Raw genomic sequence first — 57,671 nt, 5'->3', positions numbered from 1 at the left:
CAGCCGGTAAATGCCCAGTGAAGGAAGCACGGAGGCCAGAAAGCCGATCAGCAAGGCTGCAAAAAACAGGTAAATTTCTTCGGGCAGAATGGTGAATTTCCTTAACGAATAATGAAAATCCTGCTCTGCCGCTCTTGAAAATAACCATAGCCCCACGCGGCTCAGGATAATCCCTGAAAAATAACCGATCACTGCCAGCATTAAGCCTTCCAGCAATAGCATCAGGAAAAGCCTCGTCCGGGTTGCGCCCATGGAAAGCATGAGCGCCATCTCGTATTTTCGTTCTTTGAGTGAATTATAGAGGGAAATAAAAACGCTGATCCCGGCAATGCTGATAATGATAAGTGCCAATGCGCGTAGCGTTTCAATGCCCACGCCGAGCAATGAGAAGAGCCGGTTAATTTCAATGCTGGGCAATGCGGCCTGCATGGATGTATTTTCGTTGATCTGCCGCGGAATGGTCATTAAGCCCATTGGATTCCTGAATTGAATCAGCGCGCTGGTCACCTGCCTGCCTTCTTCGGCTTGCTCATGATCGTCGTGTTCCTCATGTTTGCCTTCGCCTTCCTCATGCGCGTGAACGTCCCAGACACTGGATAATCGGGTCAGTATCAGCTGGTCTACAACGGAGCCATTGGCCTCAAAAATGCCGGTAACCTTGTATTTCTTCTCGTTATGCGCTTCACCTTCTGAATCCAGCCCATGCGCACTTGCAAATGTATCGCCAATTTTTAGTTGTGACATTGCGGCCACTTTGCTGCCAATCGCGACTTCCATCGATGCATTATAAATTTTCCCCTCCGCCAGTTTTGCCTGAAAATGCTCGATATATTTAGGCGTCGTGCCCACGATACGGAATCCCTGGTAACTGTCGCCCATCGAGAGCGGGATCACAGTTTTGACAAACGGATTTTTACGCAATGCATCCACTTCGGCCAGCGGCACGTTACCAGTAGGCGCGTCGATCTGGTAAATGCTGGAAAGGATCAGTTGCAATGGGCTTCCTTTGGCACCCACAACCATATCAATGCCGCGTATATTCCTGCGGAATTGCTCGTCGAGTTGCTTATTAAGCAGTAAAAGCAGCGATATCATGCCAATTCCCAGCGTGAGCAAAAGCGCGCTTAAAAAACTGTTGAGCTTTTTCTCTTTAAGATTGGCCAGACTTATTTTGACAATATTCATCTGTTCAGGATTAGGATAATGGCATTATGAAAGGTGGACCTGGTTTGGAAATTCATCTTTCAACCGCTGGTCGTGCGTGACCACAACCAGGCTCGCGCCGATCGAGGCCGATTGTTCCTTTAATAATGTGATTACTTTTTGGGTATTGTTGTCGTCCAGGCTGGACGTTGGTTCGTCGGCGAGGATAACATTCGGCTCGTTCATGAGCGCGCGCGCAATGCTTACCCGCTGCTGCTCACCCTGGCTTAGCTGATTGGTTTTCTTCGTCAAATGTTCTGCAAAACCCAGCTTTTCGGCCAGCATCCGGGCTTTCTGCGTATTTTCCTTTTGATCTGCCAGATAGTTGGAAAGCAATATGTTATCCAAAACTGAAAGTGCGCTTACAAAATGAGGTTTCTGATAAATGATCCCGATATTTTTCGCTCTGACCTTCGCCACTTCTTCCGGCGAAAGCGCCGTAACGGGCTTTTCTGCGATCAAAATTTGCCCTGACTCCGGTTTTAGTAGCAGCGCCAGCAAATGCAGCAATGTCGTTTTTCCCTTGCCCGACTGCCCTAATATGAGTAGTGTTTCCTTGTCCTTGCAGCGAATGTCCGGGAAGCTGAATTTCTTTTGGGCGGAGTAAGAAAAATGAAGATTAGTGCTTGAAATCATTGCAATGGCTGTTTTTCCATTTACAATGATAAGGAAGTTTTATTTTCGGCAACATTAAAAAATTTTAGTCTTACAAATAAATCATTCGGAAATACGTTGAAATGGTGATATACCCTGAATAAAACCAACAACTGTTCTATTTTTGCAAAAAATTGATCTCACAAATGCGTAGAAAATCTGAATTAAAGAAAGTGTCCGGGGCATTGGTGTTCATCTTGACTTGTGGGCTTTTGTTTATGAATCAGGATGTCCAGGCGCAGAGCAGGGGCATTTTTGTTCCGTATTCAACAGCAGGATTTGGGCTCGGGACTTCTAGCTATTTTGGAGATTTCGCACCTTACAGAAGGCCGCTGGCTTCTACATTTAAAATGATGCGTTGGAGCATTGGAGGCAATTACACACGCCATTTCACGCCTCGTTTGGGCGCCAGGGCAAGCTTTATTTATGCGCGGATTGCCGGCGACGATTACATTATGAACCGCAGCGAGAAGCATGAAACCAATATTTTTTACGCAAGAAACCTGCATTTCAGAAACGATCTGAAAGAATTCTCTGTCCAAGGGATCTTTAAATTAACGCCTGACAACAGAAGTTACGACAGAAGGCCGCAGTTGGGGGCTTATTTGTTTGCCGGGATTGCGCTTACCGCCCACAACCCCAAAGCACTTGATTCTCTGGATGGTGACTGGATTAAATTACAGCCGCTGGGCACTGAGGGTCAGGGCAATGAAGGATACGAAAAGCCTTATTCGCTGGTTCAGTTTGCGATTCCTATGGGGATTGGCGTTCGTTACAAAATCAATTCAAAACTGGATATTTCCGCTGAATTGGGTTTCCGGAAAACATTTACAGATTACCTGGACGATGCACATGGAAAATATGCTGATCCTGCATTGTTTGCCGATAACCCAACTGCATTGGCACTCAGCAACCGGACAACGGAGCGTTATGCGGCAAGAAAAGGAGCGGATAGAACGGAGGCTTTGAAAAAATTTCTTGTAGTAAACTACATGCTCGATACCAACGATCCGTTGGCAGCATTGCCGACCACGGGTTTTGGAGCTCCGGGAACTGACCGCGGAAACAGCCCGACTTACACGGACAACTATCTTTTTGGTATGATCCATATCAATTATATGTTGCCATCGCAGATTAAATGTCCTCCATTAAAATAACTAAGGCATCCATTGAAGTCTTCTTTAAAATGTATAAATGCAAAATACTTGCTGCTTAATCTGGCGGCAGGTATTTATTTTTTTGTGGCGGCCGGGAACGCGGTAAATGCTCAAAAAATTGAGATAGGGGCGGGGTTAGGCGCATTAAATTATAAGGGAGACATTTCACCTTCTGTCAGACTTCGTTTTTTCAAACCAGCCGGAAGCGTATTTTTTCGCTATAATCCATCCCAGGCATTGTCGCTGAGAGCGGAGTTGATGGGTGGCGTTATCGGTGCGGACGATAAGCATAGCAAGGACCCTTTTCAGCAAGCGCGCAAATTTTCATTCACATCCCGCATTTTCGAAGGAAGCGCTGTGGCCGAGTATAATTTTCTCAATTTTCAGGAACGCCGTTTCGCAGTGAACTGGAGCCCTTATGTGTTTGGGGGGATCGGGTATACCAAATTCAATCCCAATCCGCAGGGTGTGGGTTACAAAACCAGCTCGTTTGTGCTTCCTTATGGGGTTGGGATCAAATATCAGGTAAGACGTCCATGGAACATTGGCATTGAATACGGCGCCAGAAAAACATATTCCGATTATCTTGATAACTTGGGAGGAGATCCGGTAGGGACAGATAAACTCCAACAGGGCGATCCGTCTTTGAAAGATACTTACTACTATTTGCGACTTTCTGTTACGTACACTTTTTATAAAATCGTTTGCCCCTGATCCTATGAAAAAAATTCTCCTCATTGCTGCTGTTTTGCTCGTTGTTGTTCTAGCCGGATTTTTCGGTATGAGAATGTATACCAAATCATTCAGCCCGGAAGCGGTTGCGGAAACGACGAATAATGGTGTAAGCGTAAAAGTCACTTACAGTAAGCCAGGCAAGAAGGGAAGGCTGCTTTTCGGCAGGGAACAGGATAAGGCGCTTCTGCCTTATGGAAAAGTCTGGCGCACCGGCGCGAATGAAGCAACATTAATTGAGCTCGGCGAAGGATTGTCCATTGGTGGTAAGCCGGTTAAGGCAGGCACTTATTCCCTATATTCAGTGCCTGGACAGAGCACCTGGAAAATCATTCTCAATTCAGAAACGGGGCAGTGGGGCACGGAATATAATGATGGCAAAGATATTTTGCGTGTAGAAGTGCCCATCAGGATCAGGCCGGCAGTTCAGGAATTGTTTAACATTTACTTCGAAGATATACCGGGCGGCGTAAACATGATTTTAAGCTGGGACCAGACGGAAGCATTGGTTCCTATCACCAAGTAACCCGCTCGCCTGCACGCCCTTATGTTTGTTGAAGCTATTGAAAAAGTAGATCAGTTCACCCGTCCAATTCATTTTATACTGCGTTATTACACCGGCAGCGACATCGTGCCGGGCACTGCTACACTGTTTTTTGTGAATGAAAATGGCTTTGCGATCACCTGTCGCCACGTGGCACAGCAGATTTTATATGCCAGCTCAATTTATGAGAATTACCTCAAATTCAAAGGAGAGCTCAGAAAGTTTGAGAAAGATCCCGGACTGGAAACACAGCGTGCCTTTCTGGAAACAAAATACAGGATCAACAACGATAACCCGATCCGGATACTTTTTAACTTCATTAATTGTGTTACGGCTTACAAAGGCCTGGCCATTCATCTGCACCCCACTCAGGACCTTGCGATCATTGAGTTTCGGGATTATGAAAGCAAGCAATATCAGGGTTATGCGCGCTTTTTGAAGGATTCCAGATTTGTAAAACAGGGGAGATATCTTTGCCGCTTGGGCTATCCGTTTCCGGAATTTACCAATTATCAATACAACAAAAACACCGGCGACATTGAGTGGCTGAAAGCGGGCCGCATTAACACGCCCAGTTTCCCGATCGACGGCATCGTTACGCGGCACATTGGCGAGAGTAATGGTGTTGTGGGCATTGAAATGAGCACGCCAGGTCTGAGAGGACAAAGCGGCGGGCCACTTTTTGACCCGAACGGGATTATTTACGGCATGCAAAGCTCTACACGTCACCTGCATCTGGGATTTGACCAGGTTAACCGGGAAGTGACGACGGAAGGCCAGAGGAAACGGGTTTCCAATTATCCCTTTCTGAATGTGGGCCAATGTGTGCACGTGGACGTGATCAAGCAATTTCTACGCGAGAAGAACGTCACTTTTTACGAAGAAGAAGTTTAAAGGATCAACATTAATTCTTCCAGGCGACGGATATCGTAAGTCGGGCGCTCGTCAAATCTGAGTCCTGCGGGATTGTAATAGACCGTGTCCATTCCAAATTGCTTCGCGCCCATAATGTCGGCCACCCAGTTGTCCCCGATCATAATACTCTCGGACGGCACCGCCCGCGCAGTTTCCAGGGCATAAGCAAAGATTTTGGGATCCGGCTTTTTGGCGTTCGCTGTATCAAATGTGATGATATTCTCAAAAAAGTGTCCGATTTCAGAGCTTGCGATCTTTCTGGCCTGGATTTCGTTAAAACCGTTTGTGATAATGTGCATGGAGTAGCCAGCGGAGTTTGCGTAGTTTAGCAAATCCAGCGCACCTTCCAGCAGATGTTTTTTATCCGGCAATGTCCGGAGATAGGCTTCACCGATTTCTGTGTGATTGGGAGGCAGGTTGGCGCCGAGTTCCTCGAAAACCATCTTGAACCTGTTTTCACGTATATAGGTATGGTGCACAGTTCCGCGATCGAACGCATCCCACAATGCAGTATTTATTTTCAAAAAAGACTGGATAAAAGAGTCCAGAGACGATACGCCGTACTGAATCAAGGTCAGTGTATGAAAAATTTCTTCCAGTGATTCGGAAGAATTTCGGTCAAAATCCCAAAGTGTATGGTCCAGATCGAAGAAAAGATGCCGGTATTTCATATCTGGTAAAAATTCAAATTTTATTAGAAAAGTGAAATTTAATTTTTATTCGGGAAATTTCATAAATAAAAAAATAGAAGTGATCCAAACGGTGTAATGTTAACGTAAGTCATTTGATAAGTTCTATTATTTATTGCAATAGGAACACAGCGTACGATCAGTACACGTATATTCTTAAAAAGAGGGGTTTGTTGTTAACAGTTGTTAATGAAATTTATTTTACAAAAAAAAGAAACCTAAACATTTGCAAATTATTTTTCAAATCCATTTCTTTGATATGTATAATTCAAAATACAGAAAAGACAGTTCAATATTTCACTAAACAGAAAGGAGAAACAATATCGACGAACCGCTCTACGTTAACTAAATCGAATAGTAAAAATGGAGAAAGTCCAAGTTAGCGACAGTGAGTTGGTAACATTGTATATCCGCGGTAATGAGAAAGCATTCGAAAAGCTTGTTCAGCGCCACAAATCAAGAATATACACCACTATTTATCTGATTGTCAAGGACCAGTATGTAGCCGAGGATTTATTACAGGATACATTTATCAAGGCCGTTGACACAATAAAAGGTGGTAGATATAATGATGAAGGCAAGTTCCTGCCATGGATTATACGTATCGCACACAACCTCGCCATTGATTATTTCAGACGCGATAAACGCTACCCCAATGTAGTATTTGAAGATGGAAGCAGTGTTTTCAATACGCTGGATTTTTCGGAGGATTCCGTTGAGTCAATCCAGATTCGTCAGGAAACACATGAGCAACTGCGGGAGATGATCCAGCGGTTACCTGATGTTCAGAAGCAAGTCTTGATCATGCGCCACTATGAGGACATGAGCTTTCAGGAAATTGCCGATGCAACAGGAGTGAGTATTAATACGGCATTGGGCAGGATGCGTTACGCGTTGATAAACTTGCGTAAGCAATTCAACCAACGTGCCCCACAGTATGACAAAAACTTTTACCTACGATGATGTTGTAAGGTATTTATATGCCGAAACAACAGAGACTGAAAACGACCTGATTGTTGAGGCCCTGGCGCTTGACAATGATTTGATGAGCTTTTATCTGGACTCACTCGACATTCAGAGCCAGATGAACAAGATCGTTCGGACCCCTTCGGACCTGACGGTGGCGAAAGTCTTCAAATATTCTCAACAATTTTCACCTAAAAGACCCACCGCTCTTTCTTTTTAAGAGGTGGGTCTTTTTTTATTCCATTTGTAACCGGCTGTATTAATTTACAGGCAGGATTTTCGTATGCTTAGAAAAGACCGATTCAAGTTCTTCCTCAATTATTTTACCAATAACTTCCCAGAACCTGAGACCGAGCTGCATTATGGAAGTCCTTACGAGTTAATCGTTGCCGTGGCCCTGTCTGCGCAATGTACGGATAAGCGCGTGAACATGGTTACCCCCGCGCTCTTTGAGCGGTTTCCCGATCCACAGGCTTTGGCGGCATCGAATGTGGAGGAAGTTTTTACTTACATCCGCTCCATTTCGTATCCGAATAATAAGGCCAAACATTTGGTGGGAATGGGAAGAATGCTCGTTGAGCAGTTCAATTCAGAAGTCCCGGCTTCAATAGAAGACTTGCAGAAGTTGCCCGGTGTGGGTAGGAAGACAGCAAATGTGATTGCATCTGTTATTTTCAACCAACCTGCTATGGCTGTTGACACGCATGTTTTTCGTGTTTCACGGCGCATTGGGCTGGTTCCTCTTACGGCCACCACGCCGCTGGCTGTGGAAAAAGAACTCTTGAAATATATTCCAAAAGATCTCGTTCATAAAGCGCATCACTGGCTCATTCTGCACGGCCGCTACATTTGCCTTGCCAGAAACCCGAAATGCATGGAGTGCCCCTTGTCGCCAAGTTGTAAATATTTTGAAAAGAATGTAAAAGTTTCCCTTTTTCAATCCTGATTACAACCATTTCAAGGTTACAAGCATCTGTGTTTATAGTATCAGTTCCCATTAATTTTAAAGAAAGAAGGAAAAAGAAATGAAGCGAATTAATTTATCATTGGTCATCGTATTTGCCCTGCTTATCGGTTTGTCGGGTTGTATGGATAAGGACAATACGGATGACACTGCGAAAGTGAAAGAAAACGAGGTTGCGATCGAGAATTATCTGAAAACAGACAGTCTTGGGTCAAAAGCCATCAGAGACAGCTCGGGGCTATATTACATTACCCGCGTTGCCAATCCGAACGGTCAGCTCGCGAAAAGAGGCGATGCTGCAACCATTAAGTACACAGGTTATCTGCTTGACGGAACCAAAGTGATTTCTTCAACTGTGGATAGCAAAACAACATTCACTTTCCCAGTGGAAGGTTACCTATTCTGGGGTGGCATTGAGCGCGGCATATTTTTGATGAAAACAGGCGAGAAAACAACATTCTTTTTGCCATTCTATCTGGCATCAGGAAATGTAGACAAAGTGAACATCCCCGCATATTCACCGATCCGTCTCGAAGTTGAATTTATCAAGACCCGCACAGAACCACAGCAAATTGATGATTTCATCGCTGCAAAAGGTTACAAAAATGTGGAAAGAACTAGTGATAATCTGGTTGTAATCCGGACTAACACTGTAACCGGTGACACTTTGGGATCTGGTAAAAGTGTGAGCGTGAAATATGTCGGAAGGACATTGGATGATACGAAGTTTGATGAAAGGACAAGTTCATTTACAACCGGAACTGCCGGGACGATCCCCGGATTTGACCGTGCACTTCGTAAGCTACGCAGAACAGAAAAGGCGATCATCATTTTCCCTTCTGCGCTTGGTTACGGAAAGAATGGAAACAACGCAATTCTGCCTTATGCACCACTTCAATTCGAAGTTGAGGTTCTGAATAATTAACATTAGCATATCAGTAAATAAATGTCCGCGAAATCGCTTCGCGGACATTTTTTATGTAAAAACCTTCGTAATGATATTAGCAACGCGCAGCAAATCTTCCGCTGTGAGGCTTGAACCGGATGGCAGGCAAATGCCTGATAGAAATAATTCAGCGGCAATGTTACCACCAAAATAGGGCGCGTCTTTGAACACTGGTTGTAAATGCATGGGTTTCCACAAATGCCGGGATTCAATGTTGTTTCTTTCCAATTCTGTGATAAGTGTTCTTGGGGCGATTCCGGATTGTTGGAAATCCAATGTCAGTGCAGTCAACCAGCGATTGGAAAAGCATTCAGCAAGTTCGTCCTGGAAATTGATTCCGGGTAATCTTTTCAGGGCTTTTTGATAAAACGCATTATTCGCCCTTCTTTGATTTATTCGGTGTTTCAAAATCTCCATTTGCCCTCTTCCAATTCCCGCGCAAACATTACTTAGACTGTAATTGTAACCGGTTACTAAATGCTCATAATGCGGTTTCGGATCTCTTGCCTGACTAGCCAAGAACCTCGCTTTTTCAATAAGTTTCGAATCTGCTGACCAGAGCGCTCCGCCTCCTGATGTTGTAATGATCTTGTTACCATTAAAGGAGAAAATGCTCATTAAGCCAAACGAACCCACTTTCCTGCCATTATACTCGGAACCAAGCGCTTCGGCAGCATCTTCAACCATCGGAATGTCATAATGAACGCATAATGTTGAAATTTCAGCCATACGTGCAGGCATTCCGTATAAATGCACAATAATGATCGCTTTTGGCTTTTTGCCTTTATCGATATAATGCTTAATTGCACTTTCCAATGCATCCGGACACACATTCCAGGTAACCGGTTCACTATCAACAAACACCGGTGTGCCACCTTGATAAACAATCGGATTAGCACTGGCTGCAAATGTTAAAGACTGACAAATGACAATATCGCCTTTTTCAATTCCTAGTAAAACCAATGCAAGATGCAACGCCGCGGTCCCCGATGACAATGCTGCCACACGTCCGCAGCCGATGAACTCTTCGATCTGTTTCTCAAAAGCATTCACATTTGTTCCCACCGGTGCGATCCAGTTTGCATCAAATGCCTGTTGAATGTAAGTCATTTCCGTCCCGCCCATATGTGGGGGCGAAAGCCAGATTCTCTTTTCCATAGTGTGTTTGTTTAATGATCCGGGCAGGATTTCCACGGACGATGGCTCCGTCCGGAATGTGCTTCGTCACAACGCTTCCAGCACCGATGACGCAATTTTTACCAATAATAACATTGGGAACGACCACACTTCCGGCGCCAATCAATGTGCATTCCCCGATGCTAACATTGCCGCAAAGCACGGAACCGGGCCCAATGTGGACGAAATCCGAAATCCTGCATTCATGTTCGACTATCGAGCCTGTGTTAATAATGCAATGGTTTCCAATAACCGTTTCTGTTTGAATAACAGCCCAATGCAGAACAACATTACCCACGCCGAATTGAACATTAGACTCGATGAGGCAAGAAGAATGGAATACATTTACGAAGCTATGATCAACTTTTAAAGCCAATTCTTTACGAATAAAATTGTTTCCAATCGCAAGGATCAAAGGCTCGTGAACAAACAAATCCGGATTGTAAATGTTTATGACAGAACTGCCCGCAAAAGTTTTTCGGGCAGGATTATCATCAAAAATCGCATGAACTTCGATTCTGAGATCGAGAAGCAAACTAACCATTACTTTGGCGTGACCGCCAGCGCCGTATAGGAGCATAATGTTTAAGATAAAGTGTGTTAAATGAGTCAATATCAACCTTCAAATCTTTCAAATGACGACTCTTGCGGCTCGCTTGTTTTTTCGAAAATCAATAAGAAGGTCAAATACAAGATCTTTATATCCAGCTTGAAAGAACGGTTTTCTACATACCAGATGTCGAACTCAAATTTCTTGTCCCAGGTGATTTGCGTGCGTCCGTTAACCTGCGCCCAGCCTGTTAAGCCGGGCAGGACTTTGTGACGTTTGCGCTGTTCAGCATTATACAAGTCAAGATATTCCGGAAGTAATGGTCTTGGTCCTACCAGGCTCATATCACCTTTCAGCACATTCCATAGTTGTGGGATTTCGTCTAATGACGATCTCCGGAGAAATTCGCCGAATGGCAAGATAGATGGCGGCGCATCAGGTTCGCAGGATGTCCTCTGAGCATCGGTTAATGTCCGGAATTTAATCAAAACAAAAATCGCCTCTCCAAGCCCGGGCCGCCTTTGAAAAAAGAACACATTGCCTTTGGTTTCAAACCAAAGGACAGAGGATATTATAAAAAAAAGCGGCGACAGGATGATGAGTCCGGTCGCCGCTAAAAATATATCTAAAACTCTTTTGCCTATTTTGAAATAAACAACGTCAGAAAAGCTCCGGGTAATGTTCCGGGTTTGCTTCTCGCATGGTTCGGTAGGCTGCTTCGAAAATGTCATCTGCGTTTGGTTTAGAGAAATAATCTCCATCCGATCCGTACGGAGGACGGTGATCTTTCGCCGAAACGGTTATGGGCGCAGAATCCAGCCAGCGATAAACATTTTGCTTCTCCACAACTTGCTGCATCATATAAGCAGAAGCGCTTCCCGGCAAATCTTCGTCAGCGAAAATAACCCTGTTGGTTTTTTTGACCGATTCCGCAATGCGGCTGTGAATGTCAAACGGCAACAAAGTCTGCACATCAATAACCTCTGCTTCAATGCCTGATTTTTGCAACTGAGCAGCGGCTTCCATTACTATACGGCACATTGAGCCGTAGGTCACAATGGTAATGTCATTTCCTTCACGAATTATTTCCGGTTCGCCCAATGGGACGCAGATTTCGCCGATATTATCAGGTAAAATTTCTTTTTGGCGGTAAGAATTAAGCGGCTCAACGATTAAAGCCGGGTCATCACCTTTGATTAATGTATTATAAAATCCTGCGGCCTGCACAAAATTCCTCGGCACAATCACATGAATGCCACGAAGGCTGCTCAGCATCGTCCCCATTGGAGAACCCGAGTGCCAGATACCTTCGAGCCTGTGCCCGCGCGTACGAATGATCAATGGTGCTTTTTGGCCGCCAGCTGTTCGGTAACGTAATGTTGCCAGGTCGTCGGTAAGCGTTGCCAATGCGTAATAGATGTAGTCAAAATATTGGATCTCGACGATTGGCCTTAACCCGCGCATTGCCATTCCAATTCCCTGTCCTACAATGGTTGTTTCCCGGATCCCCGTGTCTGTAATCCTTAATTCACCAAACTTTTCCTGCAAGCCCGCCAATCCCTGATTTACATCGCCTATGAAGCCCACATCCTCGCCCAGAGTCACCACGCGTGGGTCTCTTTCAAAAAGTGCATTAAAATAGGAACGAATGATCTCCCTGCCGTCAACCGTAGGACTATCTTCTGAAAATTCGGGTTTTACTGCGGCGACATTTAGCGGGGAATCGGCAGAATCGCTGTAAAGATGGGTGCTGAAACGCTGTGCGTTGTCTTTCAGGCTATTTTGAAGGCATGCTTTGAGCGCATCTTTTGCTGGATTTTCTTCTCTTCCAAGCAGCCGAAGTGCTTTTCGAATGCTGGAAACCATATCCCGTCTTACCGGTAAATACGTTTTGGAGAGTTCCAGGACAATGTTGCTCAGTTCGTTGGAATGCGCGCTCGAACGCATGGCATCTTGTAGGAGCTGGATCGTTTCGAGATATTCTTTATCCAGTTCCTTGCGGTAAGCCTGCCAGGCCTGGTTGCGCGCATTATGGGCAGTTTCTTTGGCTTCAACTTCTATTTGTTCCAGTTCCTCGTCCGTTGCATAGCCGTTTTGCAGGATCCAGTTTCGAAATATCACATTACAATCCCGCTCATTTTCCCATTTCAGCCGCTGCTTGGATTTGTATCTTTCATGCGAGCCGGAAGTGGAATGTCCCTGCGGCTGCGTAAGCTCGGTAACATGGACTAAAACAGGGATCCGCTCTTCCCGACAAAGCGCAGCAGCCCGTTGGTAGGTCTCAATTATGGCCGGATAATCCCAGCCTTTTACAGTAAATATTTCGAGTCCGAGCTCTTCCTCATTGCGTTGTAAACCGGCCAGCGCCTTGGAAATACTTGATTTTGTAGTCTGATATTCAACAGGAACCGAGATGCCATACCCGTCGTCCCAAACCGAAGTCAGCAGTGGAATTTGCAAAACGCCGGCCGCATTCATCGCTTCCAGGAACATGCCCTGGGAAGTGGAAGCATCGCCGATCGTTGCGAATACAATCTCATTTCCCTGACGCGTAAAGTTGGTCAGATCATGCAGATCTTTATTGTTCCTGAATAATTTTGAAGCATATGCAAGCCCCACAGCACGTGGAATCTGGCCTGCTGTTGAAGAAATATCACAAACGGAATTATAGAGTTTTGTCTGGTCCAGCCACTGGCCGTTCTCATCCAGCCACCGGGTAGAAAAATGGCCGTTCATGGATCTCCCGCCCGTACTAGGCTCATGTTCGAGATCTGCGTGGGCGTACATTTGTGCAAAAAATTGCTGCCAGCTGACATTTCCCAGCGCCGCTTCAATGGTCTGGTCGCGGTAATATCCTGAGCGAAAATCACCCAGTTGAAATGCTCTCGACAAAGCGATCTGGGCTACTTCCTTACCATCTCCAAAAATACCAAATTTAGAACGGCCACCCATGGTATCCTTCCTTCCCAGCAAACTCACCTGACGACTTTCGCAAGCGAGGCGATAGTCTTTGGTGATACTCTCCTTACTCAATACACTGGAACCGGTCAAACTATCATTTTGAAGCATAAGCAAAATTTACTTGGAATGAATCCGTAGTTAAATTACGTTTTTTTGAATGCAAGCCAAAATTATGCAGGAAAATAATAAACACCGCAGCGACACGTATAACTTTCGGCAGCATTGTTAATATTGGTTAATGATTATTAAATTTAAATTTTATAACTTAATCTTGTTTGCTAGTTACTTTTTTCACCACTAAATGTATAGTTAGTATCATGAAAGTATTTTTTTCCGCGCTGGTTTTATTGGTAGGCTTGTCCACCGTTAGTTTTGCGCAAAAAGGTGTGTTGAAATTCAAAGAAGAAACACACAAATTCGGTAAAGTACCACAAGGAACGCCGGTAACGCATGAATTCGTTTTCACAAACACGGGTTCTGATCCTGTTGTGCTCTCTAACGTAACTGTATCTTGCGGATGTACAACGCCAGTTTGGTCAAAAGAGCCGGTACTTCCAGGTAAAACGGGTTCTGTAAAAGCGACATTTAATGCAGCAGCAGCAGGTCCTTTCAACAAGCCTGTAACTGTTTTCAGCAACACGGAGGGAGGTTCAATCACTTTGTACCTGAATGGTGAAGTTGTTCCGAAAGCAGCAGCAAAATCTTCCAAATAATCCCAAAAGGTTATTTGATTAAAATGGCAGTCCGGAAAACGGGCTGCCATTTTTTTTGCGTTAAACTAAAACGTTATGCACGAATGCGTTTAGACTGAATGTTGATTTCAGCTCAATGTTAATAAGCAGACCTGTCGTAGAACGAGCGGCGGCGTGTCACTTTCAAATCTTGCAGGATGCTGGATTTTACTTTTAAAGTGAAGTTGTAGTTGCTTACGCGTGAAGCACTTCCAGCAAATGGTGTCCAGCTGAAACTCATATCCCAGCAATGCAGGTCACGGTAAAGGGTTAATGATGTAATGGTAGGCTCAAATGCAGTAAAGTCAAAACCGGTGTTAACACTCACTTTGAAGTTTTTGGACAAACTAAGATCGCCTGTAACCTGAACGGCCTGAATGAGTTGCGCTTTGGAAAGCCCGGGCTTGGTTAAGCCGAAGTTATAGTTCAGGGACACATTCCAGGGAATATTGAAATCAACATAGAGTTCCGGATTTTGCGCGATAAATTCGCGCTGCTCCTCCGTGACGGTTGGGTTTCCATTCGCTGGCGGCACCACAGGTTTGGTTTTATCTGAGCTTTTCGGCGCAAAGCTGGTTCCTAATGTGAAGCCCAGGTTTTGCAAATTTGCCAACCCTTGTCCTTGCGTGATCGCATATTTATTCACCTTCGTTCCAACCTGATTGCTCAAAACCCTCGGATTCGCTTCATATGCGTAAGGATCCAGGTTCATATTGAAGTTCAGGTTCAGGTTTTTACCAATTCGCGCGTTCGCATTAACCGTAATGTTGGACAGGTTCAGCGAATCGGCCAGCAGGTTATAATTTCCTCCCAAACTCAGGTTATCCAGCAGTGACACTTTCTCAAATTGTTGGGCAGCCGTGTCGCTTTTGGTTTTCAGTTTCATTTCAAATGAGTTGTTCAAACTGAAAGAAACGACGCTCGAAGCGCGCCCGTTGCTTACGCCCGTCCCTACACCTCTGAACCTTGACAATGAATATTCACGGTCTATCCCGCGCGTTTTAATGTTTACTTTTTGATAAAAACCAAAAGCGTCACCTGTAAAATCCGGCGTATAAGTAAATGATAACGAAGGAATAACAGTATGGCGGATCGCTTCCAGTCGCTTCCCCTTGACGAAGAATGTTCCGTAAAAACGGGTGTTAACCCCTGCTCCGAAATTGTAGGAATATTCCGTTCCGGCCTGCTTTAATGTATCAATGCGCACCAGGTTTCTCTCAACCGAATAAGCGTATTGTTTGGTAAAAACTTCACCCTGTAATGAAAGGCTCGGCGTAACATTGACAAATCGTAAAACCTTGAAGTTAGGAAGTGAAATAGGAAGGCTGTAACGACCGGTAAACTGCGCATCCTTCAACATTTCCGGAAGGTTGTTAAGGTTAAATGCGACAATTTTTGTGGTCCGGCGGGTAGGATCGATATCGTTGATGATTGAGAAACCCAGACTTGCAGAGTTTGTATCTATTGGTGTCAGCGAGTTGGTCAATTCATAATTCCCACTGAAATCAAGTCCCAAACGGAAGCTTTCATACCACCGGCCGCGCCCGCCTTTCAACGCAAAGGGAGCAATCTGGTTTACACCAAAGCTGAAATCCGTTGATATGTTCGTTTTTCCGTCCTTTTTTCTTCCGTTAGCAGCAGGATCAGGGTCAACTTGGCCGAAGTTCTGATTCACCCGCAAACTCCCCGCAGCCCGCATAAACTGCCCGAAAGTGCGGTTGTACTGCACGGACGAACTGGCCACATTCGAAATATATTTGTTGGTTTCAAATTCCTGTAACTGGTTGTAGCTGTTACTACTCACATTCACATTGGCCGAAAATTGCGAATTGCCACGCGGCCTCGGCGCATGCGACCAGATAATGCTGAAATCATTGGTTTGCCCACGGCCCAGGTCCCTGTCGACCTCATCGCTTGACTTATTTTTGTTGAAGCGCAATGCGAAATTACCATTGTACTGATAACGTCTCGAATATGTTGACGCAACGCCCAATCCCCAGCTGCCCGTTGAATAGATCTGTCCTGTAACCGATGCATTGATGTACTCACTGATCGCAAAGTAATAACCACCTTCTCTGAGGTAAAACCCACGTCCATTGGGTTCTTCACCATAAGTAGGGAAAAGGATCCCGGAAGTGCCGTTCTCTTTCTTTTTTGGAAAAGGAAAAAATCCGAAAGGAAGCGCAATCGGCAGCGGGACGTCGCTGATCACCAGGTTGAAAGGCCCGGAAATAACCTGCTTTTTATTCACCATCTTAATCTTCGGCGCATTGATATAATAATGCGGATGCGTCAGATTACAGGTCGTATACATGGAGTGGCGGATGTAGAAATTGCCTTCCGCATCTTTTTTTACCTTTTCCCCCCGAATGTTCCCATCGCCTTCCTGGGTGACAATGCCTTGAATCAGGGCCTTTTTTGTCTTGAAATTGTATCGGATCTCCTTCGTGTTGTAAGTCTCCGGCCCATCCTGAAATACCGGATCGCCGATCGTTTTTTTGGAAGTAGAATCGGCAGGATCCGTGGTCCCGACGGCGTAAACCTCATTGGTGATCCAGTTAAGCCGTATATAATTGGCTTTCAGGTTAATGGTCCCGTAAGTAACCTCCGCATTTCCGTATAAATGCACCTGCTTCAAAACAGCATCCGTGATCGTGGAATCTTCTGACGTATATTTCACAGTGTTTTGAAGGTCATCCGGATTGGATAAAGAGTCAACTGCCGTCGAATCCGTTAATCCTTTGTTCGTGAGGGAAGTATCTCCTGGTGTGGCTGCACCATTGATGGACGTAGCATTCTTCCCGGCACCGGTTGTGTCGATGCCAGCTTGTTTTTTTACAGCAAGGAGAGAATCCGCTGTCTGTTTGGCAGAAGTTGTAACGTTCGGCTTACCCTGATTTTTCCCGGTCCTCTTAGTGCGTTGCTGTACACAGGCTACTGTGCTGAATATAAGAAACGCCGCAACTACTGACGATATAATAATCGCCTTTCTTTTCAGTTCTAACAAATAGCGTATTTTTGCATAACGAATTTCAAAATTAGCAGAGAAACCTCTAACGAGTAACGCCCTAATTAAAAAATAATGTTAAAAGTTCTTAAATTAGTAATTGCCGCAAGCACCCTTTTTACAAGTCTCGCTTTTGTTTTCCAAGATGATCCCGCTCCGGCAAAATCCAGCAGAGTAAAAACAGTCGTTATTGACGCCGGCCATGGAGGTAAAGATCCCGGGACCCGCGGACGTGTTACTAAGGAGAAAGACGTGGCGCTAGCAGTTGCTCTTGAACTTGGGCGAAGGATCAAAGAAGAAACTCCGGAAGTAAAAGTACTATATACCAGATCAACTGACGTTTTTATTGAGTTAGGAGAGCGCTCAGCTTTTGCAAACCGCAACAATGCAGACCTCTTTATCTCGGTTCACTGCAACGCTACACCCAGCTCCCGGTCGGTAAGAGGAACCGAAACATTCGTGATGGGTTTGCACAAAACGCAAGGAAACCTGGACGTTGCGAAGCGGGAAAACTCGGTTATTTTGCAGGAAACGAACTATAAGCAAAAATATAAAGGCTTTGATCCCAATTCTCCGCTGGCGCATATTATGCTTGCCAATTACCAGAGCGCATTTATTTCCAGCAGCCTTCGCTTTGCTGATCTGATCGAAAAGAAATTTCAATCTGTGTCGGATCGCGACAGCCGTGGGGTGAAACAAGCCGGATTTTTGGTGTTATGGAGATGTGCTATGCCAAGTGTTTTGATCGAAACAGGCTTTTTATCCACGCCGGATGAAGAGGAATATCTGGGTTCCGACGAAGGCCAGAGAGAAGTTGCGGAATCCATTCATCAGGCGTTTATGGCATACAAGAAAGATATGGACCGATAAAATACGGTAATATCTTATATTTCGGTTTCAATACATTAGCCCATGAAAATATCAAGAGAAGCAAAAGTTGGGATAATGGCCGTATTTGCCATTGTCATGTTATATTTCGGCTTTCACATCCTAAAAGGCTCCGACGTTTTTTCCAGAACCCATAAATACTACGTGCTTTACGACAACATTGACGGCCTTACCGCATCTAACCCGGTGTTGCTGAATGGATTAAATGTAGGACGCGTGCAGGAGATCAGATTATTGCAGAATCGCAAAAACCAGTTATTGGTAAGCATTGATGTGCAAAAAGGCGTTATTATCCCAGGCGGAACGGCTGCAATCCTTGCCGATGGCGGCTTGCTGGGTGGGAAAGTAATTAATCTCGCAATAGGAACCGGCCCGGCATTGCAAGAAGGCGATACATTGGTTTCGCGCAAAGAAGCAGGAATTTCAGCGGTATTACAGCAGCAGGCATTACCATTGGTCAATCACGCCGATTCGCTCATTAAAAACCTGGATGTAGTGGTGATGGGTTTTAAAGAAACCGGTTTGATATTGAACCAGGTGCTTAAAAACTATAACCAGACCGGAACGAATTTGCAGGGGTTACTGGATGAAAATCGCGCTAACCTGGTCGCCTTAACGTCGAATCTGAATAAACTTTCCACATCACTGGTCGAAACGGAAAAGGAGCTGAAACCGCTTCTGGCTAAAACAGGCACATTAGCAGACTCGCTGAATGCATTGCGGCTGGGAGAAACAGTCCAGAATGCAAACAGGACCATTAGCGAACTGCATACATTGCTGGCAAGCGTTGAATCCGGCAAGGGAACCGCCGGAAAGCTCATTAAGGACGAGACGCTCTATAACAACATTGACCGCACCATGGTAAGCCTTAACAAGCTTCTGACAAACCTGCGCGAGCATCCGAAACGTTACATAAACATTTCTGTTTTTGGTAAAAAAGACAAAGGGCCATCCGAATCGCCGCTTGATACCACCACGGTCATCAAGTAGGAATTCTGTTTTTCAGCATTAGTAAATAAAATTGAAGTCGTTTGCTTACGGGTAAACGACTTTTTATTTTTGGAAATAAACCTGACCTTCCGGCCAGTGGCGAATTACATTACTTCATCAATATGACCAGTCAAGAAAGTCTTCCCCAATTGATCCAGGTTCTTCAAGAAAAATACGAGCAGGTAAAACTCGGCGGCGGTCAGAAGAAAATCGAAGCGCAACATAAAAAAGGCAAGCTTACCGCCCGGGAAAGAATTGATTATCTGATTGATACGGATTCTTATTTCCTGGAAATCGGTGCTTTTACGGCGGATGGCATGTACGCAGCGGAAGGCGGCTGTCCTTCTGGCGGCGTGGTTGCGGGAATTGGCTATGTGTCCGGAAAACAATGTATGATCGTAGCCAATGATGCCACGGTGAAAGCAGGAGCCTGGTTTCCGATTGCTGCCAAGAAAAATTTGCGTGCACAGGAAATTGCGATGGAAAACCGCTTGCCGGTGATTTATCTGGTGGATAGTGCAGGCGTTTATCTGCCCATGCAAGCGGAGGTCTTTGCGGATAAGGAGCATTTTGGCAGGATTTTCAGGAACAATGCGCAAATGTCTGCAATGGGCATTGTGCAGATTTCCGCCATTATGGGCAGCTGTGTGGCGGGAGGTGCCTATCTGCCTATAATGTCGGACGAAGCATTTATAGTAGAAGGGACGGGCTCCGTTTATCTTGCCGGACCTTTTCTGGTTAAATCATCCATTGGCGAAGATGTGGATTCCGAATCATTAGGTGGCGCTTCCATGCATTGCGAGATCTCAGGCGTGACCGACAACAAATTTCCTGATGATAAATCCTGTTTGGATGCCATTAAGCGGCACATTGATAAAATAGGACGGCCCGCTTCCGCAGGTTTTGACAAAAAAACACCCATTCAACCCAAGCGTATTCCCGAAGAAATTTACACCCTTTTACCCACCGACCGGCTCAAACCCTACGATATGCGCCACATTCTGGAATGCATTGTGGACGATTCGGAGCTGGATGAATACAAACCTGACTACGGCAAGACATTGATTTGCGCCTATGCGCGTGTGGATGGATGGGCTGTCGGCATTGTGGCCAATCAGCGCAAAATGGTCAAATCGGGCAAAGGCGAGATGCAGATGGGCGGGGTGATTTACGGTGAATCGGCGGATAAGGCTGCGCGGTTTATTATGAATTGTAACCAGAAAAAAATTCCGCTGGTTTTCTTCCACGATGTGACTGGCTTTATGGTAGGAAGCCGCGCCGAGCAGGGCGGCATCATTAAGGACGGCGCCAAAATGGTGAATGCTGTTGCCAATTCTGTTGTCCCGAAATTCACATTTATCGTCGGAAACTCTTATGGAGCAGGCAATTACGCCATGTGTGGAAAAGCTTATGATCCACGGCTGATCTTCGCCTGGCCCACAGCCCAAATGGCTGTAATGAGCGGCGCAACCGCAGCAAAAACGTTGTTACAAGTGCAGACAGCCACATTAAAAGCAAAGGGCGAGACTATTACGCCGGAAGCTGAAAAAGCATTGCTCGACGAAATCACAGATCGTTATAACCAGGAATTATCTCCTTACTACGCCGCGGCACGGTTATGGGTCGACGGTATCATTGATCCGGTGGAAACCCGGAAAATTATCTCCATAGGCATTGCAGCAGCAGATCAGGCTCCGATCGAGAAGCCTTTCAATGTTGGGGTTATGCAGGTTTGATTTTACTTAAATGTTAAATATTATGTCTGAAAAAATAGCATTCCTTGGTTTAGGAAATCTCGGAACACCCATTGCAGAAAGTTTGATTAAAGCAGGTTACGAGCTAACCGTTTGGAACAGAACAGCTTCCAAAGCAGAGCCTTTGGTAAAATTAGGCGCAAAAGTCGTTGATAATGCCATTGACGCGATTGAGACTGGCGGAATCGTCATTTCCGTGCTGGCGGATGATTCGGTCGTTGAAGAAGTTTGCAATATGGAACTGGTAGAAAAACTTGGCAAAGGCGGTATTCACATTTCCATGAGCACCATTTCACCAGAAACTTCACGTCAGCTGAGCCAGATACACGATTGGTATGAAGCCACCTACATTGCCGCACCCATTTTTGCAAGGCCGGAAGCAGTGGTTGCGGGAGTTGGCAACATTGCGATTTCGGGTAAAGCGGCAGCAAAGGAAATTGCAAAACCAATCTTGCAGGGTTTTGTCAAAGGGATTTATGATTTTGGGGAAGATCCGGGAGCCGCTAATGTGGTGAAACTAGCCGGAAACTTCATGATCGCGGCGAGTTTGGAAATGATGGGAGAGGCATTCACCATGGCTGAGAAAAACGGCATTTCCCGGCAAAGCATTTACGAAATGCTCACCCAGACATTATTTGCAGCGCCTATCTTCCAGAATTATGGAAAATTTGTTGCTAATAATGTGTACGAGCCAGTCGCATTTAAGCTTGCGTTAGGTCTGAAAGACATTAACCTGACGTTACAAGCGGCTTCGGACGTGCATGTCCCCATGCCTATGGCAGACCTGATCCGGAACCGGTTTATTTCCGCACTTGCCAAAAAGCGGGGTAATCTGGATTGGAGTGCGCTGGCGCAAGGCGCTTCCGATGACGCCGGGGCATAAAAAAAGGCTGCCTAAGCAGCCTTTTTTACTATTTAATGAGGCAATTAATTGTTCTCACTAAATTCAAGTAACATCTCATCAGTTATATTATTCTTCTCTTTAAAGTCAGTGACTGTTTCTGTGAAAGAGGTATGGAGACCTTCTACGAGTTCCAGGTTTTTGTAAATGCCGTCGTAGATTTCATTTAGTGTTTTATCCAAACCTTCAACATTCAAATTCATGTTCTCCGTTTCGATCTGACCTATTTTTTTAATAACTGCGGTCTCACTGTTTTTCAAGTCCTCTATTTCACGAAGAACCTTCTCCATGGTCTTAAATTTTTCGATCTTATCCATAAGTCTTCTTTAATATAGTTTGAAGCTAACACCTCAAATATCATACCAAGTGTGAAAGTTCACCGGTAAATCCGGCTAAGATTTTTCTTTATCCGGCATGACGAAGCGAAATTTAATTGGGATATGGTTTGCGGTTCTGTTGATCTCAGGGCAATTTATTGCCGCTCAGCCTGCTGAGCAAACATCAGTTTGGAAGGGATTTGAAAAGGTGGAATTCACTTTTGAAAACCGGAGTGCATGGTATGTAAAACCGCAGAAGGCCATTGCCGGCAACCCCTGGGTGTGGCGCGCACATTTCCCAACCTGGCACACAGAAATGGACAGTATCTTGCTTTCACGCGGGTTCCACATTGCCTATATCAACACCAACGACCTGTTTGCCCATCCCGAAGCCATGCAGGCTTGGGATGCTTTTTATGATTATCTGGTAAATCAAAAGCAGTTTGCACCCAAAGTGGCGCTTGAAGGTGTAAGTCGTGGCGGATTATATGTGTATGGCTGGGCAAAGCGCAATCCGCATAAAGTGAGCTGCATTTACGCCGAAGCACCCGTTTGCGATCCCAAAAGCTGGCCGGGGGGAAAGGGAAAAGGGTTAGGGTCTGAAAAAGACTGGGCAGCATGGCTGAAACTTTTCAACCTTTCGGAGGAAGAAGCTGCGAAGTTTACGGACATTCCGTTGAATGATCTGGCCGGGCTCGCATCATTTAAAGTGCCCATTGTTCATCTTATCAGTCTCAACGACAAGCACGTTCCGGCCGAGGAGAACAGTGATTTGTTGGTAAAAAACTACATGCAGCACGGCGGGCCCGTCAGTGTTTATCCCATGACGCGCGGCGATCAGGAAATGGATGGACATCATTTCCCGATCGAGCATCCCGAATATTTTGCAAATTTCATTGAACAGCATAGTGTCCCTGTGCAGAAAATCCTGTCGCACAAACCTTATATTCAGGTTAATAAGGGATTGGGTAATGCTTTTGAAAAATTCAAAAAAGAGAAAAAAGGCACTGTTGCATTCCTGGGTGGGTCGATCACGCATAATCCAGGCTGGCGGGACAAAACGGCACAATATCTGAAAGAACATTTCCCTGAAACCGACTTTACCTTCATTGCAGCAGGCATTCCGTCGCTGGGGAGCACGCCGCATGCCTTTCGGTTTGAGCGCGATGTGCTGGCAAAAGGCACGCCGGATCTGCTTTTTCTCGAAGCCGCGGTGAATGACAGGGGAAATGGTTTCAGCGAAAAAGCGCAGGTTCGCGGCCTGGAAGGGATTTTACGGCATTTATATGCAGTAAACCCCAAAGCGAATGTGGTTTTAATGGCCTTCGCCGAGCCATTGAAAAATACAGATTATGAAAAAGGTAAGGAACCGCTGGAAGTGGCTGTCCATGAACGTGTGGCAAAACATTACGGAACGGCATACATTAACCTTGCAAAAGAAGTCTACGACCGCATTACAGCCAGGGAATTTTCGTGGAAATATGACTTCAAAGACCTGCATCCATCTCCTTATGGTCAGGAAGTGTATTTTCAAACCATTAAAGAACTGATCAGAACGGATAGCAGCGCGGCTACAAATGCGATCAAACTGCCGGCACCGCTGGACAAATTTTCCTACGAAAAAGGAAGCTATCACGAAGTTGCCGAAGCTAAAAACCTAAAAGGATTCGCACTAAACCCTGACTGGAAACCCGGTGACAAAACACCTACCCGCCCGGGCTTCGTCAATGTCCCAATGCTGGTCGGCGAAGTCCAAAACGCCTCTCTGGACTTCGAATTCAAAGGCCGCGGAGTAGGCATAGCCATCATTTCCGGCCCCGACGCAGGAAAAATCACATACACCATCGACGGCAAAAAGCCCAAAACCCTGGACCTCTTCACTCCATGGAGCAACCAGCTCCATTTACCCTGGTATCTCATGCTGGGCGACGAACTCTCCTCAGGCAAGCACAAATTACAACTAACCATTTCAGGAGAAAAGAATGAAAAGAGCGCCGGCAACGCTTGCCGGATTGTTTATTTTTTAGTGAATGAATGATTCCATAAATTTGACTAAGCGATAAGCCGCTTGTTTAATCAATTTCACACACTTAAATGCGAACCGATGCCTGAGATTTCTCGTTTTTTTGGAATAGTGATTTACATGTATTTCAAAGATCATTTGCCACCACATTTTCATGCGGAGTATGGCGACCAGGAAGCACAATTTTCTATTGAAACGGGAAACATCATCGTTGGTGATTTGCCACGAAAGCAAATCCGCCTTATACAAGCCTGGGTCGAGCTATATAGAGATGAGCTGACGATTAATTACCACGAGTCTCAAAAGGACAACGGGCAGTTTAGGAAAATAAAACCTTTGCAGTAATGAATCCCAGGGTGAATGAAATATTATCAATTGAGCCGTTCACTATCAAAGCTTTATGGAGCGATGATAAGGTACGGACCATTGATTTTGGCTCTTTTCTTTCAGACTATTTTCAAAAGGAGCAAAGCATTTATTTTAAAATTCTCAATGAAGAACAATTCCGCAAAGCAAAAACTGACGGAAAGACTATTTATTGGGAAAATGTAGCTGAAATGGTTGATTATGATGGTAAGTTAGTCCCAGCACCGCTCGATTTTTGCCCGGATGTGTTATTCGCACAATCGGAGCTGATCTCCTGACTTAATCTTAAATTGCTTAGAGAACATAGTTGGTTTTGAATCGATAAATTTAAGCGTAACTTGGAATGGACAAATTGAAAGTGGTATGAGCAAGAATGATCTTAAAACTAGCCTTCATGCGCTTATTGATAGCATTGAGGATTCTACAGTTTTGCAGGCATATTTGATTTTGCTTTCCAGGGAGGCCAAATCTCAGGAAGACTTTTGGCATAATGTCGATGACGAAACAAAAACCGCTATCAATGAAGGACTAGCTGACTTTGCTGCTGGCCGTGATTCCGATTTCTTTGGCTACATGAAGTCTTCGCATGGCATTGAACGTTAGGTTGTCTGATAGGGCAAGAGGCGATATCGAAGAGATTTCGACCTATCTGGCTGAGAATTTTTCAGAAAAATCCAAAATCGATTTCTTAATCAGGCTGACTGACCAACTAAAACTGATCAGTGAAATGCCTTTTATTTTCAGAGCCTCTGCCACAAAAGCTGGCGTGAGGGAATGTGTTTTGAATAAGCATACGATCATATACTATCCGGTAACCGATCAGCTTATACAAGTGCTTACCATCCGAAATACAAAAAGAGACAATGCTTAACTCACTTCCCAGTCTGAGTGGTGTAAGTGCTCTCGAAAATCTTATCTGCATTTGCGGCTTCGAATCCGTCCCGGCGGTGTTTCCTGGTGATTTCGGCTGGGGGGATGTTTTGGAAGTGGGGTAGGACTTTTCGTTCTGCGAATTCTACATAGGAACCGGCAATTTCCAGATGCTCGTTGTTTGCGAATTCTGCGTCGATCATTTTGGCAACGGTGGCGCTTTGGAGCAGGCCGCCGTCCGGGCTGATTTTTATTTTTCCTCCCGATGTATTTAAGCGAATGCCATTCTTTTCCAGAAATTCATTGAATGCGGCAACTGTGTTATAGCCATCGGGCAAGTTATGCACGCTGATTGTGAAGTGGTTGAGATAATATCTGTTGTAAATCACCCAGGCCGCATATTCGCTTTCCTGCAAAAGTGTCTTGTAGTCCGCCACCGTCGGCGTGCGCCATAATGGTTGGTGGAGGAAGGCGTCAACTTCCTCGCCATTGTCAAGATTTAATGCGTCTACGGGATCACTGGTTACTTCGTCGGTGTAACTTTTAATGATGCGCTGGCTTTCTCCGGAGAGGTCACCAACCCGCAGTTCACTCACGAAAATGCGCGGGTCGGATTCCCTGGGCGGGCTATACCACCAGGCATCGAGCTTTTTGCCTTCGAAAAAATAATGATCCCGCTTTTTGTAACCATAATGCAGGAATATCTTCTCAAATGACTGCACTCCCAGGTGCGGAACTCCCATTGTCCGGAATGCAATGTGGTCATTTTCAATGTTGTCCGCGCTGCTTACAATGCCGTCGTTCACCATTGCATTCAAAATGATGCTTACATCCGGGACGCGCTCTTTATACCGGCGCATCAGTCCGTTTAATACAATAACAAGCGTATCTAATTTGTTCATAGTGGTTGTGTAAAAAGTGTTTTTTGGGTGATGCTAGCCTTTCGATAGTTCTGCGGAGCGCTTCTGAGCGGCGATGATGCCAGTCTTTAATGTCTCATCGAGCCCCCCGGCTTCAAATTGCTTTAATGCAGCTTCGGTCGTTCCACCTTTGGAAGCCACTGCCTTAATCAGTTCATCCAAAGATTTATCAGCCGTATTGATCAAATGAAAAGATCCAAGCATGGTCTGTTTTACTAATAGCGCAGCCACCGACTCTTCAAAGCCCATTTGCTTGCCGGCCTCGATCATCGCTTTGACCACATAGAAAAAATATGCTGGCCCGCTGCCGCTCAACGCCGTCACTGCATTCAATTGATCTTCATCTTCTAAAAATACCGAGCGGCCTGTTGCATTGATCAGGTTTTCGACTTTTCTCAGCTGGTTAATGTCCACTTCCGGCGAGGCGGAATAAGCCGTAATGCCCATCCCGAGCATTGCCGGCGTGTTTGGCATAGCGCGGATCACCGCTTTATGGTCCAGTGCATTTTGTATAATTTCAATTGTTACACCCGCCATAATGGAAAGCACAACCTGGTTTGGCTTTACAACTTCCCGCAAAGCCAATGAAACAGAAGTGAAATCCTGTGGCTTAACTGACAAAATGATCAGGTCATATTCACCAATCTGCGGCCCGATAATGCCCGTAATGACGCCCGGCTGGAATGCGTTCAGGCTTTCCATCCGGTCTTCGCTCTTTTCAACCAATAAAAAGTCTTCTTTTTTTACCAGGTCAAATTTCAAAAAAGCGCGCGCAAAGGCCATTCCCATATTGCCGCAGCCGATTATTGCAATTTTCATTTTGAGGATAATGTAATTGTAAAGGTTTTGAGCGAATTACGTAACTTTTAAACAATTATCGGCTTTTGAAGAGCCATTTAGCGGAAAATTTGGAAGGAATAGCGCAGATGTGAGGCATGTTAGAAAACATATGCCGTTATTGCAATGTTCAAAATAGCAACTTCGAATGTGTGTTTTAATGAGAAATTATATTTTGTGTAAATGATTTTATCAGAATAAATGTTTTGAAAAATTGGTATAATACATTTTTTTAAAGGCGCATGAATTGCTTGGCGCCGAATTAACCAAAGACTATTGTAATACTTCAACTATGGCTATAAAAGTTGCTATTTCCCATAAAACAAAATACCAGTTTGACCGAAGCGTTTCACTCTCACCGCATATTTTCCGGCTTCGTCCTGCCCCGCATTCCAGGACGGCCATCGAAGGTTACTCGTTAAAAATTAAGCCTGATAACCATTTTATCAACTGGCAGCAAGATCCTTTCGGCAACTATCAGGCAAGAGTCGTGTTTCCGGAAAAAACTACGGAACTGAGCGTTGAGATTGAGGTTATTGCCAAAATGCAGGTCATTAACCCTTTCGACTTTTTTGTGGAAGAGTATGCGGAAATGTATCCGTTTTCGTACGAGCAGACTTTGAAGAAAGAACTCGGCCCGTATCTCGAACCCCGAGAAGCCAGTCCGGCGCTGATGGAGTGGGTTGAAAATGCAAAGGTTAACAGGGATATTAAGATCGTTGATTTCCTGGTTCACCTTAACCAGCAGATTTACAACGCAATACATTATAACATTCGCATGGAAGTGGGCGTCCAGACCTGCGAAGAAACGTTGAATATCAAAAGCGGGTCATGCCGGGATTCTGCCTGGCTGTTCGTGCAGATATTAAGGCATTTGGGCATCGCTTCACGCTTTGTTTCGGGCTATCTGGTGCAGCTAACTTCCGACATTAAGTCGCTGGACGGCCCTTCCGGTCCGGAGGAAGATTTTACAGATCTGCATGCCTGGACAGAGGCTTATGTTCCCGGCGCAGGCTGGATTGGTCTGGACCCAACTTCGGGACTTTTCGCTAGCGAAGGGCACATTCCACTTTGCTGCACACCCGATTACGCCAGCGCGGCGCCCGTTTCCGGTGCGACGGATATTTGCGAGGTTACATTTGAATTTGATAACAAAGTTTTCCGCATCCACGAAGATCCGCGGGTTACCAAGCCCTACACTGAGGAACAATGGGCGGCTGTCATGCAGGTTGGCCATGATGTGGAAAAAGATTTGCAGGAAGGTGATGTGCGCCTGACTATGGGCGGCGAGCCGACATTCATTTCTATTGATGACTTCGAATCGGCGGAATGGAACACGGCGGCTGATGGGCCGTTGAAAAGGCAGTTGGCTTACGACTTGTCATTAAGGCTCAAAAATCGGTTTGCGCATGGTGGACTTTTGCATTTCGGTCAAGGAAAGTGGTATCCCGGCGAGCCCTTCCCGAGATGGCAATATGCCCTTTACTGGCGAAATGACGGTGTTCCGATGTGGCGCAACGATGATCTGGTTACAAAGGAAGGCCAAACGAAATACACATTCCGCGAGGCTGAAATATTTACAACAGAACTAACAAAATATCTCGGCTTAGATACAAACAACATTACGCCAGCTTACGAAGACCCGATTTATTGGGCGATGGAAGAGGGCAAATTGCCGGTTAATGTTGATCCCTTGAAAGTCAACCTCAAAGATTCCATTGAAAGGAGAACATTAGCGAAGTTGCTTGAAAAAGGCCTTAATAATCCTGCCGGCTTTGTTTTACCTATTAAATGGAATGAAAAAGGACAGCATTGGTCGAGCTCTGCGTGGCAGTTTAAGCGCAATCATTGTTTCCTGGTTCCGGGAAATTCGGCAATCGGTTTCCGGTTACCCCTGAAATCTTTGCCGGAAGTTGCCAAGGCGCATCGCGAGCAGCCGGTGGAGCGGAGTCCATTCGAAGATCTGCCGCCGCTAATTGATTTTAAACCGGTTGTAGAATCACGTTATGGATCGGTTGCGCCGCCTTATGAGCTTCCGGTGAATGCGATTTTTGAAGATGAGGAAGATGAAGATGAAAAAGAACTAACAGACAAAGAGGCGGAGGATAAACTGCTTTTTGAGCTCCCCATCATTAAAACTGCGCTTTGCGTGGAGGAGCGGGACGGCATTATTTATGTGTATTTGCCGCCCACGGATTATCTGGAACATTATCTGGACCTGATGGCCTCCATTGAAGCCACAGCTGAAAAGTTAACAATGCCCGTCCGGATCGAAGGGTATGCGGCACCAACCGATGCCCGGGTTCAGAAACTGATCGTTACGCCCGATCCGGGGGTTATTGAAGTGAACATTCATCCTGCGAAAAACTGGCAGGAACTGGTTGATAATATCAGCGCACTTTATGAAGAGGCGTTCTTTTCAAGACTGGGCACGGATAAATTCATGGTTGACGGCCGCCATACCGGAACCGGCGGAGGTAACCACGTCACCATTGGGGGCGCGACACCTGCGGACAGCCCTATTTTAAGGCGTCCCGACCTTTTAAGAAGCTTGATCACCTATTGGCAGCATCATCCGGCATTGAGTTATCTATTTGCGGGGCCGTTCATTGGTCCTACAAGTCAGGCTCCGCGGATTGATGAGGGCCGGGACGAAAAGCTTTACGAGGTTGAAATCGCATTTGAACAAATTCCCGAAGGTGAGGAAGTGCCTTTCTGGATGGTGGACCGCATTTTCAGAAACTTGCTGGTGGACATTACCGGAAATACGCACCGTTCGGAGTTTTGCATGGATAAACTTTATTCGCCTGATTCTGCAACGGGACAGCTGGGGATCCTGGAATTCCGCGCATTTGACATGCCGCCGCATAAGCATATGAATTTGGTGCAGACATTGCTTGTACGCGCATTGATCGCCAAATTCTGGAAAGAACCTTATAAGCATAAGCTCATTCGCTGGGGCACAGAATTGCACGACCGTTTCCTGCTGCCGCATTTTGCCTATCTGGATATGGTAGACGTGGTTAGGGATTTGAAAGAGGCGGGTTACAACTTTGATATTTCCTGGTTTGACCCATTCTTCGAGTTCCGTTTTCCACATTATGGCGGCATTACGGTTGATAACATTCAGCTCGATCTGCGCCTGGGCATTGAGCCGTGGCATGTTTTGGGAGAGGAATTATCCAATAGCGGCACGGCGCGTTTTGTGGATTCGTCACTGGAACGCTTACAAGTGAAAGTAAGCGGATTTGTGGAGGGAAGGCACATTCTGGTTTGTAATGGTTGCCGTGTTCCCTTGCGCAGTTCGGGGATTAAAGGTGAGTTTGTGTCCGGAATTCGCTACAAAGCCTGGAACCCGCCATCCGCATTGCACCCCACGATCGGAGCCGATGCGCCGCTGGTTTTTGATATTGTGGATACATGGAATAACCGTATCTTGGGTGGTTGTACTTATTTCGTTTCACATCCCGGCGGCCGGAGTTTTGATACATATCCGGTCAACAGTTTTGAGGCAGAATCGCGGAAAATAAGCCTTTTCCAGGGTTTTGGACATACGCCATCGGCCAAGCAGGAAGTGCCTATTCTGGAAAAATCAACGGGCAGCGTTTCGCGGTTTATTGCGGAGACCAAAAAAGAAATGAAAAGCGATACGCCGATAGAATTAATCAATCCGGAGTATCCAAATACGCTGGATTTACGTAAATACTGGAAATCCAAATAGATTTGCAGGACAAACCCTACTGATTGAATTATGCTTACCGAGGCTCCCGTGGATCTTTTACAGTCATATCAAAGCGGGCTTAGTTCTTACGACGAAGTGCTCGATCTGAATGGTAATGTAAAGCCGTACTGGAAAGCCCTTTTTTCTAAACTGGAAAAGCTAGGCCTGAATGAGCTGAAAAGCAGGAACCAGGAGATCATCAGTAAGCTTCGTGAAAATGGGGTTACTTATAATGTCTACGGCACGCCCGACGGCCTCAACCGTCCCTGGCAGCTGGACCCGATCCCTTTTTTGATCGAACAAAAAGAATGGAACGGCATTGCCAAAGGTTTACAGCAACGCGCCATCCTGCTCGATTTAATCCTGAAAGACCTTTACGGACCAAGAAACCTGGTTAAAGATGGCATTATTCCCGCCGAACTGGTTTTTGATAACACTGGCTTCTTTCGTCCTTGCGTGGATATAAAGGTTCCCGCCCAAAAACAGCTGACGCTTTATGCAGCGGATATGTCGCGTGGGCCGGACGGGCAAATGTGGCTGGTGGATAACCGGACGCAGGCGCCTTCGGGTTCGGGTTATACATTGGAAAACCGTGTGGTGATGAGTAAGCTGCTTCCCGAACTGGCTGAGGGAATGTATGTGAGTAAATTATCGCCGTATTTCAACAGTCTTCAAAACACGGTTTTAAAACTATCCGATAAAAGGAAAGATGCTCCTAACATTGTTTATCTGACTCCCGGGCCAAATAACGAAGCTTATTTCGAGCACGCTTATTTGGCTTCCTACCTGGGTTACACGCTGGCACAGGGCGACGATCTGCTCGTTCGCAATGGCAGTGTTTGGCTGAAATCGATTGACGGTTTGCAAAAAGTGGACGTCATCATCCGCCGTATCGATGACGACTGGTGTGATCCGCTGGAATTGCGCGAGGATTCAAGATTAGGTGTTCCGGGATTGTTACAGGCCATTCGGCTTGGGAATGTGCAGGTTTTGAATGCACCGGGAACAAGCGTGTTGGAAAATCATGCATTTCACGCCTTCATGGGCAATATATGCACATATTTTTTAGGTGAAAAACTCATTATGCCGTCCGTTGCCACCTGGTGGTGCGGGCACTCGAAAGAGCTTAAATATGTGCTGGATCACATGGATGAGCTGATTATCAAGAAAGCAAACCGAAAAACGAGGTTCAGGTCTATTTACGGCAGGCTGCTGACTTCTGATGAGAAGGACGACCTGAAAAGAATGATCATTCAGCGTCCGCACGAGTTCATTGCCCAGCAGGAAGTAAGCTTGTCCACAACGCCATCGCTGATCAATGGTAACATTGAACCGCGCTATGCTGCATTAAGGGCTTTTTTGGTTGCTGATGAAGATGGTTATCACGTGATGCAGGGCGGATTGACAAGAAGCTCGCCGGTGAAGGACCGTTTTGTGATTTCAAATCAATACGGCGGATTGTCGAAGGACACGTGGATTGTGTCTGATAAAACGGAAGATATTCAGGAGAAGATTGTTTATACATCCCCGGTTTCGGTTAATAAGCACGTCTCGCTCCCGAGCCGCAGTGCGGAAAACCTTTTCTGGATCGGCCGTTATTGCGAGCGGACGATGGCTGTGATCAAGTTTATGAACATTACCATTAATGTGCTGAACCTGGACAGGAATTTCGGCGGCTCGGCCAAGCAGGAGCACATTAAGATATTATTGCAGTCATTAACCCACCTTTCGTCCACATATCCGGGGTTTCTGAAGGAAGAAGATCTGATGGCAGATCCTTATACTGAGATCATTGACCTTATTTCCAACACTGGCAGGGCAGGAACCATTGCAGCCAATATCGGTTCATTTTTGAATGCAGTAGGCGCAGTAAGAAACCAGTGGGACCAGGAGATCTGGCGAATCGTGGACCTCATCGATAATGGTTATCACGAGATCCGTAATGCCTCATCTATGCATAACAACAACATTCAGAAGACATTGGATGGGTTGTTTAATAATATGTTCACATTCCTGGGCGTGATCGCTGAAAGTATGCCACGTGATAACAGCTTTTTATTGCTGGAAACGGGCAAGCTTATCGAGCGGATTTTGTCGCGTGTGAGCGTGATCCAGTCTAATTTTGGTGTCAAAAATGCTCCCGGCGTAGAAAATGAGCTGATAGAGGCCACATTGATCAACCATCATTTACTGGTTAATTATCGTCAGATATATAAGTCGCATTTAAGTGTGGAAGCGATGCTGGATATGGTTTTGTTGGAAAAAACATTGCCTTACTCACTGGTTTACATGCTCGATGAGCTCAAAAGCAACATTGGCAGGCTGCCCGTAACAACCCGAAGCGAGCGGCTTAACGAGGCCCAGAAATACGTTTTGAAAGCATCTACACTGGTGAAGCTGGCCGACGTAACCGAGTTGAGCAAATGCAATAATGTGTTTGAAAGGCAGGAATTATTTCATCTGCTTTCCGAAGTTTCCAGGCTTATTGGCTCCGTTTCAGTGAATCTGACGAACATGTATTTCAGCCATACGCTCATGCATCATTCATTTTATGATCCTATGGATTACAGCACGGATGAAATATAAACTGATCCATAAAACGGAATACAAATACGCAGAAGCCGTGAACAATTATCATAGCCTGCTATGCCTGACGCCCCGGTCTTTGCCTGATCAGTTGTGCAAGAATTTTACCATTAACATTTCTCCGGAGCCTTCGCAGATCATTGATCGGAAGGATTTTTACGGAAATACAACCCATTATTTTTCCCTGCATTCGCCGCATAAGACGCTTACTGTGCTTACAACGGCCATGGTTGAGCGGCTTGTGGATGCCAACGGGTCATTGTTTTTGCCTTCGGAAGAGTCGTTTGAAATGGCCCGGCAGCGCTTGCTTGGAGATCGCGCGATGAAAATTTCTTTGCTGGAATATATGCTCCCGAGTCCTATGGTCAAGTGGGACCAGGAGGTCCGTGAGTTTGCCCGCGATTGTTTTCAGGAAGACATGCCTTTGTATGAATGTGTAAAAACGCTTTGCAGCAAGATTTACAATCAATTTGACTTCGTTCCTGATTTTACGACAGTTCATACGCCCATTAAGGAAGTGCTCGCTGCGCGGAAGGGTGTTTGTCAGGATTTTTCGCATCTGGCCATTGCCTGCATCCGTAGTTTCGGGTTTGCAGCGCGTTATGTGAGCGGTTACCTGGAAACATTGCCGCCGCCCGGAAAACAGAAATTACAAGGCTCCGACGCCTCGCACGCCTGGATTTCGGTTTATATTCCCGATCATGGCTGGTGTGATTTTGACCCGACAAACAATGTTGTTCCGGGAGAACGGCACATTGTCACTGCCTGGGGGCGTGATTACAGCGATGTGCCGCCATTAAAGGGGATCATTTTCAGTTATGGAAAGCATACGCTTTCGGTGGAGGTGGATGTGATTCCGGTGTGAAGAATAGTTCGGATAAAGAATTTGAGAATTGACCTTGTTTCTCTAATTTTACACATCATTTTGAAATAAGTATACAAAACCTCTTTTAATGTAACCGGGCGGTTTGATTCCTGCACATAGCGCGGATTTGCAACGGTTTCTTCTAAGATTTAAATAATTATAAAATTACGAATGAAAGAATTAGCATTCAGAGATGCCATTCGCGACGCCATGTCGGAAGAGATGCGCCTTGACAAGAGTATTTTTTTAATGGGAGAGGAAGTTGCAGAATACAACGGCGCCTATAAAGCAAGTCAGGGAATGTTGGACGAATTCGGTCCCGAGCGCGTAATCGACACGCCTATTGCTGAGCTTGGCTTTGCAGGGATCGCGGTAGGAGCAGCCGGAAACGGACTTCGCCCGATTGTTGAATTCATGACTTTCAACTTTTCTCTGGTTGCGATCGATCAGATCATCAACAGCGCTGCCAAAATTCTTTCCATGTCTGCCGGCCAGTATGGGTGCCCCATCGTTTTCCGCGGACCGACCGGTAATGCAGGGCAACTGGGCGCACAGCATTCTCAGAATTTCGAGAACTGGTTTGCCAACACGCCAGGATTGAAAGTGGTTGTTCCATCAAACCCATATGACGCAAAAGGACTTCTTAAATCATCTATCCGCGACAATAACCCCGTTATTTTCATGGAATCGGAAGTGATGTATGGTGATAAAATGCAGGTTCCTGAGGAAGAATATCTGATCCCTTTGGGAAAAGCAGATGTAAAACGTCAGGGAAAGGATGTTACCATTGTTTCCTTTGGTAAAATGATCCCACGCGTGGTTATGCCGGCTGTTTTGCAATTGGAAAAAGAAGGAATTGATGTAGAAGTTGTGGATTTGAGAACAGTCCGTCCTATCGATTATCCTGCTGTGATTGAGTCTGTTAAGAAAACAAATCGTTGTGTGGTTGTCGAGGAGGCCTGGCCGCTAGCATCCATTTCGACAGAAATCACATATCATATTCAGCGTCACGCATTTGATTACATGGACGCTCCGGTGATCCGCGTAACCAACCGCGATGTGCCGCTTCCTTATGCGCCAACATTGATCGAGGAGATTCTGCCGAGCGTCAAACGCGTAGTGGAAGCTGTGAAATCAGTGCTTTATAAGTAAGAAGCGAAAAAGATTAACAAAGCCATTTCCTGATCCGGGTTATGGCTTTGTCCGTTAAAGAGCCGGATGTCACTACGAGTTAGATTTTTTAGTCAGCCGCTTTGTTGTAGTAAATTATTCCAAAATAGGCAGAATACTAGTACTTTTGTACTTTGAAACGCTCCTTAATAAAGATTTATAAATCAATTAAGATTATGCAAGAAGAACGCACAAGATATTCGGAGGAAGAACTCAGGGAATTTGAGGAGCTTATTCGCGGAAAGTTGGAGGCCACAATGAGTGAGCTTAATTATATTAAAGGAGGTTTAAGTAAAAAGAACGACAGCGGAACGGACATTACTGCCGGTTCTGCTAAACTTGTAGAAGACGGCGCTGATGCCAGCGAACGCGAGAACCTGAGCCAGTTAGCGGCGAGGTTGCAGAAATACTCTATCCAGCTTGAAAATGCCTTGGTACGCATTAAAAACGGCACTTACGGCATCTGCATCGACACCGGCAAACTAATCCCAAAAGAAAGACTAAGAATCGTCCCCCATACACAGCAAACCATCGAAGCCAAGCTCAGAAGGGCAAGCTAAGGGTTAAGGAGCATATAAACATTGAACGACAAGCGATCTTAGATTGCTTGTCGTTTTTTTGTTAATGAAAGGTTTGATTGGCAGTTTCCCCGATTAGTGTAAATTTACAGAGGCCTTAACAAAAGATTATGCAAAGCGCTGATAAGCCGAACATTCCATCGCGCCTGCTTTGGGAATTCGATTACGAAACTTTTGACTTTAAAAGATCATATAAGATTGTTATCGAGCGCATTCTGGAACGCGGAAATCTTGAAAACTGGCGCGAAATGATCAGATTCTATTCAAAAAGCCAGATTATTGAAACCATTGAATGGTCTTCACAAATGGAGGAGAAGGACAAGCGCTTTTCCAGATTATTTATCAACTCAGATTTTGTAAATGCTACATAAAGATCCTTTTATAATTGATCCTGAAACGTTTCAGCTGATTCAGCAAATTCAGGCTCTTCCGGAATTGAGCAAATTTTATCTGGTAGGAGGGACTTCGCTCGCATTGCAGATCGGACACCGGAATTCAATTGACATTGATCTGTTTACTAACGAGCCTTTCGACGTTGAGGAAGTGATTGATTTGCTGCAAGTTAAATTTACTATTGAAGTTTCTTCGAAGAAGGGGAATAGTCTTTTTACTTTCATTAATAATGTTAAAACAGACTTTATACGCCACAATTATGCCTTAATTAATGCACCTATCAAAGAAGAAGGGATCTCCTTTCTATCAGCTGCCGACATATCCGCAATGAAGCTGAATGCAATTATTAACTCTGGCAAGCGGTTAAAAGACTTTGTTGATATCTATTTCCTGCTGCAACAGTTCAGTTTGAATGAAATGATAGGTTTCTTTGAAATCAAGTACCCGCATATGAACGCCGTAATTGCTTTGAAATCATTATCCTATTTCGAAGACATTGATCTGGAAATGGATCCTCCAAAGTTGAGAGCCAAACTGCCGTTGTCGCAGATCAAACAAAGATTTGAGAAGGCGATCATGAATGGTAATGCACGTTTTTAGTATTTAAACCTCCTCTTCAGCCCCTAAAACTTCCCTAAAAACCTCCATTAATCCATCCGAGGGCTCCTGGCCTTTGTTTTTTGTTTTGAAATATTCCTGGAAAAGTTTTTCCATGCTTAGGGAGAGATCGATTTCTGTGCTGGTGGTGGACAGCTCGTTCTTTTTGATCTGAGGAATGATCTGGATGATGCCGGGATGGGCTTCGTTCAGCCGTTTCTTGTCGGTGGCTTCCAGGTAATTGTCAGAAATGATGGTGAGTTCGATCAAGTCTTCGCTGTGTTCGCCGAGCCATTCAATGGCCAGATCAATGTCATTAAAGCTTTTTCTGCGCAGTTTTTTGCCTTTTGTAAGTTCTATCGGATGATAGGAAACTAGTTTGCCAGCTTCGGCTTCGATCAGGACGACATATTTGGTCTGATTGGCCTCAGAAAAGCTGTATGCGAGGGGGCTGCTGGAATAAATGGCGGGCGCGGGCTTCTTGTCTACGACTTGATAACGGTGCAAATGTCCCAGGGCAATGTAATGGACTTTGTCTGGGAAGTTTTCGGTGTAAATAGCTTGCGCGCCTCCAATATGCAGAATAGGGCGCTCTTCCTCAGGTTCTTCTGGCATCGGTTCACCTTTTTTCATTACAAATAAGTGCGTCATGAGCAGGTTAAAACCGGCGTCGTCCAGATATTGATCCGCCAGTTCCTGCCAATGTTGCTGTAAATGAACCCGCAACGCTTCTTCAGAGTCCTCTACGCCCAAAAACGTCTTCAAGCGTTGCTCGTTGGCATATGGCGTGTGTAAAATTCTGAGCGGAAAACTTGCATTAGGCAGCTCTATTTCGATAAAACCTTTTGCCGTGCGCAAAATATCGACTTTTGCCTGCGTGCAGAATTGTGAGATTTCAGTATTTGGAAAACCAACAAAAATGATCCCGCAAACTTTCGCCAATGCGTCGGGAACCTGAATGCGTTCGGGAGAGTCGTGGTTGCCTGCAATGGCGATCACGGCACGGCTTCCGTTGGCTGATAAGCGATGTAATGTGCTGTATAATAGTTCGGTAGCTTCCGAAGAGGGGTTGAAATTATCAAATAAATCACCTGCTATGACGACCGCATCGACATTTTCGGCCTCGGCGATCCCGCAAATTTCTGCCAGTACAAGCCGTTGTTCTTCGAGCCTGGAATAATTGTCGAGCTTTTTACCAATGTGCCAGTCGGCGGTGTGGAGGATTTTCATTTTGTGTGATTAATTTAGCGAAAATAACATTTCATCCGGTAAGAATTGAAATATTCAACTGTAACATTCCTGCGTCATTGCCTCATTAAATGCATTATTCTTTGTGCCGGAACCTGCATGATGCATTGCCGGCAGAATGCACAAACAAATGAAAAAGCAGGCGTAGCGATATCATTTGACGATCATTTTATCAATGAATGGTTTGCATTAAGACCCATATTTCAGAAATACAATGCAAAGGTCACATTCTTCGTAACATGCCCCGACAGCCTGACAGCCGACGAAGTTTCAAAACTAAAAACATTGCAAAGCGACGGCCATGAAATCGGTTTTCACGGCACCATTCATGGTAAATCAACCGAACTGATCATGGCAGGGCCGGAAAATTATAAAAAAATAGAATTAGCTCCCGGCCTTTCGTATATGGCCAAAGCAGGCTTTAATCCCACTTCCTACGCACATCCAGGCGGAAATCACAATGATCAGGTCGACTCTGTGTTACTAGCCAGCGGCTTTAAAATTTTACGTGATGTGGCTATATCAAGAAGGAAAATAATGGGTTTTCAAATGTATGCACTGGCGCCAAGACTAATGCCCTGGATTTATTATGATTTTGATAGTGAACGCATTGTCGATGCGCTGCTAATCGACGAAGACTCCGGATTGACTGAGGCGGAAATGAAAGAAGCACTCGAAAAAGCCAAAACCGATAACAAGGCGTTGATGTTGTTTGGGCACGAGCCTTTGTATGGAAAGCCCAAAAATGGTGAGTATGGCTTTGATGTGCCGTTTCTTGAACAAATATTGAAAGAAGCAGACCGGCAGAAATTGAAATTTTACACCATGTCGGAATTGGCTGATACGAAGTGATATTTATCTCCCGAACCGCTTGTCTTTGTAGGCTAGCAACGGTTTTTCGAAATAGGAATAAGAAAGCGACGCCACGGCAACGGATCCTATAAAAGTCAACACATACAGGCCAATTTGGTAGGATGTGCCTGTCCAGTTCGGTAAATATTTATTCAAAACATTTATAATGAAGACGATCACGGCCACGTGATACAGGTAAAGTCCGTAAGAGATTTTACCCAAATGATTCATGACAGCGTTGTTCAGGCTCACTATCGTGTTCGGATTACAAGAAACATTCAGGATAAAGAAAGCAAAGAAAAGGGCGTAAACTTCAAGGAAGCCGTAAAAGTGAATGCCTGATATGAAAAGCGCAATCAGCAGCGTGTAAACGATAATTTGAAGGTCTTTTCTGAAAATCACTCGAAGGATCTGCGTTTTTTGCTTGTAAACCAGCCAGGCACACAGCCCGCCCAGCGCCATCGTCTGTATCCTGAATTGACCTAAAAAAGTCGAGATCATCGTGCTCTTCGTTTCTTCATCAACATTTACATAATGTAAGCCAATGAACAGAATAGCAGCCGTTATCCCCAGGAACAGCAGGATGATCGGAATGCGCCGTTTTGGATATTTGATCAGCCAGGGCCATAAATAATAAAACTGCTCTTCCACGCCGATAGACCACGTTTGCGCACACCAGTAAGGCAGATCGTACAGCACGAATGCGAAATTGGGCAAAACCAATAATAGCAATGTTAGTCTTTCGGCGGCATTAACCGTGATTTTTTCATCTGTTCCCGGAAAACTCATCAACTCGATGTGCGGGAACACGAAGAAAGAAAGGCCGATGATCAGGAAGTAAATGGGCCAGATCCTGAAAACCCTGCGCAGATAAAACTTTTTAGCATCGACATCGCCAAAACGGCCGCGTTCTTCAAGTAATAAATACGTGATCAAAAATCCGCTCAAAACGAAGAAAAGGCCGACTCCGAGTCGTCCTGCATGCTGAATAATAGGGAGTTCGTAAATATTGGCAATTCCCAAAGCATGTTTTGCCTGTTCCAAATGATGAAATACAACCAGCATGGCCGCAATGCACCGGATTCCGTTGAGATTTGGGAAGTAACGCTTTTTTTCCACTTCGTTAAGCCTGATTTCTGCTTTGACCGATTATTGAAACCAAGCCATCCATTTACCCTGAACATTCATTACTTGCTCGATCAGGTCGCGGACTGCGCCGTGACCACCGTTTTTTGGAGATATATAATCTGATAATGCGAGGATTTCATCCACTGAATCTGCCGGACAAGCGCTCAGCACATTGGTCCGCATCACTTCATAATCGGGCAGATCGTCGCCCATGAAAACGATTTCGTCTTCGGTGAGGTTGGTTTCTGCCAGATATTTTTTGAAAATCGGCAGTTTTCCATCGGGTGAAGTTCCGATAAAAATGTCCTGAACTCCCAGATATTCAAGTCGTTTACGGACGCCCATTTGATTTTGGGCAGAAATAATCGCCACACGATAACCCATCCTGATCGCACGATTAATGCCGTAACCATCCTTTACATTAAAGCTTCGCGGCTGCTCGCCACTTTCCAGCGCGATCACGCTTCCGTCTGTCATGACGCCGTCAATGTCGAAAATAAAGGTTGTAATGCGTTTAAAACGGTCTATTAATGCTTGATCCATGAAATCGTGAATTGTGGAATTCCGCAAATATAGCCTAACTTTTTAGGAACAGTGAGGGTTGCTATTATTTTGAAATGTAGAAGTTCCTGATCTTATCCGTGAGCAGTCTGTAAATCTCGGTCCAATCCTCATTGGTTTCCTGCAAATATTCCAAATGCCGGTTCGTCGTTTTCCAGTCGCCGCGGCGCGCAGGCCCGGTTTGGCCTAGCGAAGGATCATTAGAAAGTAATGCTTTGTGAATGGTGGTTTGGATAAGTGGTTTTAGCAAATCAAAATTCAGCTGTTCCCTTTCGAGCATATTTTGAGAAACCGTGAGAAGGTAATTGGTAAAATTGCTGGCAAAAACTGCCGCTACATGCAGGATAAACCGCTCATCGGAATCCATGCGGCTCACATTATCGCTCACACTCTGCGCAAGCTGAATAAGCTTATTTTCAATCAGTTCGTTCTTTGATTCAATGCAAAAAGGCAATTCTTTATAATCCATTTCCAGTCCTTTCGTAAAGGTTTGAAGCGGATAAAAAACACCGGTGTGCACATATACGTCGCTGTAAATCTCAATCAAATTTTGAAATTCCGCGAGCGATCTTGTTCCCGATGTGTGAACGAGGATAACGCCTTCGGGGAGCACAATGCGTTCAATTACGCTTTCCAATGCATCGTCCGAAACGGCAATGACGATCAGATCCGCCTCACTTTCGGCGAAATTGAGGTCCGGCTGAATGTTGGTGTCATACAGGTAGGAAGCCAGTTGGCGGGCTTTTTGGGTGTCGCGGCTATATACTTCACAAATCCAGTGACCGGCGTCTTCAAAGGCCTGTGCAAGATGCCAGGCCACATTACCGGAACCAACGAAAGAAATTTTCATTCACAAAGCGTTATATCTGCCCTAAGATATGGCATAAAGTTAATTTCGCAAATCAGCTGTCTGCTTCCGCCAGATAAGCGAAGCATTCCGTTAAAAAGAATATCGTAATTCTTCAAAAGCCGTAAACTATATTTACTTTCAGGTTAAGTCTGTTCATGTTGTTTTCTCACACTAATATTTATTTTAAATGTTTCGAATGAAGCTTTTTTACGTTTTTGCGATTCTTGCGGCAGCGCTCAGCACGATCAATGTTTATGGTCAAACCCAATCGGAGGCAAGTGCGGTGATTGATGTTGGGACTGGTTTCAGTGACGATAAGTCCTTTGCACCTTCGGTATTATATTATGAGCAAATAAGTTTAAACCGCCTTCCCTGGTTACGGTTCGGGCTCGGGATCCGGGCGTGGGGTTACTATGCTGATCGCACCAATTTATACACAAAAACCGGCTCTCCGCAGGATTATCTGGAATACAGAAAAGTGTCTGCCAATGGTTTAAGTTTTGTGGTAGGGGCAAACTTACGGTTCTGGAAAATAGATCTTGGCGTTAACACAGACCTGATCGGGGCGGCTTTTGGGTCAAAGAGGAAGGCTTTTTATGAAAAAATCACCACGACGCCAGGTGTTGGTGCACCTAATTATAATCAATGGTTATCCACTTCACCGGTGATTTTTAATGCTGTACCCTTGTTTTTGGAAAACTATAACGGACAATCCGAAGCATACGCACGGATCTATCTGACGAGGGGAATCGGCGTCAAAATCGGATATCTGTACGGGCACATCGCTTACCGCACACATGATGCCGTTGACAACAAAGTGTTCCTGGACAACAGGCAGCGCCGTGTCTCACAAAACTATGGAATGCCGTATGCCGCGCTGAGTTTTCCATTGCTGCATTAACCGCCGCATAAACTGCAAATATGCATGGATTCCTGCTGCGGGGCGAAATTTCTCAAACATACTTGTTATTCAATTTGTTAAACTCTATATTTGCACTCCCATTTTGCGATGGGACTGTCTTGTTACAGTGTAATTTATTGAAAATCAATTAAAATTTTTGTTAATCGTGGATACGTTAAGCTACAAAACCATCTCGGCGAACAAAAACACAGTGAACAAGGAGTGGGTTGTTGTGGATGCTCAGGATGCAATTTTAGGCCGTTTGGCAAGTGAAGTTGCGAAAATTATCAGAGGCAAGCACAAGGCAAATTACACTCCTCATGTGGACTGTGGTGATAATGTTATCATTATCAACGCCGATAAAATTAAGTTGACAGGTAAAAAAATGACCGACAAAATTTATGTTCGTCATACAGGCTACCCAGGAGGTCAACGTTTTCAAACTCCCCGTGAGTTGCTCGAAAAACACCCAGGTCGGGTAATCGAGAAGGCCGTAAGAGGCATGCTTCCAAAGAACCGTTTGGGACGTCGTTTATTCACAAATCTGTTTGTTTATGCTGATGCAACACACCCGCACAGCGCTCAGCAACCAAAAGAAATCCAGTTGTAATTCATGGAAGTTATCAACACAATAGGTAGAAGAAAAACAGCCGTGGCTCGTATTTATATGACGCCAGGTAAAGGAGATATTAAAGTAAACGGACGCGATTACAAAGAATACTTTCCATTTGAAGTTCACCAAATTGTTCTTCAGCAACCTTTTGCTGTGATCAGCGGAGGAAATGGTTATGATCTTAAAGTGAATGTAAGAGGCGGTGGAATTTCAGGACAGGCGGAAGCAATCCGTATGGCTGTTTCCCGCGCACTTTGCGAATACAACGGAGAATTCCGTGGCGCGTTGAAAAAAGAAGGATTCCTTACCCGTGACCCTCGTATGGTTGAACGTAAGAAATACGGTCGCGCTAAGGCTCGTAAGAGATTCCAGTTCTCGAAACGTTAATATCCCAATGTCCAGACAGTACTTATCGTGCCCGATGTGCTGTGCTGCGTAATTTTATTAAGACATTTTTTCAAAACATTAATCTGTAATGGCACAAATAGAATATAAAGAACTATTGGATGCAGGTGTACACTTTGGTCACCTTACCCGCAAGTGGGATCCACGTATGGCTCCATACATCTTCATGGAGAAGAACGGGATCCACATCATTGACCTGAACAAAACTTTGAGCTGCATCGATCAGGCAGAAGCCGCTTTGAAGCAGATCGTTCGTTCAGGACGTAAGATCATGTTTGTTGCTACTAAAAAACAAGCACAGGAAATCGTAACGGAAGAGGCAAAACGCCTTAAAATGCCTTACGTAACTGATCGCTGGTTGGGTGGTATGCTTACAAACTTCGGCACAATTCGCAAGTCTTTGAAAAAAATGCAGACTCTTGAGAAGATGCTAAAAGACGAAACCACGGTTAGCAATATAGCGAAGAGAGAACGCCTGATGCTTACACGTGAAAAGGATAAATTGGAAAGAGTGTTAGGTGGTGTAGCTGACTTAACTCGTCTTCCTGCTGCCCTTTTCATCGTTGATGTAAAACGCGAGCACATTGCAGTGTCAGAAGCAAAAAGATTGAACATCCCCATTTTTGCAATCTGCGACACCAACTCAAACCCAGAATTAGTTGACTTCCCGATCCCAAGCAATGACGATGCTTACAAAGCTATCTCATTGATCACTTTGGCCATTGGAAAAGCAATCGAAGAAGGTTTGATGGAACGCAAACAAGATAAAGACGATCAGCGCCTGGTAGAGGAAGAAGAAGCGAAGCGTCAGGTTGACAAAGGCAATGAAGAAGCGGCTGCTGCTGCCCCTCGTGCCGAAGTTGCCGCAGAGCCAAGCGTTGCTGAAGGTGATGAAGAGTAATCAGGGCGATATGGAATAAGGTTTCGGCCTTTTCCTGTCTGAACAGATAAAAGTAGCCCATAGCCCTTTTGCTATGGGCTATAGTTTTTTAATAATCAATACTAAAATAGATCATGGCAATTACCGCACAAGATGTAAACAAACTCCGCCAGATGACTGGCGCGGGCATGATGGATTGTAAAAAAGCACTTCAGGAAGCTGACGGTGATTTTGACAAAGCCGTTGATATTCTTCGTAAGCAAGGACAAAAAGTAGCAGCTAAGCGTGCTGACAATGCAGTTTCAGAAGGAACAGTGGTTGTAGCGATCAGCGCTGACGGAACCAATGGTAAATTGATCGCATTTGCTTGCGAAACTGAGCCCGTTTCCAATGTTGAAGATTTCAAAAATCTTGCTCAAAGCATTTTGGACAAAGCAGTTGCAGATAACATTTCTGACAAAGAGACTTTGCTTTCAACTACATTGTCTGATGGCCGTCCTGTTAGCGAGCATATCGTTGACCTGGTTGGAAAGCTTGGAGAGAAACTTGAAATCGTTTCTTACGAAAATGTAACAGCTGACAAAGTGGTTCCTTACATCCACTCCAATGGTAAATTGGGCGTTTTGGTAGCATTTGAAGGCGTGAACGGAACAGATGTAAGCGAGCTTGGAAAAGACGTTGCTATGCAGATCGCTGCGATGAAGCCTATCGCTTTGGATAAAGACGAAGTAGATTCCGCAACAGTTGAGCGTGAGATCGAAGTAGGTAAAGAACAAGCAAGAGCAGAAGGTAAGCCAGAAGCAATGCTTGAGAAAATTGCTCAGGGAAAACTTCAGAAATTCTATAAAGACAACACTTTGTTGAACCAGGAATTCGTAAAGGATTCTTCGCTAACAATCCGTCAGTTATTAGAAAAAACTGCTAAGGGATTAACGGTTAAATCTTTCAAAAGAGTGGCAATCGGCGCTTAGGACGCACTTCTTATAAAATAATATTGACAACGCCTGGTATCTATTTGTATACCAGGCGTTGTTTTTTAATATTTACAAAAAATTGATTAATCCATTAATTTTTTGGACACGCGCTATACAGTGATTTTGAATTAAGATGGTTGACAAATTCGCAAATTATGCACCGCATAATGTAACAGACGAGGAATTGGTTAAGCTTTTTCTTGAATCGGGGGAAAACCGATATTTTGAGAAACTCTATGACCGATATGCGCTGAAAGTATTTCAGAAATGCCATTCACTTACGCGCGACGCCTCCAAGGCCGAAGACCTCACCCATGACGTTTTTCTTAAATTAGTATTTAAAATGAATACGTTTAAGAAGGGAGCAAAATTCTCCACCTGGCTTTACACGGTTACGTATAACCACTGCATGGATCTCATGCGATCCAATAAAAAGAAGGTGGTCACCGTGCACGCCGAAAACGCAGATTGCATTGAGGACATAGATCTGGACAGTGTTTTTGCAACAGAAGAGGTTAACACGAAGATATTAAAACAAGCCCTCGACCAGCTGCTTCCCGAAGAAAAGACCCTGCTATACATGAAGTATATGGATGACCGGAGCATCCGCTACATAGCATCATTGTCCCAAATAACAGAAAGTGCCGTCAAAATGAGGCTGTTACGCTCCCGTGAGAAGCTCAGACATATATATCTTGAAATATCATATTCTGTGAATTTCAGCCAAGAGTTATGAAATTTGATAATCTATTAATTACTTACGACTACAAGCTCCCTTCCAACGTAGACCAGAAGTGAAACTCTGGATTTTATTCACCAAAAGCATTTGAAATGAGCGGAATATTTCAACGCCACTTCTTCATTATCTTTTTGTTTTCAATAACATTGCCCGGTTTAGCACAAACCGTAGATCTGAGTAATCCGCTGAATGCCGGAAAATTGAAAATTCCCGGCGATACAGCCTGGAAAAAAATTGAATTTGGCGCTAACCTGAATCAGGGTTCTTTCAGCTCAAACTGGACGGGTGGTGGTGTCAATTCGGTTGCATTAGGCCTATTTTTTAATGCGCTTAATGAAAAGATAAAGGGAAAAAACGCTTGGAGAAACGATTTTCAGTCTCAATATGGAATCGTACGGAATAAAGGGCAGCAAAGCCGCAAGAATGTGGACCGTATCTTTTTTGATACCAAATACAACCGGTCCATCGGTTCAAAATGGAGCCTTTTTGCTAATGTTAACTTCCTCTCGCAATTTGGAGACGGATATAATTATTCCGCTGCACCCGATTCTACGGACTCAAAAAAGAAGGTTTCCGGCATATTTTCCCCGGCATATGTGACAGAGGCGATCGGTATAGAATTTCGTCCTGCGTCTTACTTCTTTATTGATTTTGCACCCGGAGCGTTGCGTCAAACCATTGTTTTAGATCGGAATTTATATATCAACACACCCGATCAGAATAACTACGGCGTGCCCATTGGCAAAAGGTTCAGGACTGAGGCTGCTCTGATACAAATCGTAGCCAATTTTGATAAGGATATTGCGAAGGATGTGAATCTGAAATTCAGATATTTGATGTTTTCCAGCTTCAAAAGACCCGGGAACATTGATAACCGCCTCGACGCAATGCTAACAGCTAAAATTAACAAGTATGTGAATGTTAACTTGGGAGCCATTATGGTTTATGATGACGACCAAAGCAACAAAGTACAGTTTGCTCAGGCTTTAAGCATCGGATTTTTATACTCATTTTAATTCTTCCAACTAACCTCAACTTGTTATGCTTCAAGAGTTTAAGATTTTTATTGCGAAGGGAAATGTTCTCGATCTGGCCGTCGGTGTGGTCATTGGTGCTTCTTTTGGAAAGATAACAACCTCGCTGGTCGAAGACATTATCAACCCGATTTTAGGTTTGATCATCGGCGGAGTGGATTTTACCCAGCTGAAAATAGTGCTGAAAGAAGCCGTGGGCGATACGCCAGAAGTTGCCGTTAAATACGGTAATTTTATCCAGGTTTTAATCCAGTTTATCATCATTGCATGGGTGATTTTTATGATCGTGAAACTCGCCAACCGACTTAGGATTTCAGAATCACTTGTGAAAAAAGAGTAAGGATTTTTACACAAAAAACAGCAGAACGAGGTGCATTTGATGTGCCTCGTTTTTTATTGAGTTATTAGTTCAATAGGCAAAACTTTTTCTGGAAAAGATTTACCTTCGTGTTCAATGGTGTTTGTTCAACGTTTAAAAGAAGTCTTGTGCAAAAAAAGGTCGTTATTTTGGGTGGGGGAGAAAGTGGCACCGGCGCTGCAATCCTCGCCAAATCAAAAGGTTTTGACGTGTTTTTATCCGATCGTGGCCAATTGAACCAAAAATACATTGACGTCCTGAACCGAGAAAATATCCCGTTCGAACAAGGAATGCATTCAGAATCAAGGGTTTTAGAAAGTGACCTCATTATCAAAAGCCCCGGCATTCCGGATACGGTCGCGCTGATCGTTGCATTGAAGGAGAAAGGAATTCCCGTTATTTCAGAAATCGAATTTGCTTCCCGTTACACTACTGCTAAGATCATTGCCATCACCGGCAGCAACGGCAAGACCACTACAACGTTGCTCACATATCATCTTCTGAAAAATGCAGGATTCAGTGTTGGCCTCGCGGGGAACATTGGCGATAGTTTTGCGTGGCAGGTTGCTGAAAAGGACTTTGATTATTATGTGCTGGAAATCAGCAGTTTTCAGTTAGATAATATCGAGCTTTTCCATCCGCAAATTGCTGTTTTGCTCAACATTACGCCCGATCATTTGGATCGATATGGTTATGATTTTCAGAATTATATCAATTCAAAATTCAACATCATCCAAAATCAGACAGCGGAGGATCATCTGATCTACTTTGAAGACAGCGAAGTGATCATGGCTGAGCTTTCCAAACGCAACATTGATTCTCATCAAATAAAAATATCGCTTGAAAATAAGCCCACACAAGGCGCTTATCTGCAAGAAGGGAAATTGATTTCAAATGTTGCAGGAAGCTCATTTGAAGAAACATTTGAAGAATTGCCTATTAAAGGCCCGCATAATGCAATCAATGCAATGTCTGCAATAGCAGTTGCGCAGCTGGTCGGCATCAGTTCCGAGAAGATTTCGGGGGGCTTAAAATCCTTTACCAACGCGCCGCACAGGCTTGAATTAGTGGAAGTTATTGATGGTGTGACTTACATTAATGATTCCAAAGCAACCAATGTTGACTCTGTATTTTATGCATTAGGCAGTTTCCTGCATCCAATCGTTCTGATCGCAGGCGGCGTTGACAAAGGGAACGATTATAGCCAGATAGAGACACTTGTACGTAATAAAGTGAAGGGTTTGGTAGTTCTTAGTAAAGATTCCGAAAAGTTGGAAAGCTACTTTTCCGGAATTACTCCTCAAATATACATAACCCAGGATGTCCAGGATGCGGTAAATAAAGCGCAGGAATGGAGTGTTTCTGGGGATATCGTACTTCTTTCACCTGCCTGTGCAAGTTTTGATTTGTTCAAAAATTACGAGGACCGGGGTGAGAAATTTAAATCTGCCGTCAGAAATCTTACCATTCATAATAACTAATAAGCATCACCGGTTACCATTATGGATTTCTTGCTCAAATCAAGAGAAGACACGCAGGCATGGTTCAGCAAAAATCTGAAAGGCGATCCCTGGATCTGGGGGATTTGCATTGTCATGCTGTTGTGGAGCATTGTGGTGGTGTACAGCGCAAGTGTAAAGGATGCATACAGCCAGATGGACGGGAACACCGAATATTATCTTTATAAACACGTCCTGTTGTGCTTTCTGTCGCTGATGGTCATGTATTTTGTCCATCGCATTCCCTATATAAAATTCGTTTACGTTACCCGGCTCGCCGTTTGGAGTTCAATATTGCTTCTGATTTTCACGATGTTCTTTGGAACCTCGGTAAATGATGCGGCCCGATGGATCGAAATACCGGTCATAGGCCAGCGTTTCCAGCCTTCGGAATGGGCGAAAGTGGCTTTGATTGCGCATTTATCATTGATCCTGGCCAGGCACATTAAAGGTGGCTGGAACACGCGGGAGCTTTTTACGGAGCCGCTGGCACTGGTAGGGATCGTTTGCGGGCTGATTTTCACAAGTAATGTTTCGACGGCCGTGATGTTGGCGGGCATTTGCTTTCTTTTAATGTTTGTAGGCAAAGTCCCGCTGCATTATCTGTTTTTCACAGCATTAGGGCTCGTTTTCTTCGCAACCATTGCCATTTTGCTTAATTCAACACAACGTTCCGGAACCGCACAAAACCGGATTTCTGCGTTTTTTGACAAAGATGTTGTGGTATACCAATCCCAGCAATCTTACATGGCGATGGCCCGCGGCGGATTGTACGGAGAAGGCGTTGCGAAAAGCCGTCAGCGTCGCTTCCTGCCGGAACCTCAAAAAGACTTTATTTTTGCCGTCGCTGTGGAAGAATACGGGACATTAGGCGGCACCATTCTGATCATTCTTTATCTCATTCTTTTATACCGCGGCTTAAAAGCCATTGAAGCAACAAAACGCCCGTTTGGCGGGCTGCTTTCCGCAGGACTTACATTCATCGTCGTCAGCCAGGCATTTTCGGCTATGGCTGTTACAGTCGGGCTTGTGCCGGTTACGGGGCAAACATTACCGTTTTTTAGTCAGGGAGGAACATCTTTACTCTTCACCGGCATCGCTATGGGCATGATCCTGAGCGTGAGCCGCGGGGAAACAGTGGAAGAGAAAAAGATATAAAATGTCAAAAAAGGTCATTATCAGCGGCGGCGGCACGGGCGGGCACATTTATCCGGCCATTGCGATAGCCAATGCGTTACAAAAGAAGGATCCGGATCTCGAAGTGCTTTTTGTGGGTGCTTTGGGGAAAATGGAAATGGAAAAAGTGCCGCGTGCAGGTTACGAGATTATTGGTTTGCCCATTGCAGGTCTGAAAAGATCCTTGTCTCTGGATAATCTGCTGGTTCCGTTCAAACTTTTAAACAGCCTGTCCAAAGCAAAGCGCATTATTCAGGATTTTAAACCCGATGTTGCAGTAGGAGTGGGCGGCTTTGCGAGTGGTCCTTTGCTAATGATGGCGTCGCTGGCGGGCATACCGACATTAATTCAGGAGCAAAATTCCTACGCAGGCATTACCAATAAGTTTTTAAGTAAAAAAGCAAAGAAAATCTGCGTGGCTTACCCGGGAATGGAGGCCTTTTTTCCCGCAGAGAAAATCGCGCTGCTGGGGAATCCGGTAAGGAGCGACATTGTGGATGTTTCGGCGAGAAATAAGGAAGCATTGGTTGAATTTGGCCTGAATGGTGCGCATAAGACATTGTTTGTCATGGGCGGAAGCCTTGGTGCCAGGTCGATCAATGAAAGCATTAATGCAGGTTTGCCCCAGTTATTGGAAGCTGGTTACCAGGTGTTATGGCAGACAGGAAGAAGTTACATTGATACGGCCAAGCATACGATTGCAGAGCTTGGAACAGATAAAATAAAAGCCTTCGACTTCATCTATACGATGGATCTTGCTTATGCGGTTGCTGATGTGGTCGTTTCAAGAGCAGGCGCATTGTCTGTTTCGGAGCTATGTCTGGCGGCTAAACCATCCATTCTTGTGCCATTTCCCGCAGCGGCTGAGGATCATCAGACTAAGAATGCATTGACCTTAGTGGAACAGAATGCGGCATTAATGATCAAAGATTCAAAAACCATGGAAGAGCTTGTTCCTCAGGCACTTCAACTATTAAAGGACATTGTAAAACAGGACGAGTTGAAGCTGAACATCCGAAAGTTGGCCCGGCCCAATGCTGCCGACGACATTGCAGCGGAAGTTTTTAAATTAATTAAGTAAATAACCTCAGGAATAGATCTTATGTCATCATCTATGACAAATTGGAAATACATATATTTTGTTGGCATCGGCGGGATAGGCATGAGCGCATTGGCACGTTGGTTCAAGGCCAATGGGTTTAATGTGGCCGGTTATGACAAGACATTGACAACATTAGTCCAAAAGCTGCAAGACGAAGGCATTACCATAACGCTTGAAGACGAAATCGGCACGATTCCAGCCGAATTCGCTGAAAATCCTGATGAAACGCTTGTGATTTATACGCCGGCAGTTCCGGTGCAGCACAAGCAAATGATATATTTCCGGGATAATAACTTCCTGATTTTGAAACGTTCACAGGTTTTAGGATTGTTAACCAAAAATTTAAGAACAATCGGCGTTGCCGGGACGCACGGAAAAACAACAACTTCCTCGCTGGTCGCGCACATATTGCGTCATGCGAAGGTGAACAGCACTGCTTTTCTGGGCGGGATCACACAAAATTACGGGACGAATCTACTGCTGAATGAGCAAACAGATAATCTGGAAGAAGTTTTTTGCGTAGTTGAAGCTGACGAATTTGACCGGTCATTTTTAACATTATTTCCTGAAATCGCCATTGTTACTTCCACCGACGCGGATCATTTGGACATTTATGGAAAGCATGAAAATGTGCTTGAATCGTTCCGGGATTATGTAAGCCAGATTGACGACGATGGTGTACTTTTTATGCGGGAAGGATTGGAGCTGGCTTCATCAACAAAAGCAAAAGTGCTGACCTATTCGCTCAATTCAGGAGATTATCATTCTGCAAATATTCACATTGAAAACGCCCGTTTTGTTTTCGACCTGATCCATCCTGACGGCACAATTGAAGGGATTGCGATGAAGATCCCGGGTTACCATAACATTGAAAATTCCATTGCAGCCAGCGCAGTGGCTTTGTATTTGGGTGTAGATCCGGACAAAATCAAAGAAGCACTAGAAAATTACGGTGGCGTAAAACGCCGCTTTGAATATCAGGTTGAAGAGGAAAGTCATGTCTACATTGATGATTACGCACATCATCCGACGGAAATTGAAGCATTTCTTTCGTCTGTAAAAGGCTTGTATCCGGGAAGGCACGTGACGGCCATTTTCCAGCCGCACCTGTTCACCCGAACACGCGATTTTGCCGATGGATTTGCGGAAAGCCTTTCGCTGGCAGACCGGCTTCTTCTGCTGGAAATTTATCCTGCGAGAGAATTGCCGATTGAGGGAGTGAATTCAGGAATGCTGATGGAAAAGATCACTGCAAAGGAGAAACAACTTATTACTAAAGATAAAGTTTTGAGCGTTTTAGCTGATTTAAATACGGATATTGTGGTGACAATAGGGGCCGGAGACATTGATACATTGGTAGAACCGATCAGGAACTTGCTGAAAAATCCAATTGTGAATAATTAGTCAAAGCATTTTTAATATTACTAAGATGTTACGTAAATTTGACTATCCATGGCTTTTGTTAAAACGTAGTTTGTGGCTCATTTTGCCAATAGCCGGGATAGGCATGGCAGAAAATAAGCTTGGTAATCAGCGTTGTACAAATCTTGTGATATCCATTGAAGGAGATTCGGGAACAAGGTTCCTTAATCAGATGGATGTACGGATGCTGGTAACAGAAAACGGTGCAGATCCGTTGTTAGGCAGCAGGTTAAGCGACGTTGCACTGAACGATCTGGAGCATCGGGTACGCAGGAACAAACTGATCAGGAAGTGTCAGGTTTATCGTGACTTGAAGGGAAATGTGGTGGTAGAAGTGGAGCAGGAACGGCCGCTGGCGAGATGGATCAACACTTCTGAAAATGGCGAAATGCGCAATTCATCTGGTTACTATATCAGTGATGAAGGCGTTTTTTTTCCGTTATCAGATAGCTACTCGGCAAGGACATTACTCGTTTCCGGCTCTTTTTTCAATGATCCTGAAAAATTAAAAACAACCAAAGGGGCTTCATTGATGGAGCTTTTGCGCTTTTTAAATGCAGATCCGTTTTGGAAAGCACAGATAGCACAACTGGACGCTGACAAAGATGGTGAAATCCATATGATGACCGTTCTGGGTGATCAGCGCATTGAGTTTGGGGCAGCGGAAAATTACGAATCCAAATTCAATAAGCTCAAAATGTTCTATAACAAGATATTGAGCCAGGACTGGAGCAGGTATAAAAAAATTAGTATTAAGTTTCAGAATCAAATAGTTTGTGAATAATAATTCACCATCAGCATGGCACACGAAAAAATTGTAGTAGGCGTAGATATTGGGAGCACGAAAATTACCGTGGTTGCTGCACAGGGAGCCGCATCGGGATCCCGTCAAAACAATATTGAGATTTTAGGTTTTAGCGAAGTTCCTGTTCCGAAGGGCGCAGTTGTAAACGGAGCTGTTGAAAATATAAAACAAGTTGGAACCGCAGTTCGTGAAGCCCTCGCCGAAGCATCTTCCCGCTCGGACCTGGACATTGCTGTGGTGAATGTAAGCTTTGGCGGCACGCAGGTAAAGGTAAGTCAGCACAATGATGGCGTGATCCGGCCTTCGGCTTCCTCCGGTGAGGAAGTTACGCAAAGAGATGTTGATCAGCTTGTTGACGATATGTACAGGGCTAAAATTGAGCCTAATTACGACGTTTTGCATGTCTTACCCATGGAATTTGTCGTTGACAATTCTATGAATGTGCGTGAGCCGGTGGGCAGGACAGGCATTAAACTGGGTGGTAACTTCCTGATTATATCGGCAAACAGTCAATCTGTTCTGCGTACGAAAAAGAGTTTGGCGGATGCAGACCATAATTTGAAATGCGATAAGATGGTTTTTGCGCCGCTGGCCACCAGTCTCGCGGTTCTAACTGAAAATGAAACAAAAGCCGGCATCGCGCTGGTCGACATCGGGGACCATACAACGGACCTTGTTATATATCACGACAGCATTGTACGCCACATTGCTACTTTTCCGATTGGCGGCAGGCACATTACCAATGACCTGGCAACGGGTTGCGGCATTCAGGTGGAGAATGCAGAAAGATTAAAGCAAGAATACGGAGTTGCCATTTCCGCTGATGTCCCGCTTAACATTGAAATCCTCGTTAATTTCCTTGCCGGACGCGCTCCTAAGCAGGTTTTAAAGAAAAATGTAGCATTGATCATTGAAGAGCGATTGAAGGAAATCGCAGCGATGGTTTATGCAGAAATTATCAAATCTGGATATCTGGATAAGCTTATCGGTGGAATAGTGCTCACCGGCGGCTCTGCGAACATTGACGAAATTGAAAAGCTTTTTGAGAAAGTTACCAATATGTCAGTCCGGGTTGGATATCCTGAAAACTTGGAAAGAACAGCAAAAGCAGATGCGGTCAGCAATTCTTCGTACAGCACAGCGATTGGTCTGGCCTGGGCGGGACTTCGCAACATTGATCCACGCGTAAAATCCGTTTGTAAGCCTACGACTTCTTTTAATACAGGAACCGTAGTACAGCGTGAAAAAGTAAAAGAAATTCCCCCGAAGGAAGAGCCAGGCAAGAAAAACGGGACTTTTTGGGATAGCTTCAATAGCATTATCCGTAAAAAAGATGATGGTCTGAGTGACTATTGAAAACAAAGCATAAACGCATTCAATCTCTGAAAATATGAATAAAAGCTTGTTGCAATCTCTAGACCAGGACTACATTGTGAACGAAATAATCAAAGACCAGCCCACCGGCGAACACCAGGCAGAGCCAGCCATTATCAAGGTGATTGGTGTTGGGGGAGGAGGAAGCAATGCGGTAAACTACATGTTTGAAAGAAAAATCAAAGATGTGGAATTCGCAGTGTGTAATACCGACCGCCAGGCGCTTGCAAACAGCCCTGTGCCGGTGAAGATCCAGCTTGGCGCAACATTAACGCAAGGCTTAGGAGCGGGTACGGATGCGACCAAAGGCAAAGAAGCTGCGTTGGAAACCATTGAAGAAATTAAAAACCTGCTCGGCGGATCAACCCAGATGGTGTTTATCACGGCGGGTATGGGTGGTGGAACAGGAACTGGCGCTGCGCCGGTGATCGCACAGCTTGCAAAGGAAATGGGCAAGCTTACAGTTGCGGTAGTAACGGCGCCCTACACCTGGGAAGGACTTGACAAAAAAGAACAGGCGCTCGAAGGGATTGAACAATTAAAAGAGTTCAGCGACACGGTGCTGGTGGTTTTGAATGATAAGCTGGAAGAGCTTTACGAAGACATGACGCTGACGCAGGCTTTTGCAGAGGCCGACGGAATTCTTCTCAATGCTGTAAAAAGTATTTCTGAGATCATCACGACAAACGGAAATATCAACACGGATTTTAAAGATGTTGAGAAGGTCCTTAAAAATGCTGGTCAGTCGGTAATGGGAACCTCTGAAGCAACCGGAGCTGATCGTGCGTCCATGGCTATCAAAGAAGCGCTGGATTCGCCGCTTTTGAATGACAGGGATATCCGCGGTGCAAAACGCATCCTGGTAACGTTGGCTACGAGCAAGAAAAAGGAAGCGACCATGAAGGAGCAGCGCGAAATCTGGCGTTATGTGCTTTCACAAGTGGGAGGGGAAGCGCGGATGTTCAAGCTGGGAACCATTACGGACGATTCGTTGGGCGACAAATTACGCGTGACGATTGTTGCAGCAGGATTTGACAGCATTGAATCCCCTATCCCTGGTATTGAGCTCAGAAATGGAATCAAATCTAAAACACCTGAGGTTAAACCTGTTATTGAAGAGATTATAGCGCCGGAATATAAGGCAGAGGTGATTGTGACCAGGGAACTGGAAGAAAGCACACCAACCGGCCCCATTGACCTGGTTATTGACAACGAAATTATCCCAAGCGGATTTGCTCAACTGCCCATGACGGACATTGAAGGCAATAATGATTGGGACAATGAGGAAATAGGAAAGCTGGATGTAATGATCGCAACTTTCAAAGACGGTCTGATTAAGTTCGGGGATCTCGAAGGTCCGGCGTTCCGCAGGAGCCGCGTAGAGCTCTGGAAGCGCCCGGCCGTTCCAGCGACTGAAATGGAGCAACATTGGTTGAAATAATTGAAGACGGAAAAGGGAGCATTTGCTCCCTTTTCTGCTTTAAAAATGAATCATTTGCCCGGCTTGAAGTTCCAGAAGCTCTTTGTATAAAGCATTGGATATCACATGATCATGGTAATGCGAACGGATTTGCCCCAACTTCACCCTTAGTGCCAATGTGTTCATTCCCAGGTAACTGAACACATCGTTTAAATGGCTTAATGCTAATGCAGCACCCTGCATATTGGAAGATAAGCCAACCAATGCAGCCTTTTTATTGGTAAAGCTGTTGGGATAGGGAAGTCCGTCAATAAATGCTTTGAGAACACCCGGATATGAACCATTATACTCCGGAACGATGAAGATGAATTTGTCTGTTTGTTCCAGCAGGGATTTGAGATTATTGAAATCTGAGTTCTTTCCCGAATTTTCGTACATCGCAGATACGGTGAAATCGTGCGGCAGGTTGATCAGATCAAGGATTGTACTGGGAACATTAAGCTTATTAAAGATTTCCTGGTAATAGTCGGCTATTTTTCGCGACATTGAATTAGGCCTGTTGGTGCCGACAATGATCACGATTGGAGAAGAAGTTGTTGTCATGAAAGTAAAGTAAATAGGCGGATGGCTCCGGTAAGTCTGCCCATAATGGGCTGATTTAGTAACAAATTAAGGACAAAATTGTTCAAGATAGGGCAGTAAACTGCTGATCAATGCAATGTTGCAGTGCAGTTCGTTTTACTATGCAAGACATTTATTGCTATCTTTGAGCCCAACATTCATCATGAAAAGCAGTTAAAAATCTGATATTCAGATTTTTAGAATTAACTCACGTAATAGTATGTCCTGGTTTATTCGTAAAGAGAAAGGTATTAATACACCCACCGAGATGAAGCGTGAAGCTCCTGACGGTTTATGGTACCAGTGTTCTAATTGTAAAAAAATTACGCCTACCAGAGAACATAAGCAGAATGCTTTCACTTGCCCGCACTGCAATTATCACGAAAAGGTAGGTTCTGATGTTTATTTCAACCTGTTATTCGACGATAATGAATTTATAGAGCTCGACGAAAATCTGACGTCAGGTGACCCGCTTCATTTTGTTGATACAAAAGCTTACCCGGACCGCATTAAGTCCACAATGCAGAAAACCGGTTTGAAGGATGCTGTTAGAACAGGTCATGGCAAGATGAATGAGCTGGACATTGTGATTGCTTGTATGGATTTCAATTTCATCGGAGGGTCCATGGGCTCGGTTGTGGGAGAGAAAATTGCGCGGGCGATCAGTTATGCATTGGAGCACAAGCATCCGTTCCTCATGATCTCAAAATCAGGTGGAGCGCGGATGATGGAAGCTGG

58 protein-coding genes (2 of these 58 only partly in view) are annotated in these 57,671 nt (G+C 44.8%); 42 read left to right on the top strand and 16 right to left on the bottom strand.

Annotated elements, in window-relative coordinates; all coding sequences use genetic code 11:
* Positions 1-1,185: the 5' portion of an FtsX-like permease family protein gene (locus tag L0659_RS19865; protein ID WP_235128333.1), read on the bottom strand. Its footprint begins 30 nt before the window's first position; the window shows 1,185 of its 1,215 coding nt (coding positions 1-1,185); it begins with the start codon at positions 1,183-1,185; its stop codon lies off the left edge, out of view.
* Between the two features lie 24 nt (positions 1,186-1,209).
* A complete protein-coding gene (locus tag L0659_RS19860; RefSeq protein WP_235128332.1) occupies positions 1,210-1,839 on the bottom strand; it encodes an ABC transporter ATP-binding protein in 630 nt (209 codons plus the stop codon).
* A 164-nt stretch (positions 1,840-2,003) separates the two neighbouring features.
* Between L0659_RS19860 and L0659_RS19855 the strand changes: the two genes are divergently transcribed.
* From L0659_RS19855 to L0659_RS19840, 4 genes are read left to right on the top strand one after another with little or no spacing between them, the layout of a single operon-like run.
* Positions 2,004-3,014, top strand: coding sequence for a DUF6089 family protein (locus L0659_RS19855; RefSeq protein ID WP_235128331.1), 1,011 nt, complete (start codon positions 2,004-2,006; stop codon positions 3,012-3,014).
* Positions 3,015-3,026: 12 nt separating this feature from the next.
* Positions 3,027-3,728 carry a DUF6089 family protein gene (locus L0659_RS19850; protein ID WP_235128330.1) on the top strand — a complete coding sequence of 234 codons (702 nt, stop codon included), beginning with the start codon at positions 3,027-3,029 and terminating at the stop codon, positions 3,726-3,728.
* A 4-nt stretch (positions 3,729-3,732) separates the two neighbouring features.
* On the top strand, positions 3,733-4,272 hold the full coding sequence (locus L0659_RS19845; RefSeq protein WP_235128329.1) for a DUF2911 domain-containing protein: 540 nt from the start codon (positions 3,733-3,735) through the stop codon (positions 4,270-4,272).
* A 21-nt stretch (positions 4,273-4,293) separates the two neighbouring features.
* The gene (locus L0659_RS19840) at positions 4,294-5,184 is read left to right on the top strand and encodes a trypsin-like peptidase domain-containing protein (RefSeq protein WP_235128328.1); all 891 of its coding nucleotides are present in this window, start codon (positions 4,294-4,296) and stop codon (positions 5,182-5,184) included.
* On the opposite strand, the gene L0659_RS19835 is transcribed toward L0659_RS19840, so the two are convergent.
* Positions 5,181-5,876 (bottom strand): YjjG family noncanonical pyrimidine nucleotidase, encoded by a 696-nt coding sequence (locus L0659_RS19835; protein WP_235128327.1) that lies wholly within the window; start codon positions 5,874-5,876, stop codon positions 5,181-5,183. The genes L0659_RS19840 and L0659_RS19835 overlap by 4 nt on opposite strands.
* A gap of 381 nt (positions 5,877-6,257) precedes the next feature.
* On the opposite strand from L0659_RS19835, the gene L0659_RS19830 reads away from it, so the two are divergent.
* From L0659_RS19830 to L0659_RS19815, 4 genes are all read left to right on the top strand, one after another.
* Positions 6,258-6,857 carry an RNA polymerase sigma factor gene (locus L0659_RS19830; protein ID WP_026632052.1) on the top strand — a complete coding sequence of 200 codons (600 nt, stop codon included), beginning with the start codon at positions 6,258-6,260 and terminating at the stop codon, positions 6,855-6,857.
* On the top strand, positions 6,832-7,080 hold the full coding sequence (locus L0659_RS19825) for a hypothetical protein (protein WP_235128326.1): 249 nt from the start codon (positions 6,832-6,834) through the stop codon (positions 7,078-7,080). Before L0659_RS19830 ends, L0659_RS19825 begins: the two co-directional genes overlap by 26 nt.
* A gap of 63 nt (positions 7,081-7,143) precedes the next feature.
* The gene (nth, locus tag L0659_RS19820; protein WP_235128325.1) at positions 7,144-7,806 is read left to right on the top strand and encodes an endonuclease III; all 663 of its coding nucleotides are present in this window, start codon (positions 7,144-7,146) and stop codon (positions 7,804-7,806) included.
* 79 nt (positions 7,807-7,885) lie between these two features.
* Positions 7,886-8,749 (top strand): FKBP-type peptidyl-prolyl cis-trans isomerase, encoded by an 864-nt coding sequence (locus L0659_RS19815; RefSeq protein ID WP_235128324.1) that lies wholly within the window; start codon positions 7,886-7,888, stop codon positions 8,747-8,749.
* Between the two features lie 51 nt (positions 8,750-8,800).
* On the opposite strand, the gene L0659_RS19810 is transcribed toward L0659_RS19815, so the two are convergent.
* The 4 genes from L0659_RS19810 to L0659_RS19795 are packed head-to-tail and all read right to left on the bottom strand — an operon-like array spanning position 8,801 to position 13,565.
* The gene (locus tag L0659_RS19810) at positions 8,801-9,928 is read right to left on the bottom strand and encodes a DegT/DnrJ/EryC1/StrS aminotransferase family protein (RefSeq protein ID WP_235128323.1); all 1,128 of its coding nucleotides are present in this window, start codon (positions 9,926-9,928) and stop codon (positions 8,801-8,803) included.
* Entirely contained in the window at positions 9,855-10,526 is a 672-nt protein-coding gene (locus tag L0659_RS19805; RefSeq protein ID WP_235128322.1) for an acetyltransferase, read from the bottom strand. Before L0659_RS19805 ends, L0659_RS19810 begins: the two co-directional genes overlap by 74 nt.
* Positions 10,527-10,561: 35 nt before the next feature.
* Positions 10,562-11,227 (bottom strand): sugar transferase, encoded by a 666-nt coding sequence (locus L0659_RS19800; RefSeq protein ID WP_235128321.1) that lies wholly within the window; start codon positions 11,225-11,227, stop codon positions 10,562-10,564.
* On the bottom strand, positions 11,157-13,565 hold the full coding sequence (locus L0659_RS19795; protein WP_235128320.1) for a thiamine pyrophosphate-dependent enzyme: 2,409 nt from the start codon (positions 13,563-13,565) through the stop codon (positions 11,157-11,159). Before L0659_RS19795 ends, L0659_RS19800 begins: the two co-directional genes overlap by 71 nt.
* A gap of 209 nt (positions 13,566-13,774) precedes the next feature.
* On the opposite strand from L0659_RS19795, the gene L0659_RS19790 reads away from it, so the two are divergent.
* Entirely contained in the window at positions 13,775-14,170 is a 396-nt protein-coding gene (locus L0659_RS19790; protein ID WP_082216708.1) for a DUF1573 domain-containing protein, read from the top strand.
* A 118-nt stretch (positions 14,171-14,288) separates the two neighbouring features.
* Here L0659_RS19790 and L0659_RS19785 read toward each other — a convergent pair whose 3' ends face one another.
* Positions 14,289-17,195 (bottom strand): putative LPS assembly protein LptD, encoded by a 2,907-nt coding sequence (locus L0659_RS19785; RefSeq protein WP_235128319.1) that lies wholly within the window; start codon positions 17,193-17,195, stop codon positions 14,289-14,291.
* A gap of 75 nt (positions 17,196-17,270) precedes the next feature.
* Between L0659_RS19785 and L0659_RS19780 the strand changes: the two genes are divergently transcribed.
* The 4 genes from L0659_RS19780 to L0659_RS19765 all read left to right on the top strand — a co-directional run bounded on the left by L0659_RS19780 (position 17,271) and on the right by L0659_RS19765 (position 21,710).
* Positions 17,271-18,065, top strand: coding sequence for an N-acetylmuramoyl-L-alanine amidase (locus L0659_RS19780; RefSeq protein WP_235128318.1), 795 nt, complete (start codon positions 17,271-17,273; stop codon positions 18,063-18,065).
* 42 nt (positions 18,066-18,107) lie between these two features.
* Positions 18,108-19,073, top strand: a complete 966-nt coding sequence (locus tag L0659_RS19775; RefSeq protein WP_235128317.1) for an MlaD family protein — start codon at positions 18,108-18,110, stop codon at positions 19,071-19,073.
* 122 nt (positions 19,074-19,195) lie between these two features.
* Positions 19,196-20,809, top strand: coding sequence for an acyl-CoA carboxylase subunit beta (locus L0659_RS19770; protein WP_235128316.1), 1,614 nt, complete (start codon positions 19,196-19,198; stop codon positions 20,807-20,809).
* A 22-nt stretch (positions 20,810-20,831) separates the two neighbouring features.
* A complete protein-coding gene (locus L0659_RS19765) occupies positions 20,832-21,710 on the top strand; it encodes an NAD(P)-dependent oxidoreductase (RefSeq protein ID WP_235128315.1) in 879 nt (292 codons plus the stop codon).
* A gap of 44 nt (positions 21,711-21,754) precedes the next feature.
* Here the strand turns inward: L0659_RS19765 and L0659_RS19760 are convergent, their stop codons facing one another.
* On the bottom strand, positions 21,755-22,045 hold the full coding sequence (locus L0659_RS19760) for a hypothetical protein (protein ID WP_235128314.1): 291 nt from the start codon (positions 22,043-22,045) through the stop codon (positions 21,755-21,757).
* Positions 22,046-22,142: 97 nt separating this feature from the next.
* Here L0659_RS19760 and L0659_RS19755 point away from each other — a divergent pair, with 97 nt between their 5' ends.
* The 5 genes from L0659_RS19755 to L0659_RS19735 all read left to right on the top strand — a co-directional run bounded on the left by L0659_RS19755 (position 22,143) and on the right by L0659_RS19735 (position 25,305).
* Complete coding sequence (locus tag L0659_RS19755; RefSeq protein ID WP_235128313.1) at positions 22,143-24,083, top strand: SGNH/GDSL hydrolase family protein; 1,941 nt, start codon at positions 22,143-22,145, stop codon at positions 24,081-24,083.
* A gap of 66 nt (positions 24,084-24,149) precedes the next feature.
* Positions 24,150-24,413 (top strand): DUF4160 domain-containing protein, encoded by a 264-nt coding sequence (locus tag L0659_RS19750; protein ID WP_235128312.1) that lies wholly within the window; start codon positions 24,150-24,152, stop codon positions 24,411-24,413.
* Positions 24,413-24,712, top strand: a complete 300-nt coding sequence (locus L0659_RS19745) for a hypothetical protein (RefSeq protein ID WP_235128311.1) — start codon at positions 24,413-24,415, stop codon at positions 24,710-24,712. Before L0659_RS19750 ends, L0659_RS19745 begins: the two co-directional genes overlap by 1 nt.
* Before the next feature lie 85 nt (positions 24,713-24,797).
* Positions 24,798-25,037 (top strand): hypothetical protein, encoded by a 240-nt coding sequence (locus tag L0659_RS19740; protein WP_235128310.1) that lies wholly within the window; start codon positions 24,798-24,800, stop codon positions 25,035-25,037.
* The gene (locus L0659_RS19735) at positions 25,021-25,305 is read left to right on the top strand and encodes a type II toxin-antitoxin system RelE/ParE family toxin (RefSeq protein WP_235128309.1); all 285 of its coding nucleotides are present in this window, start codon (positions 25,021-25,023) and stop codon (positions 25,303-25,305) included. Before L0659_RS19740 ends, L0659_RS19735 begins: the two co-directional genes overlap by 17 nt.
* 1 nt (position 25,306) lies before the next feature.
* Here L0659_RS19735 and L0659_RS19730 read toward each other — a convergent pair whose 3' ends face one another.
* Both L0659_RS19730 and proC read right to left on the bottom strand, forming a co-directional pair.
* A complete protein-coding gene (locus L0659_RS19730; protein ID WP_235128308.1) occupies positions 25,307-26,206 on the bottom strand; it encodes a DUF1338 domain-containing protein in 900 nt (299 codons plus the stop codon).
* Positions 26,207-26,239: 33 nt separating this feature from the next.
* On the bottom strand, positions 26,240-27,043 hold the full coding sequence (gene proC / locus L0659_RS19725; protein WP_235128307.1) for a pyrroline-5-carboxylate reductase: 804 nt from the start codon (positions 27,041-27,043) through the stop codon (positions 26,240-26,242).
* Between the two features lie 310 nt (positions 27,044-27,353).
* On the opposite strand from proC, the gene L0659_RS19720 reads away from it, so the two are divergent.
* From L0659_RS19720 to L0659_RS19690, 7 genes are all read left to right on the top strand, one after another.
* Complete coding sequence (locus L0659_RS19720) at positions 27,354-30,782, top strand: DUF2126 domain-containing protein (RefSeq protein WP_235128306.1); 3,429 nt, start codon at positions 27,354-27,356, stop codon at positions 30,780-30,782.
* A 30-nt stretch (positions 30,783-30,812) separates the two neighbouring features.
* A complete protein-coding gene (locus L0659_RS19715; protein ID WP_235128305.1) occupies positions 30,813-33,368 on the top strand; it encodes a circularly permuted type 2 ATP-grasp protein in 2,556 nt (851 codons plus the stop codon).
* The gene (locus L0659_RS19710; RefSeq protein WP_235128304.1) at positions 33,358-34,233 is read left to right on the top strand and encodes a transglutaminase family protein; all 876 of its coding nucleotides are present in this window, start codon (positions 33,358-33,360) and stop codon (positions 34,231-34,233) included. Before L0659_RS19715 ends, L0659_RS19710 begins: the two co-directional genes overlap by 11 nt.
* A 171-nt stretch (positions 34,234-34,404) precedes the next feature.
* Positions 34,405-35,385: a pyruvate dehydrogenase complex E1 component subunit beta gene (locus L0659_RS19705; RefSeq protein WP_026631727.1), complete on the top strand. Its 981-nt coding sequence runs from the start codon at positions 34,405-34,407 to the stop codon at positions 35,383-35,385.
* A 191-nt stretch (positions 35,386-35,576) separates the two neighbouring features.
* Positions 35,577-35,963 (top strand): TraR/DksA C4-type zinc finger protein, encoded by a 387-nt coding sequence (locus tag L0659_RS19700; RefSeq protein ID WP_233854227.1) that lies wholly within the window; start codon positions 35,577-35,579, stop codon positions 35,961-35,963.
* Positions 35,964-36,091: 128 nt separating this feature from the next.
* On the top strand, positions 36,092-36,352 hold the full coding sequence (locus L0659_RS19695) for a DUF6922 domain-containing protein (RefSeq protein WP_235128303.1): 261 nt from the start codon (positions 36,092-36,094) through the stop codon (positions 36,350-36,352).
* Positions 36,342-36,974, top strand: coding sequence for a nucleotidyl transferase AbiEii/AbiGii toxin family protein (locus L0659_RS19690; RefSeq protein ID WP_235128302.1), 633 nt, complete (start codon positions 36,342-36,344; stop codon positions 36,972-36,974). Before L0659_RS19695 ends, L0659_RS19690 begins: the two co-directional genes overlap by 11 nt.
* A 3-nt stretch (positions 36,975-36,977) precedes the next feature.
* Here the strand turns inward: L0659_RS19690 and L0659_RS19685 are convergent, their stop codons facing one another.
* Positions 36,978-38,201 (bottom strand): exonuclease subunit SbcD, encoded by a 1,224-nt coding sequence (locus L0659_RS19685; protein ID WP_235128301.1) that lies wholly within the window; start codon positions 38,199-38,201, stop codon positions 36,978-36,980.
* A 45-nt stretch (positions 38,202-38,246) separates the two neighbouring features.
* On the opposite strand from L0659_RS19685, the gene L0659_RS19680 reads away from it, so the two are divergent.
* Positions 38,247-39,071, top strand: a complete 825-nt coding sequence (locus tag L0659_RS19680) for a polysaccharide deacetylase family protein (RefSeq protein ID WP_235128300.1) — start codon at positions 38,247-38,249, stop codon at positions 39,069-39,071.
* A gap of 3 nt (positions 39,072-39,074) precedes the next feature.
* Here L0659_RS19680 and L0659_RS19675 read toward each other — a convergent pair whose 3' ends face one another.
* The 3 genes from L0659_RS19675 to L0659_RS19665 all read right to left on the bottom strand — a co-directional run bounded on the left by L0659_RS19675 (position 39,075) and on the right by L0659_RS19665 (position 41,610).
* The gene (locus L0659_RS19675; protein WP_235128299.1) at positions 39,075-40,190 is read right to left on the bottom strand and encodes an acyltransferase; all 1,116 of its coding nucleotides are present in this window, start codon (positions 40,188-40,190) and stop codon (positions 39,075-39,077) included.
* A gap of 30 nt (positions 40,191-40,220) precedes the next feature.
* A complete protein-coding gene (locus L0659_RS19670) occupies positions 40,221-40,742 on the bottom strand; it encodes an HAD family hydrolase (RefSeq protein WP_235128298.1) in 522 nt (173 codons plus the stop codon).
* A gap of 64 nt (positions 40,743-40,806) precedes the next feature.
* Positions 40,807-41,610: a Rossmann-like and DUF2520 domain-containing protein gene (locus L0659_RS19665; protein WP_235128297.1), complete on the bottom strand. Its 804-nt coding sequence runs from the start codon at positions 41,608-41,610 to the stop codon at positions 40,807-40,809.
* A gap of 196 nt (positions 41,611-41,806) precedes the next feature.
* On the opposite strand from L0659_RS19665, the gene L0659_RS19660 reads away from it, so the two are divergent.
* The 15 genes from L0659_RS19660 to ftsZ all read left to right on the top strand — a co-directional run bounded on the left by L0659_RS19660 (position 41,807) and on the right by ftsZ (position 56,333).
* Positions 41,807-42,511 (top strand): hypothetical protein, encoded by a 705-nt coding sequence (locus L0659_RS19660; RefSeq protein ID WP_235128296.1) that lies wholly within the window; start codon positions 41,807-41,809, stop codon positions 42,509-42,511.
* Positions 42,512-42,677: 166 nt separating this feature from the next.
* A complete protein-coding gene (rplM, locus tag L0659_RS19655; RefSeq protein ID WP_026631734.1) occupies positions 42,678-43,121 on the top strand; it encodes a 50S ribosomal protein L13 in 444 nt (147 codons plus the stop codon).
* A 3-nt stretch (positions 43,122-43,124) separates the two neighbouring features.
* Positions 43,125-43,511, top strand: a complete 387-nt coding sequence (gene rpsI, locus L0659_RS19650) for a 30S ribosomal protein S9 (protein ID WP_026631735.1) — start codon at positions 43,125-43,127, stop codon at positions 43,509-43,511.
* 88 nt (positions 43,512-43,599) lie between these two features.
* Positions 43,600-44,430 carry a 30S ribosomal protein S2 gene (rpsB, locus tag L0659_RS19645; RefSeq protein ID WP_235128295.1) on the top strand — a complete coding sequence of 277 codons (831 nt, stop codon included), beginning with the start codon at positions 43,600-43,602 and terminating at the stop codon, positions 44,428-44,430.
* A 113-nt stretch (positions 44,431-44,543) separates the two neighbouring features.
* On the top strand, positions 44,544-45,380 hold the full coding sequence (gene tsf / locus L0659_RS19640) for a translation elongation factor Ts (RefSeq protein ID WP_235128294.1): 837 nt from the start codon (positions 44,544-44,546) through the stop codon (positions 45,378-45,380).
* Positions 45,381-45,516: 136 nt separating this feature from the next.
* On the top strand, positions 45,517-46,119 hold the full coding sequence (locus tag L0659_RS19635; RefSeq protein ID WP_235128293.1) for an RNA polymerase sigma factor: 603 nt from the start codon (positions 45,517-45,519) through the stop codon (positions 46,117-46,119).
* Positions 46,120-46,214: 95 nt separating this feature from the next.
* A complete protein-coding gene (locus L0659_RS19630; RefSeq protein ID WP_235128292.1) occupies positions 46,215-47,138 on the top strand; it encodes a DUF3078 domain-containing protein in 924 nt (307 codons plus the stop codon).
* Between the two features lie 25 nt (positions 47,139-47,163).
* The gene (gene mscL, locus L0659_RS19625) at positions 47,164-47,496 is read left to right on the top strand and encodes a large-conductance mechanosensitive channel protein MscL (RefSeq protein WP_233799024.1); all 333 of its coding nucleotides are present in this window, start codon (positions 47,164-47,166) and stop codon (positions 47,494-47,496) included.
* Positions 47,497-47,642: 146 nt separating this feature from the next.
* Positions 47,643-48,995: a UDP-N-acetylmuramoyl-L-alanine--D-glutamate ligase gene (gene murD / locus L0659_RS19620; RefSeq protein ID WP_235128291.1), complete on the top strand. Its 1,353-nt coding sequence runs from the start codon at positions 47,643-47,645 to the stop codon at positions 48,993-48,995.
* Between the two features lie 21 nt (positions 48,996-49,016).
* The gene (locus L0659_RS19615; RefSeq protein ID WP_235128290.1) at positions 49,017-50,171 is read left to right on the top strand and encodes an FtsW/RodA/SpoVE family cell cycle protein; all 1,155 of its coding nucleotides are present in this window, start codon (positions 49,017-49,019) and stop codon (positions 50,169-50,171) included.
* Position 50,172: 1 nt separating this feature from the next.
* On the top strand, positions 50,173-51,270 hold the full coding sequence (murG, locus tag L0659_RS19610) for an undecaprenyldiphospho-muramoylpentapeptide beta-N-acetylglucosaminyltransferase (protein WP_235128289.1): 1,098 nt from the start codon (positions 50,173-50,175) through the stop codon (positions 51,268-51,270).
* A gap of 33 nt (positions 51,271-51,303) precedes the next feature.
* Positions 51,304-52,695, top strand: a complete 1,392-nt coding sequence (gene murC, locus L0659_RS19605) for a UDP-N-acetylmuramate--L-alanine ligase (RefSeq protein WP_235128288.1) — start codon at positions 51,304-51,306, stop codon at positions 52,693-52,695.
* A gap of 25 nt (positions 52,696-52,720) precedes the next feature.
* Positions 52,721-53,497, top strand: coding sequence for a cell division protein FtsQ/DivIB (locus L0659_RS19600; protein ID WP_235128287.1), 777 nt, complete (start codon positions 52,721-52,723; stop codon positions 53,495-53,497).
* 15 nt (positions 53,498-53,512) lie between these two features.
* Positions 53,513-54,874 carry a cell division protein FtsA gene (gene ftsA, locus L0659_RS19595; protein WP_235128286.1) on the top strand — a complete coding sequence of 454 codons (1,362 nt, stop codon included), beginning with the start codon at positions 53,513-53,515 and terminating at the stop codon, positions 54,872-54,874.
* 34 nt (positions 54,875-54,908) lie between these two features.
* Complete coding sequence (gene ftsZ / locus L0659_RS19590; RefSeq protein ID WP_235128285.1) at positions 54,909-56,333, top strand: cell division protein FtsZ; 1,425 nt, start codon at positions 54,909-54,911, stop codon at positions 56,331-56,333.
* Positions 56,334-56,372: 39 nt separating this feature from the next.
* Here ftsZ and L0659_RS19585 read toward each other — a convergent pair whose 3' ends face one another.
* Positions 56,373-56,915, bottom strand: a complete 543-nt coding sequence (locus L0659_RS19585) for an NADPH-dependent FMN reductase (RefSeq protein WP_255727493.1) — start codon at positions 56,913-56,915, stop codon at positions 56,373-56,375.
* A 238-nt stretch (positions 56,916-57,153) separates the two neighbouring features.
* Here L0659_RS19585 and accD point away from each other — a divergent pair, with 238 nt between their 5' ends.
* A protein-coding gene (gene accD, locus L0659_RS19580; RefSeq protein WP_235128284.1) for an acetyl-CoA carboxylase, carboxyltransferase subunit beta crosses the window boundary here: on the top strand, positions 57,154-57,671 show its 5' portion. The gene runs 325 nt beyond the window's last position; 518 of the gene's 843 nt are visible here — the first part of the coding sequence; it begins with the start codon at positions 57,154-57,156; its stop codon lies off the right edge, out of view.

Origin of the sequence: Dyadobacter sp. CY347, from assembly GCF_021502655.1 — a bacterium.
GTDB lineage: Bacteria > Bacteroidota > Bacteroidia > Cytophagales > Spirosomataceae > Dyadobacter.
The sequence above is the reverse complement of the archived record's forward strand: the minus strand, read 5'-3'. Positions and strand labels throughout refer to the sequence as shown.

Bases quoted from the DNA above. Each gene is read 5' to 3' on its own strand.
- murC (WP_235128288.1), top strand. From the start codon at position 51,304: ATGACAAATTGGAAATACATATATTTTGTTGGCATCGGCGGGATAGGC.
- tsf (WP_235128294.1), top strand. From the start codon at position 44,544: ATGGCAATTACCGCACAAGATGTAAACAAACTCCGCCAGATGACTGGC.
- L0659_RS19760 (WP_235128314.1), bottom strand. From the start codon at position 22,045: ATGGATAAGATCGAAAAATTTAAGACCATGGAGAAGGTTCTTCGTGAA.
- L0659_RS19860 (WP_235128332.1), bottom strand. From the start codon at position 1,839: ATGATTTCAAGCACTAATCTTCATTTTTCTTACTCCGCCCAAAAGAAA.
- L0659_RS19635 (WP_235128293.1), top strand. From the start codon at position 45,517: ATGGTTGACAAATTCGCAAATTATGCACCGCATAATGTAACAGACGAG.
- L0659_RS19765 (WP_235128315.1), top strand. From the start codon at position 20,832: ATGTCTGAAAAAATAGCATTCCTTGGTTTAGGAAATCTCGGAACACCC.
- L0659_RS19705 (WP_026631727.1), top strand. From the start codon at position 34,405: ATGAAAGAATTAGCATTCAGAGATGCCATTCGCGACGCCATGTCGGAA.
- L0659_RS19775 (WP_235128317.1), top strand. From the start codon at position 18,108: ATGAAAATATCAAGAGAAGCAAAAGTTGGGATAATGGCCGTATTTGCC.
- L0659_RS19855 (WP_235128331.1), top strand. From the start codon at position 2,004: ATGCGTAGAAAATCTGAATTAAAGAAAGTGTCCGGGGCATTGGTGTTC.
- L0659_RS19600 (WP_235128287.1), top strand. From the start codon at position 52,721: ATGTTACGTAAATTTGACTATCCATGGCTTTTGTTAAAACGTAGTTTG.
- L0659_RS19695 (WP_235128303.1), top strand. From the start codon at position 36,092: ATGCAAAGCGCTGATAAGCCGAACATTCCATCGCGCCTGCTTTGGGAA.
- L0659_RS19805 (WP_235128322.1), bottom strand. From the start codon at position 10,526: ATGCTCCTATACGGCGCTGGCGGTCACGCCAAAGTAATGGTTAGTTTG.
- L0659_RS19730 (WP_235128308.1), bottom strand. From the start codon at position 26,206: ATGAACAAATTAGATACGCTTGTTATTGTATTAAACGGACTGATGCGC.
- L0659_RS19740 (WP_235128310.1), top strand. From the start codon at position 24,798: ATGAGCAAGAATGATCTTAAAACTAGCCTTCATGCGCTTATTGATAGC.
- L0659_RS19790 (WP_082216708.1), top strand. From the start codon at position 13,775: ATGAAAGTATTTTTTTCCGCGCTGGTTTTATTGGTAGGCTTGTCCACC.
- L0659_RS19690 (WP_235128302.1), top strand. From the start codon at position 36,342: ATGCTACATAAAGATCCTTTTATAATTGATCCTGAAACGTTTCAGCTG.
- rpsI (WP_026631735.1), top strand. From the start codon at position 43,125: ATGGAAGTTATCAACACAATAGGTAGAAGAAAAACAGCCGTGGCTCGT.
- L0659_RS19830 (WP_026632052.1), top strand. From the start codon at position 6,258: ATGGAGAAAGTCCAAGTTAGCGACAGTGAGTTGGTAACATTGTATATC.
- murG (WP_235128289.1), top strand. From the start codon at position 50,173: ATGTCAAAAAAGGTCATTATCAGCGGCGGCGGCACGGGCGGGCACATT.
- L0659_RS19615 (WP_235128290.1), top strand. From the start codon at position 49,017: ATGGATTTCTTGCTCAAATCAAGAGAAGACACGCAGGCATGGTTCAGC.
- L0659_RS19750 (WP_235128312.1), top strand. From the start codon at position 24,150: ATGCCTGAGATTTCTCGTTTTTTTGGAATAGTGATTTACATGTATTTC.
- mscL (WP_233799024.1), top strand. From the start codon at position 47,164: ATGCTTCAAGAGTTTAAGATTTTTATTGCGAAGGGAAATGTTCTCGAT.
- L0659_RS19660 (WP_235128296.1), top strand. From the start codon at position 41,807: ATGAAGCTTTTTTACGTTTTTGCGATTCTTGCGGCAGCGCTCAGCACG.
- L0659_RS19815 (WP_235128324.1), top strand. From the start codon at position 7,886: ATGAAGCGAATTAATTTATCATTGGTCATCGTATTTGCCCTGCTTATC.
- L0659_RS19845 (WP_235128329.1), top strand. From the start codon at position 3,733: ATGAAAAAAATTCTCCTCATTGCTGCTGTTTTGCTCGTTGTTGTTCTA.
- L0659_RS19710 (WP_235128304.1), top strand. From the start codon at position 33,358: ATGAAATATAAACTGATCCATAAAACGGAATACAAATACGCAGAAGCC.
- L0659_RS19735 (WP_235128309.1), top strand. From the start codon at position 25,021: ATGGCATTGAACGTTAGGTTGTCTGATAGGGCAAGAGGCGATATCGAA.
- L0659_RS19745 (WP_235128311.1), top strand. From the start codon at position 24,413: ATGAATCCCAGGGTGAATGAAATATTATCAATTGAGCCGTTCACTATC.
- L0659_RS19780 (WP_235128318.1), top strand. From the start codon at position 17,271: ATGTTAAAAGTTCTTAAATTAGTAATTGCCGCAAGCACCCTTTTTACA.
- L0659_RS19585 (WP_255727493.1), bottom strand. From the start codon at position 56,915: ATGACAACAACTTCTTCTCCAATCGTGATCATTGTCGGCACCAACAGG.
- L0659_RS19670 (WP_235128298.1), bottom strand. From the start codon at position 40,742: ATGGATCAAGCATTAATAGACCGTTTTAAACGCATTACAACCTTTATT.
- L0659_RS19795 (WP_235128320.1), bottom strand. From the start codon at position 13,565: ATGCTTCAAAATGATAGTTTGACCGGTTCCAGTGTATTGAGTAAGGAG.
- L0659_RS19770 (WP_235128316.1), top strand. From the start codon at position 19,196: ATGACCAGTCAAGAAAGTCTTCCCCAATTGATCCAGGTTCTTCAAGAA.
- L0659_RS19840 (WP_235128328.1), top strand. From the start codon at position 4,294: ATGTTTGTTGAAGCTATTGAAAAAGTAGATCAGTTCACCCGTCCAATT.
- proC (WP_235128307.1), bottom strand. From the start codon at position 27,043: ATGAAAATTGCAATAATCGGCTGCGGCAATATGGGAATGGCCTTTGCG.
- nth (WP_235128325.1), top strand. From the start codon at position 7,144: ATGCTTAGAAAAGACCGATTCAAGTTCTTCCTCAATTATTTTACCAAT.
- L0659_RS19800 (WP_235128321.1), bottom strand. From the start codon at position 11,227: ATGACATTTTCGAAGCAGCCTACCGAACCATGCGAGAAGCAAACCCGG.
- L0659_RS19665 (WP_235128297.1), bottom strand. From the start codon at position 41,610: ATGAAAATTTCTTTCGTTGGTTCCGGTAATGTGGCCTGGCATCTTGCA.
- L0659_RS19685 (WP_235128301.1), bottom strand. From the start codon at position 38,201: ATGAAAATCCTCCACACCGCCGACTGGCACATTGGTAAAAAGCTCGAC.
- L0659_RS19810 (WP_235128323.1), bottom strand. From the start codon at position 9,928: ATGGAAAAGAGAATCTGGCTTTCGCCCCCACATATGGGCGGGACGGAA.
- rpsB (WP_235128295.1), top strand. From the start codon at position 43,600: ATGGCACAAATAGAATATAAAGAACTATTGGATGCAGGTGTACACTTT.
- L0659_RS19755 (WP_235128313.1), top strand. From the start codon at position 22,143: ATGACGAAGCGAAATTTAATTGGGATATGGTTTGCGGTTCTGTTGATC.
- L0659_RS19630 (WP_235128292.1), top strand. From the start codon at position 46,215: ATGAGCGGAATATTTCAACGCCACTTCTTCATTATCTTTTTGTTTTCA.
- L0659_RS19835 (WP_235128327.1), bottom strand. From the start codon at position 5,876: ATGAAATACCGGCATCTTTTCTTCGATCTGGACCATACACTTTGGGAT.
- L0659_RS19825 (WP_235128326.1), top strand. From the start codon at position 6,832: ATGACAAAAACTTTTACCTACGATGATGTTGTAAGGTATTTATATGCC.
- ftsA (WP_235128286.1), top strand. From the start codon at position 53,513: ATGGCACACGAAAAAATTGTAGTAGGCGTAGATATTGGGAGCACGAAA.
- L0659_RS19715 (WP_235128305.1), top strand. From the start codon at position 30,813: ATGCTTACCGAGGCTCCCGTGGATCTTTTACAGTCATATCAAAGCGGG.
- ftsZ (WP_235128285.1), top strand. From the start codon at position 54,909: ATGAATAAAAGCTTGTTGCAATCTCTAGACCAGGACTACATTGTGAAC.
- L0659_RS19720 (WP_235128306.1), top strand. From the start codon at position 27,354: ATGGCTATAAAAGTTGCTATTTCCCATAAAACAAAATACCAGTTTGAC.